This window comes from Heyndrickxia sp. FW510-T9, from assembly GCF_058781025.1.
This window is the reverse complement of sequence record NZ_JBYSWK010000030.1, coordinates 1-54,270: the sequence shown is the minus strand read 5'-3', so window position 1 is coordinate 54,270 and position 54,270 is coordinate 1. Positions and strand designations below refer to the sequence as shown.

Genomic DNA, 54,270 nt, shown 5'->3' with positions numbered 1-54,270 from the left:
CCGAACACGGAAGTTAAGCTTCTCAGCGCCGATGGTAGTTGGGGGCTCTCCCCCTGCAAGAGTAGGACGTTGCCAGGCAAACAGAAAAAGTCACAGAACTTACGTCTGTGGCTTTTTTATATGTTTAAATTAGGTCTAAAGTTCTAAAGTCACGATCCATGAGATTAAGCACTAAAATCACGAGATTAGCTGTTTTCACGAGAATACAGTAACAAATCACGAGTTTATGCCATAAATTCACTTGATTAAAACAAAAAAAGGGTTAGACATACACTTGAATTGCCCAGAAAACATACAATAGTAAATGAACTCATATTTCTTAAACAATATTTAGAATATTGTATATTGACACAATTGTTGGGAATAATATTGGCATGGAGGTGGAGAGGCATGAGCACTTCAGCAAAAGAAAGGACATTAGGGGAAACGTGTATCGTATGTGAGCAGAATAAAGAAAAAGGGATCCATCTGTATACATCATTTATATGTGAAGACTGTGAAAAAGATATGATACTAACTGATACAGATGATCCTAAATACAAGTATTATATTGAACGACTCAAAATGGTTACGTACAAACAAAATATTTCTTAACCAAGCTATAAAAACGGAGCTTGGTTTTTATTTTTTTAAAATTAACTCCATTCATCATTCTTTCGGAGGTTTCCCCTTTACGTATACGTATAGTACAATAAAATAAGCACAAAAAGGAAAGGTAATCAACGAAAGTGAATCAACAACAAATTCCCTTATATGAAGCACTAACGAATTTTAAAGAAAGATATCCAATATCATATCACGTACCGGGACACAAAAATGGACTTTTATATAGGAAAGTAAATCCTAAGTGGGAAAGGCTTCTCCAATATGATGTAACAGAGCTAAGTGGGTTGGATGATTTACATTCACCAGAAGGACCTATATATGATGCACAACAATTATTAAGTTCTTTGTATGGGACAAGAAAGAGCTATTTTCTTGTAAATGGAAGCACAGTAGGAAACATGGCAAGTATTTTAGCAACCTTTAAAAAGGGTGACTATGTACTTGTACAGAGAAATTGCCATAAGTCAGTATTAAATGCACTTTCCATGGCGCATGTAAATCCAATATTTCTTTCTCCAAAAGTGGATAATGATTTAGGTATCCCGGTCGAAATTGAAACAGCTATGGTAAGAGATGCTTTTAAAATCTATTCCAATCTTAAAGGATGTATTTTGACGTATCCTAATTATTATGGATTAACATATATTTTAAAAGACATTATTGAAATCGTACATCAAAATAATGGCATAGTAATTGTTGATGAGGCACATGGACCTCACTTTCTAATTGGCAGCCCATTTCCGGACTCAGGGGTAACATTGGGGGCAGATATCGTCATTCATTCTGCACATAAAATGCTCCCAGCTATGACGATGGGATCCTATTTACATATAAATAGTGAACATGTTTCTATTGAACGGATTGAATACTATCTAGGGATGCTACAATCTAGTAGTCCCTCTTATCCGATTATGGTTTCCTTAGATATTGCTCGCCATTATTTAGCGAACTTTACAAAAGACGATTTAGAATTTACTTTGTTTCATCGAAATCAATTTATTTCAGGATTATCATCTATTGATGGATTAATTGTAAAAACAAGGCGCGGACAGGATCCACTAAAAGTGATTGTTTCTTATGAAGGCTATTCAGGCTTTGAGCTGCAGAAAATATTTGAAGTACAAGCCATTTATACAGAATTAGCTGACCAATATCAGGTAGTTTTTATCCTTCCTTTACTGAAGCAAGGTATCTCATACCCATATGAGGAAACCTTAAAGAGAATAATGACATCTCTTGAGAAAAAAACTCCTTCTATACAAGTGAAAAAAATGTTGTATAAAAATAAAGAGGAACTCACATCATTATCCATGACTTATGAAGAAATGGAACATAAAGAAGTGGAGTATGTAGAAATGAAGGATGCTATTCATCGAGTTGCTGCAAAAATGATTACTCCATACCCACCTGGTATTCCATTACTTTTGCCAGGAGAAAAAATAAAAAAGGATCAGGTTGAAATTTTAGAGCAATTACTTGCATTGAATGCGAAATTTCAAGGTGATTTTGCTTCATTATATAAAGGGAAAATTTCTGTATTTAAAGATTAGAAATGCTATTTGTCAAATATCGGAGGACATCTTATGAAAGGTTTATTTATTACATTCGAAGGACCAGAAGGAGCCGGAAAAACGACCATTCTGCAAAAATTAGGCAAGGAATTGCAGAAAGAAGGTTTAGATATTGTCATGACTAGGGAACCAGGTGGTATTCGAATTGCAGAACAAATTCGTGAAGTTATTTTAAATAAAAATAATACGGAAATGGATTCTCGTACAGAAGCATTACTATATGCCGCATCCAGAAGACAACATTTAGTGGAAAGAGTTTTACCTGCCTTGGAAAAAGGATCAATCGTACTGTGTGATCGTTTTATTGACAGCTCCCTGGCGTATCAAGGCTTTGCGAGAGGCATAGGTATTGATGAAGTATTTTCGATTAACCAATTTGCGATTGAGGATATAATGCCAGATGCCACTGTATACTTTAATGTACCAGTGGAGATTGGACTAAAAAGAATTCAAGAAAATAAAGGTAGAGAAGTAAATAGACTGGACCTTGAAGAGCTTGATTTTCATAAAAAGGTTCATGCAGGGTTTACTTTACTTAAGGAAAAGTTTCCACAAAGGATTTATGAAATTGATGCAAGTAAAGAAGTTGATGAGGTATTTAAAGTGGTGAAGGAAACAGTGATGCAGATTATACAATGAAATCAATTTTTGTGGATAATGACCTTGGGGGAAATAATTTCTTCAAGGTTTTTTATGAATAAAGAGGATTATTACACTCCTAGCGCAAATACATATATAAGAATAAATGGTATAATAGAAAAAAGTTTTAAGGTTCAAAAATAGTAAACAAGACTTTAGGAGGGGTGTATTATGAAACTTATATTAGCGGTTGTACAAGATCAGGATAGTGCTCGATTAATGAATGCGATGGTCGATCATAATTTTAGGGTTACAAAACTTGCGAGTACGGGTGGTTTTTTAAAGTCTGGTAACACAACATTTATGATTGGTACTGAAGACATTAGAGTAGAGAAAGCCCTTCAAGTAATTAAGGATAATTGTAAATCACGTGAGCAGCTAATGGCACCTGTTTCACCGATGGGTGGAAATGCAGATTCATATATCCCATATCCAGTTGAAGTTGAAGTTGGGGGAGCAACTGTATTTGTTCTACCGGTAGAGCAATTCCATCATTTTTAATAAGTCTCTTTGCAAATGATTTGCCTGAAATAAATAGTTTAAGAATATTCACCTAATAACAATAATTATAATTATCTAGGAAAAAAGCCTTTAAAAAGGAGATTAAAGTGAAAATAAATCAAGATATAAGGGTTGGTCTTGAAAAATCCCGTCAGGATTCTAAACAAGTAACGACAGGGGGAACAAAATTTTCTACTATTGTTCAAAAGCAAGATGAAAAATTGCAAATGGACCAACTAGATAAGTTATTATCTGAAATTGAAAGTGCTGGGGAAAAGCTAGCAAAGTCTCGTAATTTTAAGGATTTAGCAAAATATAAAGCATTGGTAAAGCGTTTTGTTCGCGAAACAGTTGATTTTGGAATGAATTTAAAACAATCACATACTTGGAATCAATTTGGAGAAGGACGGAAGCTGAATATTATTGAAACAGTTGATAAGCAGCTTGTGGAACTTACAAATGATTATATAAAAAAAGAAAAACCAACCATTGATATTTTGGGGAAAATTGGCGAAATAAAAGGATTATTAATAAACTTATATACGTAAGAGAGTGATGCAGTTTGGCAATAACATGGGATGAACTAGAAAAGGTTCAACCTCTTGCGGCAAGGATATTAAAAAATAGTATTAAAAAAAATCGAATTGCCCATGCTTACTTATTAGAGGGTGAGCGTGGTACAGGTAAAAAAGATGTAAGCTTATTTATAGCAAAGTCATTTCTTTGCCTAGATTTACAAGATCAAATGATACCTTGTGAAACATGTATTAATTGCAAAAGAATTAATAATGGAAGTCATCCGGATGTCCATATGGTTGAACCAGATGGGCTATCGATTAAAAAGGATCAAATAAAAACCTTACAGCAAGAGTTTAGTAAGTCTGGAGTAGAGTCTCAGAAAAAAATATATACTATCGTCCATTCTGATAAAATGACTGTTAGTGCGGCTAATAGTTTGCTTAAGTTTTTGGAAGAGCCAAACGAAGGGACTACAGCAATTTTAATTACTGAGCAAATACAACAAATTCTACCGACAATACTATCCAGATGCCAGGTTATTACATTTAGAAAATATCCAACCGATATTTTAGTAAAAAAATTAATAGAAATAGGTGTTTCTTCATCAAACGCACTAATTTTAGCTAGCATTACCAATAATATTCATGATGCCACTCAACTAAATAATGATGAGTGGTTTGCACAAGCTAGAAAAATAGTGTTAAAATTATATGAGGCTCTAAAGAAAAGTGCTGCATCAGCGATGGTTGCACTTCAAGAGGTCTGGTATTCACATTTTAAAGAAAAAAGTCAAATAGACCTTGGACTGGATCTATTGCTTTTTGTATATAAAGATCTTATTTCAGTACGGTTAGATCAAGATAAACAACTTTTATATCCGGATCATAGAGATCAGTTTGAGATGGATGTATTACAAATGTCCACACGTTCTATAACAGATAATATGTCATCCATTTTAGAGGCGAAGCGCAAGCTAATTGCGAATATGAATCCTCAATTATTGATGGAACAGCTTGTTTTAAAATTGCAGGGGGGATCTACCTTTGTTTGATGTTGTCGGTGTAAGATTTAAAAAGGCCGGAAAAATTTATTATTTTGATCCTGGTGATCTCTTAATTCAAAAAAATGACTCTGTAATTGTTGAGACAGTTCGGGGAATAGAATTTGGAAAAGTGGTAACGGATCGTAAATCAGTCGATGAAAACGATGTAGTTTTGCCATTAAAGAGGGTCATTCGAATTGCTAATGAAAAGGATCAAATGATAGTCAGTGAAAATAAAGATGCAGCACAAGAAGCATATGAGGTTTGCTCAGAAAAGGTTATCGAGCATCAACTTGATATGAAACTAGTTGATGTGGAATATACCTTTGATCGAAATAAAGTAATCTTTTACTTTACTGCTGATGGACGCATTGATTTTCGGGAGCTTGTGAAAGATTTAGCAGCCATATTCCGAACGAGGATTGAATTAAGGCAAATCGGAGTAAGGGATGAAGCAAAGATGTTGGGCGGGATTGGCCCTTGTGGACGTATGCTTTGTTGTTCCACATTCCTTGGGGATTTTGAGCCTGTATCTATTAAAATGGCCAAGGATCAGAATCTATCGCTGAATCCTACAAAAATCTCTGGTCTTTGCGGACGATTGATGTGTTGTTTAAAATATGAGAATGATGAATACGAAGCGGCAAAAGAAAGTTTACCTGATATTGGTGAAACTATACAAACACCAAATGGAATAGGCAAAATTATTGGTTTAAATATTTTGGAAAGAGTATTGCAAGTCGAATTAACTGGGCAAGAACGGATATTGGAATTTACGATGGATGAACTCCTGAAGGAAGATGCCATATCAATCCAAGCCACGGAATAATGAGGTGGAGTTTATGGATAAAAACGAATTCTTCAATTCAGTCAGCAATATGGAGGTACAAATTGGTGATTTGTATCAACAACTTGGTGAATTAAAAAAGTATTTAGCCAAAATGATAGAAGAAAATAATGCATTAAAGTTAGAAAATGAACATTTACGAAAAAGGCTGGATAACAGAGGAAAATCCATAAACAACGAGAGCACTTCATTTTCAGGTAAGGATAGAAAAGATTACCCTGATAAGGCCGATAAAGAAGTAGATATTGGTGAAGGCTATGATAATCTTGCGAGATTATATCAAGAAGGATTTCACATTTGTAATGTTCATTTCGGAAGTCCGAGAAAAGATGAAGATTGTTTATTTTGTCTGTCGTTCTTAAATAAGAAGTGAAATGTATATAGAGGTTGTTCCGAGAGTAGCTGTCACCTTGCTTTTGGGACAACCTCCTTTTTAACGGAGGTTGACTAGCTTGCTAGTAGGCGATGAAAGACTAGATTATTTACTTGCAGAAAATTTAAGAATTATTCAAAGTCCATCTGTTTTTTCTTTTTCAGTAGATGCTGTACTATTAGCGAGATTTGCATATCTACCTATACAAAAAGGCAACATCATTGATTTGTGTACAGGTAATGGAATAATCCCTCTACTATTAAGTACACGAACAAAAGGAAAGATAACAGGGGTAGAAATCCAAGAGCGCCTTTACAATATGGCTGTACGAAGTGTAGAGTTTAATAAATTAATGAATCAAATAAATATGATTAAAGGTGATTTAAAGGATATGCCGAAGCAGTTGGGCTTGGGTAGTTTTGATGTAGTTACCTGTAATCCTCCATACTTTGATACTCCACCGAAAGGAATTATCAATGAAAATGAGCATTTAGCGATTGCTAGACATGAAATTCTTTGCACACTTGAAGATGTAGTAAAAACGAGCAGTTTATTACTGAAACAAGGTGGAAAAGCAGCATTTGTACATAGACCTGGAAGATTAGTGGATATTTTAACATTGATGCAAAAATATCGGCTAGAACCAAAACGCCTGCAATTTGTTCACCCCAAATTGGGAAAAGAAGCAAATACCATCCTTGTAGAAGGGATTAAAGATGGAAATCGAGATTTAAAAGTCCTGCCACCATTGGTTATATATAAGGAAAATAATCAATATACAAATGAGTTGGAAGAAATACTATATGGAAAAAAGAAATAGTCATTTTTGAAAGAGGCTGGTCGATCTTATGCAGCAACAAAAGAGCTTTTATAATGAAGAAAGCAAAGGAATTTTATATCTTGTACCTACTCCGATTGGAAACTTAGAAGATATGACCTTCAGGGCAATTAGAATGTTGAAAGAGGCTAGTATTATTGCAGCAGAAGATACAAGAAATACGAAAAGGCTGTGTAACTATTTCGAAATACAAACGCCTATAACAAGCTATCATGAACATAACAAAGAGACAAGCTCCAAACTATTAATATCACGTTTATTGGCGGGAGAAAAGGTTGCTCTTGTAAGTGATGCAGGTATGCCCTCTATTTCAGATCCTGGATATGAGTTAGTAGTAGCGGCGATTGAAGACGATATTAGTGTCGTTCCATTACCAGGGCCAAATGCAGCACTAACGGCATTGATTGCTTCAGGTTTAAAGCCGCAGCCTTTTTATTTTTATGGTTTCTTATCCAGAGGAAAAAAGGAAAGAATAGAGGAGCTGGAGATTTTAAGTAAACAAACTTCCACTTTTATTTTGTATGAAGCCCCTCATCGATTAAAAGAAACGTTGATGGCAATGAATAGCGTATTAGGGAATCGCAACATTACTCTATGCAGGGAATTAACAAAGAAGTTCGAGGAATTTATTCGCGGTACGATAGAGGAAGTATTAACTTGGTCTCAAACTAACGAAATACGTGGTGAATTTTGTATTATTGTTCAAGGAAATGAAAATCAAATGATAGACGAGGAACAAAATTGGTGGGAATCACTTTCAGTTGTTGATCATGTAAATTTTTATATTAACAAAGAAGGTATGAATTCAAAGGATGCCATCAAAAAAACCTCTAAAGACCGGGGAATTCCAAAGAGAGATGTTTATCAAGAGTATCATGTTGAGTAGTAAAACTATCATAAACGGTCGCTCGCAGTCCAAGTATGTAAATGTTAGCCGACCTACTCTTCTCTTGCTGTCATTCGGCATATTTAAGCTTATTGACTAACAATTTATTTTTCACAAGACTTTGTTAAGTAATAATATTGGCGCTTATACAGCCTTATGTGTACACATTCACTAAAGTTATTCGTACCGAATAAAAGTCGTTCACCTGTACACATAAGGCTGAAGATCAACAATAATCTTTATCATTAACAAAGCCTTTCACAAAGAAAAAGCATGACTGTATTTTTCATACAGTCATGCTTTTTTATCTCTGTCTATCTGCAGCGCATATCGGCTAGCCGATATGCAAGGCGCTTCCACTTTTCTTATTATTTCGCAGCTTGGAAAGCGTTTTGGATTTCTTGTAGTAATTGTTCCGCACCTTCACGGCTAAGAACTAATTTTCCACCTGCTAATTGAACGTTATTATCAGAAACTTCACCAGTAACATGGCAAGTCATGCTTGGTTTATATTTCTTTAAGATAATTTTTTCATCATCAACATAAATTTCTAAGGCATCTTTTTCTGCAATTCCAAGTGTACGACGAAGCTCAATAGGAATAACAACGCGACCTAATTCATCAACCTTACGTACAATACCAGTAGATTTCATTTTCATTTCTCCTCTCATTTTCTCCGATTATTTTGTCGACGATTTTCGACATATTTTTTATAACTGTATATATCATACCAAGCATTCCCATATCCGTCAATAATTATTTTGTATAAAATAGGAATTTATAAAACTCGTAAAAACATTGATATACAGGTAAATATTAAGATAGTATTAGTTAGTTTCGAAGTAATAAATGTATAAAAAGTATCAAAATCGTAAAAAAATGTAAGAGAAAGAAATAAATAATTTTCGACAAAATTTGTGAGGACTATCAAAATAGAAACAAGAAAAGTAGATAATCGGTTATCAAAAGTTGCAGGATGTTTCTTTTTTATGTATATTTTGATGATATAAGAGGTTAAGCTGTGACATAGAAGTAATATAAGAATTGCCCCAAGATGGCATTGAAAAGCTCTCGTCCTTTGGGTGAGGGCTTTTCATTATAGAAAGGTTTTTGTTTCATAATTATTTTTTAAAAGGTGGGAATTACAGTTGAACGAAAAGTCAAAAACATTTTATATTACAACACCTATTTACTATCCTAGTGGGAATTTACATATTGGACATGCCTATACAACGGTTGCAGGTGATGCAATGGCACGTTATAAGAGAATGCGTGGCTTTGATGTCATGTATTTAACTGGTACTGATGAACATGGCCAAAAAATACAACGGAAGGCAGAAGAAGAAAATGTTACACCTCAAGAATATGTAGATAATATTGTTAGTGGAATACGTGTACTTTGGGATAAATTGGATATTTCTTACGATGATTTTATTCGTACTACAGAAGATAGACATAAAAAAGTTGTGGAGAAAATTTTCAAAAGGCTTTTAGATCAAGGTGATATTTATTTAGATCAATATGAGGGCTGGTACTCTGTTCCGGATGAAACCTTCTATACAGAACATCAGCTTGTAGATCCAATTATAGAGAATGGAAAAGTAGTCGGCGGCAAAAGTCCTGATAGCGGTCATCCTGTAGAGTTAGTAAAGGAAGAATCCTATTTCTTTAAAATGGGAAAATATGTAGATCGACTTCTTCAATATTATGAAGAGAATCCTGACTTTATTCAGCCTGAATCAAGAAAAAATGAAATGATTAATAATTTTATTAAGCCTGGTCTTGAAGATTTAGCTGTATCTCGTACAACCTTTGATTGGGGAATTAAAGTACCAGGGGATCCAAAACATGTTATTTATGTTTGGATCGATGCGCTTTCTAACTATATTACAGCACTAGGATATGGAACAGACGATGAAACGAAATATTTAAGATATTGGCCAGCAGATGTTCATCTGGTAGGGAAAGAGATAGTTCGTTTCCATACAATTTATTGGCCAATTATGTTGATGGCCTTGGATTTACCACTTCCGAAGAAGGTATTTGCACATGGTTGGTTATTAATGAAAGATGGAAAAATGTCAAAATCAAAAGGGAATGTTGTAGATCCTGTTACTCTAATTGATCGTTATGGTTTAGATGAGCTCAGATACTATTTATTGCGAGAAGTACCATTTGGATCAGATGGTGTATTTACGCCAGAAGGATTTGTTGAGAGAATCAATTTTGATTTAGCTAATGATTTAGGGAACTTATTAAATCGCACAGTAGCAATGATTAATAAGTATTTTGATGGAATTATTCCAGCATACAAAGGTTCTAATGGAGAATTTGATCAACAACTTTTACAAGTAAATGAAACGACAGTGAAAAAGTATGAGGATGCAATGGAAAAAATGGAATTCTCCGTTGCCTTATCGGCTATTTGGGAACTGATTAGCCGTTCTAATAAATATATTGATGAAACAACACCTTGGTCCTTGGCTAAAGACGATTCAAAAAGAGAGGAACTCGCTAATGTAATGGTTCACTTAGCGGATTCATTACGTAGAATCGCTGTGTTATTGCAGCCATTTTTAACCAAAACCCCATTGAAAATATTTGAACAATTAATGGTACATGATAGTCATTTGAAGACTTGGGAAAGCCTCGAAACATTTGGAGGAATCCCGGAAGGAACAAAAGTAGTTGAAAAGGGTGAACCTATTTTTCCAAGATTAGAAATGGAAGAAGAAATAAGCTTCATCAAACAAAAAATGGCAGGCTCTGCACCAAAAGTAGAAGAGCAAACAAATAATATTGAAGTGGATGCAGATAAGAAAGAAGAAATATCGATTGATGACTTCATGAAAATAGAACTTCGTGTGGCTCAAGTTCTTCATGCTGAGCCCGTTAAAAAGGCTAATAAGTTATTGAAGCTGCAATTAGATTTAGGGTATGAAAAGAGACAGGTTGTATCAGGAATCGCTGAACATTACAAACCAGAGGACTTAATTGGCCGTAAATTAATTTGTGTAGCAAACTTAAAACCTGTAAAGCTTCGAGGAGAACTCTCAGAAGGAATGATTTTAGCTGGTAAAAAAGATGGTGTTCTTTCATTGGCTAGTGTGGATGAAAGTCTTCCAAATGGAGCACTTGTAAAGTAAATGTAATATTTTATTAGTTACTTTTTCCAATCACTAAAAGAAAAATAGCATAGAATGTTTCACGTGGAACATTTTTCGACGTGATTCTCTATGCTATTTTTATATTTGTTTTTCTTTTCAAATATTGAGTTGTGTGTAACTTTTATCATTTTTGAAAAATTACTATTTTTTTGTTGTCGAAATAAGTAAGGTATTATGGAGTAAACTATATACTGTGAATTTCCATTTTTGCAATATTTATGTCCTATTAATGTGTAAAGTAAATGTTAAGTGAATGCAAAGCTTGTGTAGGATTTATATATTATTATGTAGTTGGATAAGGAGAAACTAAAATGCTATTTGATACACATGTTCACCTAAATGATGAGCAATATGATCATGACTTAGAGAATGTAATACAAAATGCTTTAGATGCTGGCGTTGAAAAAATGGTTGTAGTGGGCTTTGACAGAAAAACGATTAAGAAGGCGATGTTCTTAATTGAAGAGTATGATTTTTTATACGCTAGTATTGGCTGGCATCCAGTTGACGCAATCGATATGACAGAAATGGATTTACAGTGGATTGAAGAACTATCTTCTCATCCAAAGGTAGTGGCACTTGGAGAAATGGGCTTAGATTATCACTGGGACAAATCACCTAAGGAAATTCAGAAGGAGGTATTTCGTAAGCAAATTCGTTTAGCTAAAAAGATAAACCTTCCAATCATAATACATAATCGTGAAGCTACTCAAGACATAGTAGACATTCTAAAAGAAGAAAAGGCAAGTGAAGTAGGCGGAATCATGCATTGTTTTAGCGGAAGTGTTGAAACCGCAAAAGATTGCATTGATATGAACTTCTTAATATCACTTGGAGGGCCAGTTACATTTAAAAATGCAAAAAAACCTAAGGAAGTTGCGGAAGAAATTCCATTAGAGCATCTATTAATTGAAACAGATTGTCCATATTTAGCCCCGCATCCATACAGAGGAAAAAGAAATGAACCTGCTTATGTAAAGCTTGTTGCGGAACAAATTGCAGAAATAAAAGGGTTAACTTTCGAAGAAGTTGTACAGCAAACTAATTTAAATGCTAAAAGATTATTCAGCATAAACTGATAACAATCTTTGTCGAATGATAAGGGAGCTTGTCTACTTTCTATAAAATTCTAAAAGGTTCTACATGTCTCTACTCTTTCATAGGATATTCATGTCGATAAGTCTCCCTTTCAAAAAGTAATATACTTTTGCATAATAGAAACTAATTTACATTAAAGCTCTTTTCTTAAACTTTGTTGTTATTGTAAAAAAATATTACTACCTACTTTATTCGTCTTATGTATGACTAGTCATTTTAAGAAAAGATGCCCCGAAATTAATTTAGGATTTAAAAAAATTCACGAAAAACAACAATCTATGAGAAAACAGCCAACTTGTAACATTGAAAGGCGAGAGCATCGGCGTAATAGTCTTTAGGATCTCATCAATGAGAAGGAGGCGAGATATTTTTCATGCTAGTAATTAACATGAAAAACCTGTTATCCAGGACTATGAGTAAGAAAAGGTGGATTATTTTTATTGCTAGTTTCCTAGTCTTTGTAGTAACCATTTGTTTCATCACTTTTGAAACCACGAAAAAAACGGTGGCGATGACCATTGACGGGAAACGAACAGTAATTAAAACACATGCGAATACCGTAGGAGAATTACTAGATGATTTAAATATTAACTTACAAAAACATGACTATTTATCTTTACCTGTTGACACTAAAGTAAAGGATCAATTATCCATCGAATGGGAACCCTCTAAAAAGGTAACCATAATGTTGGATGGGAAGAAAAAAGAGATATGGACCACTGACGAAACGATCCAGGAATTAATAGAGAATGAGAATATTGGTCTTCGCAAATATGATCAAGTAGCCCCAGATAAAAATACTAGAATCTATGATACCATGAAGATTGTAATAAAGAGGGCCATCCCATTAACTTTGAATAACGGCGGAAGAAAGAAAAAAATATGGTCTACTTCGACTACTGTCGGTGACTTTTTAAAACAGCAGGGCATTGTACTAAATGAATTGGATCGCACTAACCCCGAGACAAATCAAAAAGTGAAGCCAAATGATGTAATAAAAGTGATTCGAGTTAAAAAAGTCACCGATGTAGTGGAAAAACCCTTGGAATTTTCTGTTGTAACTCAAAAGGACGCAAACTTATCATTCGGAGTGGAAAAGGTTATACAGAATGGTCAAACAGGTCTTGTGCAAATAATGTATGAAGTAATAAAGGAAAATGGCAAAGAAGTAAGTAGAAACCAGATTAGGAAAAATATATTAAAGGATAGTAAACCGAAAGTGGTTGCGATTGGTTCTAAAAAAATGGCGAATCAAGGCTCGAATGGCAGCCTAGAGACATCCCGTGAGCTTTATGTTAACTCTACCGCATATACAACTAGTTGCAACGGCTGTTCTAGTCATACCGCAACGGGCATAAATCTTAATGCAAATCCAAATATTAAGCTGATAGCAGTGGACCCGCGAGTTATTCCGCTCGGTTCAAAAGTTTATGTTGAAGGATATGGTTATGCGATTGCTGGCGATACCGGTGGTTCCATAAGAGGTAATGTAATAGACGTTTACTTCGCAAGCAAATCAGATGCCTATCGTTGGGGAAAACGTTATGTAAAAATCCGGATTATGAAGTAAAGTTGACAGAGGGGATACCCTCTGTTTTTTCTTTTAATAAAACATGTTATATAATATGAAAAGTATATATACCATTAGACGGATTTAGTTCGAAAAATGTTTCATGATTTTGGAGGAAATATGAAAATTAAAGAAATTATTGTAGTGGAAGGCCGTGACGATACTACTGCCATCAAGCGGGCAATCGATGCCGATACGATTGAGACAAATGGTTCTGCCATTTCACAAGAGACAATAGAAAAAATCCGATTAGCTCAGGAAAAAAGAGGGGTCATAATTTTTACGGATCCGGACTTTCCAGGTGAAAAAATCAGAAAAATCATTTCCAGTAAAATTCCGGGCTGTAAACATGCTTTTCTAAAAAAACAAGATGCAAAGCCATCTTCTGGAAAGGGGATAGGAGTAGAGTATGCAAGTCCCGGAGCAATAAAAGAAGCCTTAGCGGAGGCTTATACTACAGAAACTGAAATTATGGAATGGATTACACAGGAAGATCTTCTTACTGCTGGTTTAATTGGTGGGGACAAGGCAAAAGTAAGACGAGAACGTTTAGGTGAACTTCTAAAAATTGGTTACACAAACGGCAAACAGCTTCACAAAAGGCTTATGATGTTTCAAATAACGAAAGAAGTATTTGCATCTGCCTTAACAAAAGTATTGCAGGAGGAAAAAGATGCATAAAGATATTGCAACTCCCATAAGAACGAAAGAAATACTCCATAAATATGGTTTTTCATTTAAGAAGAGCTTAGGACAAAATTTCCTTGTAGATTCGAATATATTGCGGAAAATTACTGAATTTGCGGCGTTAACAAATGAAACAGGTGTCATTGAAGTAGGACCTGGTATCGGCGCTTTAACGGAGCATTTAGCACGAACAAGTAAAAAGGTAGTTGCGTTTGAAATTGATCAGCGCCTTTTGCCGATATTGGAAGATACATTATCACCATACAGCAATGTAAGGATTATTCATCAAGATATTTTAAAAGCGAATGTAAATGAGGTAATTGAAAAGGAATTAAGCGGGATTCAAGATATTATGGTAGTGGCAAACCTGCCATATTACGTTACAACACCAATATTATTAAAACTGCTGACAGAACAATTACCGCTAAAAGGAATTGTAGTTATGTTGCAGAAAGAAGTAGCTGATCGTATTTCTGCGAGTCCTGGAACAAAAGAATATGGATCCCTATCTATCGCTATTCAGTATTATACTCAAGCAGAAACAGTAATGATTGTTCCTAAAACTGTTTTCACGCCACAACCAAATGTTGATTCTGCAGTAATACGTTTACTTAAACGAGACAAGCCTATTGTGGAAGTGGAAGATGAGGAATTTTTCTTTCAAATTACTCGTACTTCTTTCGCACAGCGGAGGAAAACAATCCTCAATAATTTAACAAGCGGGTTACCAAATGGAAAAGAGAACAAAGAGTTGATTATATCCTCTCTTATGAAGGTAAATATAGATCCTACGAGAAGGGGAGAAACATTATCTATTCAAGAATTTGCTGCCTTAAGTAATATTTTACTTAAAAACCTCCCGAATTTTGACAAATAACAAATTAACAAGTTTGGTCTATGTATGGCAAGGCGCAGTGCGCTTTGCTATTTTTCTATCTATTTGTCTAGCTGCAGGTGAAATTTGTACTTCAATTTCAATAGCACCTATCGGATTTCTAAGTCTTCTCCATACGATAAGCTGTTATCGGCTCCTGAAGAACCTCGCTGTGTTTCCTAAATCTTGCGTCGAAGAATACGAAGGTGAAATTTGAAATGCCATTTTCACTCGGTGAAATTACACTTCAAATTTCACTCATCCGTACGCCAGACCTGAGTCGCTTTCGCTTTTCTAATCACACCTTTTTCATCTCCGCATAGCTTATATAGAAGTATCTATGAGTAATCTGACCAATTGGAGTTGAAGATGGTGAATGTTCAGATAAATTCAATTGTAGGGCGTCTGTCCTATGAATGTGATCTTCTCTTTAAGGTGATAGACATAAAGGTGATAGATGGTAAGAAAACGGCTGTCCTTTATGGAGAAGATTTTCGTTTAATTGCAGATTCCCCCATGGAAGATTTAGTTTTAATTAATTCAGATGAACGTTCCAAAATATCCCGTGAATATCGAACGCTCGAGGCCCAGTCTTTTCAATTATTTCAGCAGGAAATTGAATTGTTAAGACAAAGGCAAGAATATCAAGCTACAAACAGCTATAGCCACGATCATAATTTCTTTCAAATACCCGGACGTGTTCTTCATATTGATGGTGACCCCTCCTACTTGCAAAAATGTATGGATTTATATGAAAGAATTGGGCTTACGGTCTACGGCGTGCACTGCAATGAAAAGGAGATGTCGAATCAAATTACTCATTTAATAGATCAATACCGTCCAGATATTTTAGTTATTACAGGTCATGATGCCTACTCAAAAGCTAAGGGGAAGAAATCGGATATAAATGCTTATCGTCATTCTAAGTACTTTGTAAAAACGGTAAGTGAGGCAAGAAGAAAGGTTCCACATTTAGATCAATTAGTAATTTTTGCAGGTGCTTGCCAATCCCATTTTGAATCGTTAATTTATGCGGGTGCAAATTTTGCAAGTTCTCCTTTAAGAGTCAATATTCATGCACTCGATCCTGTGTATATCGTGGCAAAAATTTGTTATACACCATTCATGGAACAGATTAATGTATGGGATGTATTACGTAATACTCTGACGGGAGAAAAGGGTATTGGCGGAGTGGAGACAAAGGGAGTATTACGGACGGGGATGCCGTATAAACCAGTGGAAGATTAGTAACAAAAGCCGCTAATGAGAACATTAGGGCTTTTGTTTTTTTATAGTTATTATCTTTACATAATAAATGGTGATTTGGAAATACTAGTAAATGTAAAAAAAAACAGTCATTTTGTTGATTGAAAAATGTTGACATATACTTTGTTTCATTGATAAAATAAATAATTTATGTTTGACCTTTTTTTGATACTGTGTTACACTAATACATAGTGAGGTGGAGCAAAATGCCAAAAACATTAACTGACATTAAAAAATCCCTTGACTCTAATTTGGGTAAACGCTTAATGTTAAAAGCTAATGGCGGTCGAAGAAAAACGATTGAACGTTCTGGTGTTTTGGCAGAAACTTATCCATCAGTTTTTGTCATCGAATTAGATCAAGAGGAAAATGCTTTTGAGCGTGTTTCCTATAGCTATGCAGATGTACTTACTGAAACAGTACAACTTACCTTCTTTGAAAAACATCAAGAAATATAAATAGCTAGCAGTAGACATCCTGTTTACTGCTTTTTATTTTGCTTTTTTAGTATAATTTAAAAAATAAAATGACAAATTACAACATTTTTTTATGTTTTAGAAATAACTTCATTCATTTTAATTATAGAAATGTTAAGACCAGTTCTTTTCTGAAATAATAAAATATATTGCAGTATATAACATCCAAAATAATTGCAGACCCCTGGTATATACTATTAATGCGGCATGTCGAAGGGAGAAATCGTAATGGGCAGAAGAAGAAGTATTATGTCTGATCAATTAAAAGAAGAATTAGCAAAAGAGTTGGGCTTTTATGATGTCGTAAGACAAGAAGGATGGGGCGGCATAAAGGCAAGGGATGCGGGGAATATGGTGAAGAGAGCCATTGAAATTGCGGAAAAACAACTAGCTAACCAGAATCAAATATAATAATCATAGCAAAAGCCTAAAAAGCGAAAATCTAGGAGCATGCCGTAGACCGAGTTTATCTCGGTCTTTTTTTTTGTACGATAGGCGAAAATATAAGTATTATTTAAATTATTTAATCTAGTCCTTGTCTAGCTTCAACGCCTATCGGCTAGCGGATTACCAAGGCTCTTCCGCTTTTCGTTTAATCGTGATAAAATACGGTATTTGTGGAGATTGTCATGTACATATCAATTTATGATAAAATAGGACAAATAATATTGTGCTTAAACTTAACTGAAATTTGTGTTTTAAGCTAAAGTAGGTGGAAAGATTGAAACTTTTAGTTAAAGCTCCGGCAAAAATAAATTTATCTCTGGATGTATTAAAAAAGCGAGATGATGGATACCATGAAGTCGAAATGGTGATGACTACCATTGATTTATCTGACAGAATTGAACTTTCAGAGAGGAAGGATAATGAGATTTCCATTATCTCACAAAGTCGTTTTGTGCCAGATGATCAACGAAATTTAGCATATCAAGCAGCAAAGCTATTGAAAGAGAAATTTCAAATTAAGCAAGGTGTTTCGATTGCTATTGATAAGATGATACCTGTAGCAGCCGGTCTTGCAGGTGGAAGCAGTGATGCCGCTGCAACATTAAGAGGTTTGAATCAGCTTTGGAAACTGGGGTTATCGATAGATGAGCTCGCTGAAATTGGTGCTGAAATTGGGTCGGATGTTTCTTTTTGTGTATATGGAGGAACAGCACTAGCAAAGGGACGTGGAGAAAAGATAATGGAACTTCCCGCACCGCCAAATTGTTGGGTTATTTTAGCCAAGCCATCTATTGGTGTATCGACAGCAGATGTTTATAATAACTTGAATCTATTAACTGTCCAACATCCGAATACAAATGCAATGATTCATGCCATCCAGCAGAAGAACTATGAAGGTGTTTGCAGAGAAACCGGGAATGTTCTTGAAAGTGTAACATTGAAGTTACATCCAGAGGTTCTTCAAATCAAAGAACAAATGGAACGTTTTGGAGCAGACACTGTGCTAATGAGCGGGAGTGGGCCGACCGTATTTGGACTTGTTCAATATGATTCAAGACTTCAAAGAATATATAATGGATTGCGTGGATTTTGTGACCAAGTATTCGCTGTTAGGCTTCTAGGTGAACGATTTCCTTATTAATATAAAAGCTTAACAGATATAGACAAACTCCGTATATTGATGCTATATTTGTTGTAAAATATTCGGATTTAACGGAGGCTTGTTATATGAAGTTTCGTCGTAGTGAGCGCCTTATTGATATGACGCACTATTTGTTAGAACGGCCGCAGGAGCTCGTTTCATTGACATTATTTTCAGAAAGATATGGATCTGCCAAATCTTCTATCAGTGAGGATTTAGCCATCATCAAAGAAACATTTGAAAAACAAGGAATTGGTACTCTTCAAACTGTACCAGGTGCTGCTGGCGGGGTAAAATATATTTCGAAAGTAAATAAAAAAGATGCAAAGAAATTTATTGCTGAGCTTTGTGATCTAATTGCTAGTACAGATCGCCTACTTCCTGGAGGATATCTTTATTTAACAGATTTGCTAGGGACTCCTCAAATTATGAATAAGGTTGGGAAGCTATTAGCATCCGCTTTTGCTAATATCGACATAGATGTTATTATGACGGTAGCAACAAAGGGAATTCCAATTGCTCATGCGATTTCAGAACACTTAAATGTACCGTTTGTTATTGTCAGAGGGGATAGTAAGGTAACAGAAGGATCCACTGTAAGTATTAACTATGTTTCTGGATCTACAAAACGAATTCAAACGATGGTTCTCTCCAAGAGAAGCTTAAATGAAGGTGCAAAAGTATTAATTGTGGACGACTTTATGAAAGCGGGAGGAACGATTACAGGGATGATGAATCTTTTGGAAGAGTTCAATGCCTCTGTAGCAGGAATTGCTGTTTTGGTTGAATCTGAAGATGCACAGGAAAGATTAGTCGATGACTATATTTCTTTAGTAAAGCTTATGGATGTAGATATGAAGGAGAAAAAAATTAAAGTTGTTGAGGGAAATTATTTTTCTTGAAAAGCTTTAAAATATCCTATTTGAGGAGGAAATAGAATGAATGTAATTGCTACAAATGATGCACCTGCAGCAATAGGTCCATATTCTCAGGGAATCGTAGTTAATAATTTGTTTTTTAGTTCAGGACAAATTCCGCTAACTACTGATGGTGTTATCGTATCAAGTGATATTACAGAACAAACACATCAAGTATTTCGTAATCTTAAAGCGGTTTTAAAAGAAGCGGGTGCCTCATTAGAAACGGTTGTAAAAGCTACGGTTTTTATAAAAAATATGGATGATTTTGCAGCTATTAATGAAATATATGGAGAATATTTTTCCGTACATAAACCTGCACGTTCCTGTGTAGAGGTTGCTAAATTACCGAAAGATGCTTTAATAGAGATTGAAGTAGTAGCACTAGTTAAATAATCACTATAAACAAACCTTAATGGGTTTGTTTTTTTTATCTTCTGACATTTTTCATAGATATATGCGTATAAAATAATAGTTTGTTGTCCATATTGTGCTAATATGTTGGTCAATAAACTATTATTTTATTTACAACTCATGAAATTTTTTAAAAAATTATACAATTAAAGAAGGAGTTTTATAAAATCTGTTGAATACATTAACTAGATTCTATCTAAGGAAAAAGGTGGTGAACACAGATGGAAGTAACAGACGTTAGATTGCGCCGGGTTAATACGGAGGGAAGAATGAGAGCGATTGCCTCTATTACCTTGGATAATGAATTTGTTGTCCACGATATCCGTGTCATTGATGGAAATAATGGTTTGTTTGTAGCAATGCCAAGCAAACGTACTCCTGATGGAGAATTTCGTGATATTGCACACCCGATTAATTCCAATACGCGCAGTAAAATTCAAGAAGCAGTATTAACGGAATACAATAGATTGGGTGAGTTAGAAGAAGTTGAATTCGAAGAAGCAGGTGCTTCCTAAATAAAAATAATACAACTAGAGCCTACTTCAAATAGTAAGGCTCTTTTTATTAGAAAAGCGGAGGTGCCTGTTCATCGACTACAAGCTATTGAAATTAAAGAGCAAATTTCACCTATAGGGCTTCGACTGAGATAAAGGAAACCGTGCTCAGTCGTTCATGACCGAGTGAAATTGGCACTTTTAATTTCACCTGTTGCCATTACTCGCAGGGAGGAGAGCGCAAGTTTGCTAGTTGATAGGCGCTGTAGCTGGACATAGATTCCCAGATACTTTGTTAATGTCAAATCCCTCAAATCCCTCAAATCCAGAGTCCAACCTCCAGATTCCATTTTCCTCATTTTATTACAATAATATGTACTTCACGAAGATTCCTTGAAATAGAACCATATTTGAGATATATTTTTTATGGATAAAAAGGTTTATTGGGGGACCATATATGACAAATAGATTTGCTGTTATTTTGGCGGCAGGACAAGGTACGCGAATGAAATCGAAGCTTTATAAAGTGCTTCACCCTGTTTGTGGAAAACCAATGGTGGAACATGTCGTTGACCAAGTATCGAAGCTTAATATTCATAAAATGGTCACAATTATTGGACATGGGGCAGATATGGTGAAAGCAAAGCTAGATGGAAAAACTCTTTTCGTCCTTCAAGAGGAGCAATTAGGTACTGCACATGCTGTTATGCAAGCTGAACAGGACTTATCTAGAGAGATTGGAACTACTCTTGTTGTTTGTGGAGATACACCTCTTATTAAAGCGGAGACTATCGAAGCATTACTTGAACATCATGAAGAGCAAAATGCTAAAGCCACAATTTTAACAGCATATACGGAAAAACCAACAGGTTATGGACGCATAATTAGAAATGCAGCAGGAAATGTAGAAAAAATTGTCGAGCATAAGGATGCATCTGAAGAGGAACGGAAAGTAAAGGAAATAAACACTGGTGTATTTTGCTTTGACAACCAAAAACTATTTGAGACATTGAAGCAAGTAAAAAATGACAATGTCCAAAATGAATATTATTTACCTGATGTAATTGAAATATTAAAATCACAAAATGAAGTCGTTTCCGCCTATCAAACAGATGATATGGATGAAACATTAGGGGTAAATGATCGTATTGCATTAGCAAATGCAGAAAAAATCATGAGAAGAAGAATAAACGAAACTCATATGCGAAATGGTGTTACAATTATTGACCCAGACAACACATATATTGAAACAGATGTAGTTATTGGTTCGGATACTATAATTCAGCCTGGTACATTCCTTTCCGGAAACACGGTAATTGGAGAAGATTGTGTAGTAGGGCCAAACTCAGAGATTTTAAATTGCGAGGTTGGAAATGGTACAGTAATTAAGCAATCTGTTGCTCATAAAAGTTCAATTGGTTCCAGTGTGAATATTGGTCCATTCGCCCATATACGCCCGGATTCACATATAGAAGAAGATGTAAAAATAGGTAACTTTGTCGAGATTAAAAAGGCAACGTTCGGTAAGGGAAGTAAAGCCTCACATTTAAGTTATATTGGAGATGCTGATGTAGGCTCTGATGTAAACATTGGCTGTGGCTCCATTACAGTGAATTATGATGGAAAAAACAAATTTTTGACAAAAATTGAAAATGGTGTGTTTGTTGGTTGTAATTCCAACTTGATAGCGCCTGTAACAATCGGGGAAAATGCTTATATAGCGGCAGGGTCCACCATAACAGATGATATTCCGGCAGAAAGCTTATCTATCGCACGTGCAAGACAGGTGAATAAGGAAAATTATGTTAGTAAACTAAAACACAATCAATAATTGGAGGTCCACATGTCTAACCAATATTTAGACCCAAATCTAAAAATCTTTACATTAAATTCGAATGTTCAATTAGCGGAAGAAATTGCAAATGTAGTAGGCGTAAGACTTGGTAAATGTTCCGTAACCCGTTTTAGTGATGGTGAGATTCAAATTAACATTGAAGAAAGTATTCGCGGTTGTGATGTATATGTTGTACAAGCAACTAGTTCACCTGTTAATGAAAGATTGATGGAACTTCTAATTATGATCGATGCTCTGAAACGCGCATCAGCTAAAACGATTAATATCGTAATGCCTTATTATGGTTATGCTCGCCAGGATCGTAAAGCCCGAGCTCGTGAACCGATTACCGCAAAACTAGTTGCAAACTTAATTGAAACAGCAGGTGCAACGAGAGTAATCACACTTGATTTACATGCGCCGCAAATTCAAGGTTTCTTTGATATTCCAATCGACCATTTGATGGGCGTTCCAATTCTGGCCGAATATTTCAAGAGTAAAAAATTTAATGATGAGATTGTCATTGTATCTCCAGATCATGGCGGTGTTACACGTGCCAGAAAACTGGCAGAGCGCCTAAAAGCTCCGATTGCAATTATTGATAAACGTCGCCCAAGGCCAAACGTAGCCGAAGTAATGAATATAGTTGGTAATATTGAAGGCAAGATTGCAATCTTGATTGATGATATTATTGATACGGCAGGCACTATTACACTTGCAGCCAATGCCTTAATTGAAAATGGTGCAAAGGAAGTGTATGCAAGTTGCACACATCCGGTTTTATCAGGACCTGCCATTGAAAGGATTGGCAATTCAAAAATTAAAGAATTAGTTGTTACAAATTCCATTACTTTACCAGAAGAAAAGAAGATTGACAAGGTTGTCGAATTATCGGTAGCACCTTTACTTGGAGAAGCAATTATTCGTGTTCATGAAAATCAATCTGTAAGTACATTGTTTGATTAAGGCTCTTTTCTTAATCTATGTTGATTTTATAATCGTAAATCTCATAAATTAATCATTTCGTTTTAGAATGGGTAATCCTTTTAAGAAAATATGCCCCGAAACTTCACCTTGTAAGAAGTTTAATCAAAGTACGCAAAGCAGTAATTTATGAAAACAGCCTTGATAAATATAGATTAGTTGTGGCCTGCATAATAATGCAGGCTTTTTCTATGTTTAAACTTAATTAATTTAGGGAATTTATATAGAGAGATTTCTTTACATAAAAAGGAGGTATCGGAAGGATGGTCGTAGTACTCGAAGCGAAAAAAAGAGCGAATAAACAACATTCAGATCTGCAGAATCTTCGCAGAAATGGTAATATACCTGCTGTTGTTTATGGATACAAAGTGGAAAACACACCTGTATATGTTAATGAAGCTGAGTTTACAAAAACAATTAAAGCAGCTGGCAGAAATGGCGTCATTTCGTTAAATCTTGATGGACAGAAGCAAAATGTTATTTTAAATGACTATCAAGAAGATTCTTTAAAGAAAACCATTGTTCATCTTGATTTTTTGGCAGTCGATTTGTCTGCAGAAATTGAAGCCAATGTTCGTGTGGAATTAGTTGGAGATAGTGCAGGTGTTAAGGATGGCGGTGTACTGCAACAACCAATTCACGAACTTTCTGTTACTGCCAAGCCAAATGATATGCCTGATGCAATAAGAGTGGATGTTTCTAACCTTCAAGTCGGTGAAACGATTACCATCTCTGATATTAAAGGTAATTATCCATTCAATATTAATCATGAAGAAACTGAAACTATTGCCTCAATATTACCTCCAAGGCAGGAAGAAGAAATTAGTACTGGAGAACAACAAGAATCCGGTATGCCGGAAAACCTTGAAGGTAGGGAAACAACTGAAACAGAAGGCGAATAATATTCATAATGGGCTTATCTCCATTTGCGGAGGTAAGCTCTTTTTTTGTAAAATAAAGAAGGTAGAGTTTTTGAACGAAAAAATTTTTCTGTGTTGAGAGGTCAGCAAACCCATGCGATCAAGCTGCGGCGTCTCCGCTTTCCTTATGAAATCAGAAAGTATAAGTTTTTTATCATATAAATTAAATAACAAGGATTAGACTTTGTCTAGCTCCAGGTGAAATTTGTACTTCAATTTCAATAGCGCCTATCGGCTAGCGGATTTCTCCGTCTCCTCCCTACGATAAGTCAACATCAGGTGAAATTGGTAGTGCAAATTTCACTCGGTAAAATTAAACTTCAAATTTTACTTGGTGAGAATGGTAGTTCAATTTTCAATAGCTCGTGAACTGCCTCAGCACGGTTTCCTTTATCTCAGTCGAAGACTACGAAATCCGTACGCTAGAGCTGCGGCGTCTCCGCTTTCCTTATGTTATAGTTAAATTGAGGTGTAATTAATGAAATTAATCGTAGGATTAGGAAATCCAGGGTTACAATTTGATAAAACGAAGCATAATATTGGTTTTGAAGTAATAGATGAGTTATCGAAACGTTATTCGACTAGCTTAAATCAGTCGAAATTTAATGGTCTATATACAATCATTCATAAAAATGGTCAAAAGATCATGTTGCTGAAACCGCTAACTTATATGAATTTATCTGGCGAATGTATTAGACCGATGATGGATTATTATGATATTGATTTAGAAGATTTATTAGTTATATATGATGATCTTGATTTGCCTGTTGGAAAAATACGCTTACGCCAAAAGGGAAGTGCTGGAGGGCATAACGGAATTAAATCCACCATTGCTCATGTAGGTACACAAACTTTCAATCGAATTCGTATTGGGATAAGTCGTCCCGAAAATGGAATGTCCGTCCCGGATTATGTTTTAAGTAAATTTAAGAAAGAGGAGTGGCCAACACTTCAAGTAGCTATAAAAGATTCAGCAGATGCATGTGAAAGATGGCTAGAAAAACCCTTTTTAGAAGTGATGAATCAATTTAATTAATTCCCATGAATAACTCCTTATTAACAGGTTCATACTAATAAAAAAAGTAGTAATAAGGAGGCAAACAATGGCGATACATTATTTTTGCCGTCATTGCGGAACCAATATGGGCAGTATCGAAGATGTATCTATTCATGCAGACAATCTTGGTTTAAATACTTTAACAAATGAGGAACGTCAAGACATGATATCCTATGAATCAAACGGTAATATTCATATAAAAGCAATTTGTGAAGACTGCCAAGAAGCACTTACAAGAAGTCCAGAATTACACGCATATGATTATTTGATTCACTAGTCCGCTTTGGGGGAGAATCCAAAGCATTTTTCTGTTTTCTAGATTAAAAATAGGTAATTGTTTCATATAGTAAGTAGTAGTTATTACTTTAGAAAGGAGGGCTATTGATTGAAGGGATTAAAACAAATTATCCTCCACCAAGATGAGATCCAGTCGGTCATTACTGGTATCGAAGGGGATTTAAAAGAACAATTAGTTGCAGGTTTGTCTGGGTCTTCCAGAACTGTCTTTATTTCGTCTATATTTGAAAAATCCAATCAATCCATTGTGATTGTGACATATAACCTTTTGCAAGCGCAAAAATTATATGATGATTTATCCCAATTAGTGGATGAGAATGTTGTTTATTTGTATGCTGCAAATGAATTGATTGCAGCAGAAATCGGAATAGCTAGCCCAGAATTAATGGCCCAGCGAATAGAAACACTGAATTTTCTAGTATCCAACCAAAAGGGTATTATTATCGTTCCAATGGCAGGACTTCGGAAAGTACTACCTTCCCCTGATCTTTGGAAACAATATCAGCTTACCTTTGAAGTTGGAATGGATATAGATCTTGTTCATGTTCTAGAAGCTCTTATTGCAATGGGATATGATCGTAATGAAATGGTCGGTGCCCCAGGAGACTTTAGTTTACGCGGTGGTATTTTAGATATCTATCCTTTGACGGAGCAAAATCCAATTCGTATTGAATTATTTGATACGGAAATTGATTCAATTAGGACTTTTTCGGCAGATGATCAGCGATCCATTGAAAAAAGAACTAGTATTTTAATTGGACCTGCAACCGAATCGCCTATTGACTCCAAAACCCTTGAAAGAATAGCGGATCGATTAGAAGGAGAGCTCTCTAAAACTCTCAAAAAAGTGAAAAGTGCAAATGCCAAAGAACTTTTAACACAAAATATTGGATACGCAATTGAAAATCTCAGAAGTGCGCAAAAACCAGAACAATTCTTTAAGTTTCTATCATTAGCATATGAGGTTCCTGCAAGTTTACTAGATTATTTAGATGGTCACGGAATAGTCATATTAGATGAATATAGTCGAATTCAAGAGATGAATGATCGCTTAGAGAATGAGGAAGCGGAATGGTTTACTTCATTATTAGAAGAAGGGCAAATTGTGCACGGATTAGAAGTTTCGCATAATTTAACAAAGCTATTAATCCAAGCGAATTTACCAAGACTATATTTGTCATTGTTTTTACGCCATATTCCGAATACGAATCCACAAAACATTGTGAATATTACTTGTAAACAAATGCAAAATTTCCATGGCCAAATGCATGTTTTAAAGACAGAAATGGAACGCTGGAAGAAAGGAAATTTTACCGTTGTCTTTCTAGCAACAGATGATGGCCGTCTCTCTAAATTACATAGTGTATTAGAAGATTATGAAATAGAAGCGGCTATAGTGGAAGATTCTAATAAGCTATTACCTGGGCAAATTCAAGTTATTCAAGGAAATCTAAACACTGGATTTGAACTTTCTATGCTCAAGTTAGCCGTTATTACGGAAGAAGAGCTTTTTAATAAAAAAACAAAAAAAGCTCCTCGTAAACAAAAGCTATCAAATGCAGAAAGAATAAAGAGCTATTCCGAGTTAAAAATTGGCGATCACGTTGTACATGTTAATCACGGTATCGGAAAATATTTAGGGATTGAAACACTAGTCATTAATGGGGTTCATAAGGATTATTTACATATAAAATATCAGGGTACTGATAAGCTGTATGTTCCCGTAGAACAAATTGAACTTGTCCAAAAATATGTAGGTTCTGAAGGAAAAGATCCAAAGGTATATAAACTTGGAGGAACAGAATGGAAGAAAGTTAAGAAAAAGGTTCAATCCTCTGTTCAAGATATTGCAGATGACTTAATTAAGCTTTATGCGGAACGAGAAGCAGCGAAAGGTTTTGCTTTTTCACCAGATGGAGATATGCAACGAGAGTTCGAGACAACATTTGCGTATCAAGAAACAGATGACCAACTACGTTCCATTCAAGAAATAAAACATGACATGGAAAAAGAACGTCCAATGGATCGCTTATTATGTGGGGATGTTGGATATGGAAAAACAGAGGTTGCTATTCGGGCTGCATTTAAGGCAATTATGGATGGTAAACAGGTTGCTTTTCTTGTTCCAACGACGATTTTAGCGCAGCAGCATTTTGAGACCATGAAGGAACGTTTTCAGGATTATCCTATTTCTGTTGGATTATTAAGTCGATTTAGGACAAAAAAGCAACAAACAGAAACGATTAAGGGATTAAAAAATGGGACGGTAGATATCGTTGTTGGAACCCATCGTATTTTGTCTAAAGATATGCAATTCCATAATCTCGGTTTATTAATCATCGACGAAGAGCAAAGATTTGGGGTTACACATAAAGAAAAGATTAAACAAATGAAGACAAATGTAGATGTATTAACGCTAACTGCTACACCGATCCCAAGGACATTGCATATGTCCATGCTTGGTGTAAGAGATTTATCTGTTATTGAGACTCCACCAGAAAATCGTTTTCCTGTTCAAACGTATGTCATGGAATATAACGGACATCTTGTTCGAGAAGCAATTGAACGGGAATTAGCAAGAAATGGGCAGGTTTATTTCTTATACAACCGTGTAGAAGATATCGAAAGAAAAGCGGAGGAAATTTCCTCTCTTGTCCCTGATGCCCGTGTCACCTATGCACATGGGCAAATGACGGAAGGTGAGCTTGAATCCGTTATTCTGAGCTTTTTAGAAGGTGAATACGATGTTTTAGTGACAACTACTATTATTGAAACAGGTGTGGACATTCCTAACGTGAATACTTTAATTACTTATGATGCAGATCGTATGGGATTGTCGCAATTGTATCAGCTTCGGGGACGTGTTGGTCGTTCTAACCGTGTAGCATATGCATATTTCACGTATCGGAAGGATAAAGTGTTGACCGAGGTATCCGAGAAGAGACTACAAGCAATAAAGGAATTTACTGAATTAGGATCTGGTTTTAAAATTGCCATGCGAGATTTATCAATTAGGGGAGCCGGTAATATTCTTGGTGCCCAACAGCACGGGTTTATTGATTCCGTTGGCTTTGATTTATATTCGCAAATGTTAAAAGAAGCGATTGAAGAACGAAAAGGTACTTACGATCAAGAAAAGCGAATTCCTTTTGAGATTGATTTAGAAGTAGATGCCTATATTCCAGACACTTATATTGCCGATGGTCATCAAAAAATTGAAATGTATAAACGATTTAGAGCAATTACATCAATAGAGGATCTTGAGGAACTAAGGGAGGAAATGATTGACCGTTATGGTGAATATCCAATCCAAGTTCAATATTTGTTTACAATAGCAGAGATAAAAGTGTTTGCAGTAGAGGCTACTCTTGAATCTGTTAAACAAGTCAAGCAATCCATATCGATTCTTGTATCAGAAAATGGGACACAAAATATAGACGGTCCAAGAGTAGTGGAAGTTTGTAATCAGTTTGGCCGTGCTGTTGGATTTGGGATGGAAGGCAATAAGTTGAAAATCACATTAAATAATAGAGGGATATCTGAAGAAAAATGGCTCGCTATTATTATGGACATTGTAAAAGAATTGAAAAACGCTAGTAAGCTAACAGAACAGGTTGGATAAGAAATACACGTAAGAAAACATCACAATTTAAAAATGTGGTGTTTTTCCTCTTTTACCAAACTTAATGGTTTATTTCCTGTTTATTTGTGGTAAAGAAACGATATGACCAAAGGCTCTTTTCTTAAATATTTTTGTTTTTGTAATCATAAATCACATGAAGTTTTCCATTCAACTTTAGAATGAGTAATACGATTAAGGAAAGATGCGCCGAAGCTAATCCTTATTAGGAATCTAAAAAGGTACGAAAATCAACAATTTATACAAAAATAGCCAACATAAATGAGTTGTAGCAGAAAAATTAACTCATATGTATAGAACTTCCTAGATGAAAGATACTAATGACAACGTTGGTAAAAGATTCATTCATTTACAAATCAGGTAGGAAACTGCCGGGTAAAATCATCTGATGAAAGTGAGGCAACATAAGATGAAAGCAACTGGAATTGTTCGTCGTATTGATGATTTAGGAAGAGTCGTAATTCCAAAAGAAATTCGCAGAACGTTACGAATTCGTGAAGGGGATCCTTTGGAGATTTTTGTTGATCGGGACGGAGAAGTGATTTTGAAAAAATACTCTCCAATTAGTGAGTTAGGTGATTTTGCAAAAGAATATGCTGAAGCATTATATGACAGCTTAACAAGTCAAGTATTAATTTGTGACAGAGATGCAGTTATAGCAGTAGCTGGAGGATCGAAAAAGGATTACTTGAATAAGAACATTGGAGAAGTTATTGAAAAGGTGATGGAGGATCGCAGTCCTATTCTTGTTGCTAATAAGGGACAAGCATCACTAGTAGATGGATATGAAGAAGATCTCGCCTCCTATACGATTTCTCCAATTGTAGCAAATGGTGATCCAATTGGTGCAGTGGTAATTTTCTCAAAGGACAGGGCAATTGGTGAGGTAGAACAAAAGGCTACAGAGACAGCTGCAGGATTTTTGGCGAGACAAATGGAACAGTAATATTTCTATTGATGGAAGTAGGTGATAACACCTGCTTCTTCTTTTGTTTATCCCATCCTTCTGTTATGCTATAATACGAAATATTTTATTATAGGAAGGTAGACGGAATTTGTCTCATGATGATTCAAAGAAATTATTTAAAGGTGCATTCATTTTAACCATTGCAGCCGCAATTACGAAAATATTAAGCGCCGTATATCGGGTTCCATTTCAAAATATTGTGGGAGATATAGGTTTTTACATATATCAACAAATTTATCCAATTTACGGAGTAGCCATTGCATTAGCGACCTATGGATTCCCAGTGATTATTTCGAAGTTTGTTGCAGAAGGAGAAGCCGGAAAAGATTCAAACATTAAGGACATGATGAAATCTATTTTTATGTTGTTAAGCTTTTTGGGAATTCTTTTATTCTTGGTTTTTTTCTTCGGTGCCCCATTTATTGCAGATCTAATGGGTGACGAGAAATTAAGTCCTTTAATTAGAACTATTTCCTTTTCTTTTTTCTTAGTACCGTTTGTTTCTGTGATTAGAGGTTTTTTCCAGGGAAAAGGAAACATGCTTCCTACTGCAGTATCACAAGTAACGGAACAATTTATAAGAGTAGCATCCATTTTAATCCTGACCTTTTTTTTAGTAAAGAAAGGTTATTCTCTCTATACTGCTGGTGAAGGTGCCCTTGTTGGTTCGATAGCTGGTGGAGTTATATCCTTTTTGGTACTGGTTTGTTTCTATATTCGTTTTAAAAGTAAAAATACTATGGTAACGGGAAACAAACCTGTGAAATTAGGGAAGACCTTTATTCTTCAAGGTTTGGCTATTTGTATTAGTGGAATGCTGCTTGTTTTATTTCAATTTGTAGATTCCTTAAATATTTTTGCCTTATTAACAAAATCAGGAGTATCCATGGATGGTGCTAAGAGGCTAAAAGGGATATATGACCGTGGTCAGCCTTTATTGCAATTAGGAACAATTGTTGCTACATCACTTTCCTTGACATTAGTACCAGTTATTTCAACTGCATATAAAAAAGGGAATCTGTCTGTATTAAATGAAAAAGTGATTATTGCCATGAAAATTAGCTTTATTGTTGGGTTAGGTTCTACAATCGGTCTTATTAATATTATTCAGCCAACGAATATTATGCTTTTTAAAAATGATTATGGCTCAATTGTTTTAGCGGTATTCTCGTTATCCATCTTTTTTAGCTCGACTATCCTAACCATAACTGGTATTTTGCAAGGTATTGGACGTGTTTGTACACCGGCATTTTACATGTTAATTGGAGTTGTATTAAAGCTTTTTGCTAATCAATTGTTCATACCACGTCTCGGGACATTAGGTGCATCGTTAGCAACCGTCCTTGCTTTAGGGATTATTTCCGGATGCTTTATAATAAAGCTTAGCAAGTTAAAATTAGGGCAATTACCGTTCCAATTTTATGTAAAGTCACTGGTCTCTGCATTGATTATGACGGTAACTCTACAAATTTGGCTGGCATTATGGGGGAACATTCTTGCCCTGCATCGCAGTTCAAGTATTTTCTTGGCATTATCGGGAGTCCTTGTAGGAGGTTTGGTGTACTTTATTTCTATTATGTACTTCAAACTATTTAATAAAGAAGACATACATTTTATTCCATTTGTTGATAAACTTTTTTCGAAATTCTACGAATAGGCTCTTTTCTTATACTTTGTATAAAATCCAAAAGCCGATTTTAACCTGTTGCTATTAAATATGAGTAAAAATCGGCAGTAGGATTATGACGGTAATTTTCTACTATCAAATGAAAAACGGAATGTAGAAAAGAGCGCGAATCCTATCCATTTCAAGGATTATATACTTATACGAAAAGCAACAATCTTTGCGAAAACAGCCTACGAATAAGGAGAGATAAGATCGGATGAGCAAACAAATAACCGTTATTGGATTGGGAGCGGGAGATATTGATCAGCTTCCGTTAGGAATTTACAAATTAATTAAAAACGCTAGTGTTTTATTTTTAAGAACAAAAGAACATCCAGTTGTGATGGATTTAGAAGCAGAAGGCATCCAATTCACAAGTTTTGACGATGTATATGAAAAAAATGATCAGTTTGAAAATGTGTATGAAGAAATAACGAATCAATTACTGGCTGCTGCAATCACAGAAGATATTACTTATGCAGTTCCAGGGCATCCACTGGTTGCAGAAAGAACCGTTCAATTATTGTTGGAAAGAGGGAAAGCGGAAAATATCGATATCATCATTGCTGGGGGGCAGAGCTTTATTGACCCTTTATTTGCAGCGGTGAAGGCAGATCCGATCGAGGGTTTTCAACTTTTGGATGGAACAGATTTACATATAGATGATATCCGAACACAAGGGCATCTGATTATCGGACAAGTATATGATGCATTCATTGCTTCTAATGTAAAATTAACATTAATGGAAAAGTATCCGGATGACTATATGATTTCCATTGTGACTGCTGCCGGTTCAAAGGGGGAATGGGTAAAGACAATCCCGCTTTATGAACTTGATCGCCAGGTTGAATTAAACAATTTGACAAGTGTTTATGTACCTCCAATGAAGGAAACTTCCCTGAAAGAGTTTTCTGCATTACGGTCTATCATTGCGGATTTAAGAGGTCCTAATGGTTGTCCATGGGATAAGGAACAAACACATCTTTCGTTAAAAAAGTATTTAATAGAAGAAGCTTATGAATTATTAGAGGCCATTGATGAAGATGATATAGATCATATCATTGAAGAGCTTGGGGATGTTCTTCTTCAAATTATGCTGCATGCACAAATTGGAGAAGATGAAGGCATGTTTTCTATTGAAGATGTTATAGAAAGTATTTCCGATAAAATGATCCGACGCCACCCGCATGTATTTGGCGATGTAGTCGTTAATGATGTAAATGATGTAATGAAAAATTGGAGTGAAATAAAGGGACAGGAAAAAGGAAATGAATCAAAAAAATCTGTGTTGGATAAGGCAGGAAAAGGATTACCAGCAATAATTCGGGCATATGAATATCAAAAGTGCGCATCGAAGCTTGGGTTTGATTGGGACCAAGCAGAAGAAGCTTGGAAAAAAGTTCTGGAAGAAATGAAGGAATTTCAAGTAGAAATAACGAAGAATGATAGACAAAAGCAGATTTCAGAGTATGGGGATCTTCTTTTTGCCATAATTAATGTTGGACGTTTATTGGCAATTTATCCGGAAGAAGCTCTTGAAAGAACGAATCAGAAATTTAAGAGAAGATTCCAATTTATTGAAGGACAAGTAGAATTGAGTGGAAAATCATTTTCAGATTTTACATTAGCAGAACTTGACCAATTTTGGAATCAGGCAAAAAATGCAGGATTATAGAGGTGAAAATAGTGACAACAATGAGATTAGATAAATTTTTAAAGGTTTCTAGATTAATCAAAAGGAGAACCCTTGCAAAGGAAGTAGCCGATCAAGGCAGAATCACGATCAATGGGCAGCAAGCAAAAGCAAGCTCAAACGTGAAAATTGGTGATGAGCTCTTGGTCCGTTTCGGTCAAAGACTAGTAACGGTGAAAGTAGAAAATCTGCAAGAAAACACTCGTAAAGAGGATGCTGCAGGTATGTATACGGTCATTAAAGACGAACGGATTAATCAAGAATAGACACTCCTTTTTTAGTGATTGAGAGTACAGAATATTAAATAGCGGCCCTAGTTTAGATCCAAATCGCAATTGATTTGGATCTTTGTTATTTCCTGTCACATCAATGTTTTTGTCAAATTAACATATGTAATAGCAAGTTAATTAACACACCATTTATAGAGTAAGAATTTTAAACTGGGGGATAAAAGCTTTGCTAATTTGTATGTTAAATAGTTTGATAATTATTGCTCTGAAATGAAAGAGACAATATGAGTGAAAGAATAAATTCAAAAGGAAAATTGTGCTAAAATCGAAATATAGAGATGGTATAGTGCCAATGCTGAGCAAACGGGCCAAATAAGTTAAAAAGGTTGACTTTATTATAATTAAAGGGGATATACACTAATGAAAAATATTTTTAATCATATACATACAGAAGAAGTTTTAAAGCGTATGGATAAATTGAGTCCAAATTCACAACCACAATGGGGTAAAATGGATGTTGCCCAAATGCTAGCGCATTGTTCATCTTTTCAAGACATTGCAATGGGAAATTCTTTTCCACCAAGGAGTTGGTTAGGAATAATAGTAGGGAGGTTTGCAAAACAAATCATGTACAATGACAAGACAGTGCCCCATAATATGTCTACTATTCCAACCATTTTGATTGCAGATGATAGAGAATTTGAGACAGAAAAAGAAAGGCTTAAACAAAAAATTATCACATTCCAAAAGAACGGACCAGAGAAGTGCACAACTCATCCGCATCCTTTTTTCGGAAAACTCACTGCTGAGCAATGGGGAAAAGGAATATACAAGCACCTTGACCATCATTTTAAACAGTTTGGAGTTTAAACATTGAAAAACAAAATGAAACAATGTGCATCATTAGTTGAAGAAAGTATCTCTAAGCCTCTTTACTATTCTTTTTCAATAGATGAACAATGCGTTGATTTATTCACAATTACTATTTGAAGCAACCAACAGTATGTCGTTATATAATCTTTTGTTTTCCTTAAACGTGCGCGATTGTGAAGAAAGACCAATACAAAATATCAAAAAAGGAGCTTGGATATCCAAACTCCTTTTTTTTGTGTTAGTTTTGCTGTTATTGCCTTAATAGGACTGTTATTATTTCTACTGCTTTTTTGTGTTTTGTACGCCAAAATCGAACCCGTTCCTGTTAAGGTGAAATTTGAAATGCTAATTTCACTCCTCCATACGCGCCTGAGCTGAGTTGCTTCCGCTTTTCTTAATGGCGTGTTCTTTTTTTTCGACCCTCAACATACACATGATTATATAGCTTGGACTAATGAAAAATAGCTGAAAGCATATGTATGACAGGAATTCGGAAAGCGGGGGATTAAATTGAGTCAATATTATGATACACCTTCTAACGGAAAAAATGTAAATCAAGAGCATGATGTGATTATGAGAGGGAGGAAACTTTTAGACATTACAGGTGTAAAACAGGTTGATAGCTTTGACAATGAAGAGTTTCTTTTAGAAACAGTGATGGGCTTTTTAGCTATCCGAGGGCAAAACCTGCAAATGAAAAATCTTGATGTGGAAAAAGGGATTGTTTCCATCAAAGGGAAGGTATTTGATCTCGTATATTTAGATGAACATCATGGGGAGAAAGCTAAAGGCTTCTTTAGCAAGCTATTCCGATGAGCCTAACCACCCAGTTTTACACGATGCTTGCCATGATCGCTATGGGAAGCATTTTTGGCGCCTCCCTAGATACGTATAGTCGTTTCCTTCAAAGAGGTAAGAGAAAAAAGTGGATAGTATTTATTAATGATGTAATGTTTTGGCTGATACAAGGACTAGCTATCTTTTATATTTTGTTTTTAGTCAACTATGGTGAGATCCGTTTTTATATATTTGTTGCCTTATTTTGTGGTTTTGCTGCCTATCAGGCTCTAATGAAAAACATTTATTTAAAATTGCTCGAAACCGTTATAAATGCCATAGTTGCAATCTATCGTTTCTTGGTTAAATTATTTATGCTGCTGATTTTTAACCCGGTAAAGTGGATTGTATTAGCCCTTTTTACTTTATTGATTTCATTAGGAAAAGGACTATTGTCCCTTGTACAAATAATTATAAAGATGCTAATATGGGTGTTAAAGGTTATCTTTTATCCAATAAAATGGACCTTAGGAATATTATGGAAGTTATTCCCTGATTTTTTCAAAAAATCAGTCGAAAAAATATTTCAAAGATTTGCAGGGATTTTAAAAAAAGCTAAGAATAAGGTTATATATACAGTGAATTTTATACGTGGTATTTTTCATAAAAAATGATGGAGGAGGTTTAGAGATGGGTGCCAGGAAAGAAAAGAATATTACGCCGATGGAAAATGCGTATACGAAACAGCAAATGATAAAAGAGAAACTAATGGCAAAAAGGAAAAAATTACTTTTGCGAAGATTAGTGGCGTTCAGCGTTATTACGTTGGCATTAGTATATTTATTGGTTTCTACACTCATCTCAAGAAACCACCAACTGGAAGTAAAACAGGCAGAAAAAGCAAAGCTAGAGAAGAAACTTGCTGATTTAAAGACAAAGAAGTCTTACCTTCAGGATGAGGTAGTAAAATTGAACGATGATAATTATATTGCAAAGTTAGCCAGAAGTGAATATTTTCTTTCTGAAAAAGGGGAAATTATTTTTAATATTCCTGATGGTAAGAAGAAGAAAGATGAGGATAAAGATGTGTCTTATTGACACTCTTTTTTAACGTCCGATATAATATATATTAAGCTTTATTTTTTATCTTTTTAAGGAGGAAATTATTTTTTATGTCGATCGAAGTAGGCAGCAAGTTACAAGGGAAAGTAACAGGGATCACTAATTTTGGAGCGTTTGTCGAATTGCCTGAAGGCTCAACAGGTCTTGTTCACATCAGTGAAGTGGCTGATAACTATGTGAAGGATATTAATGAACATTTGAAAGTGGGCGATGAAGTCCTAGTAAAAGTCATTAATGAGAAAGACGGCAAAATTGGTTTATCGATTCGAAAAGCAAAAGAACAGGCACCAACTCAGAAACCTCGTCATAATAAACCAAGTCATACCCAACAACGTCCAAGAGAAAATTTTGAGCAAAAAATGGCTCGTTTTTTAAAGGATAGTGAAGATCGTTTATCTTCAATAAAGCGCAATACCGAATCAAAACGCGGTGGTAGAGGTGCTAGACGAGGCTAACTTGCTGTCTATTCACATATAGCAGGTGAAGGAATTCTTCATAAATAAAAAGAGCATTCTTTGAAAAGAATGTTCTTTTTTTGTTTCATAAAAAATTTGTATATGCTAGCAAAAAAATAAGGCGTCTTGCTAAGCAAGGCGCCTTTTGTGCTTTGTAATGACCCGTACGGGATTCGAACCCGTGTTACCGCCGTGAAAGGGCGGTGTCTTAACCGCTTGACCAACGGGCCATATTAAATTGGTAGCGGCAGAGGGGATCGAACCCACGACCTCACGGGTATGAACCGTACGCTCTAGCCAGCTGAGCTACGCCGCCAAAATATATAAATGAAAAGCACAAGTTCTATATTACAATTGGATTATTTTTTTGTCAATATACTTTTGCGTATTTCTATTAAATAATTTACTAGATATAAAATGGGGTTTTTCGCTGAATATAGTCGAACTTTTCTTTCAATTCACCTCTTAAATTTGACAAACTTCTGGACTTGTCCAATATATAATGGTTTGCAACTACAACGCCAAAGGGATGTGTAAATAATGGAAAAGGTGGAGCGTAGCTTTATGGATCGTGGAAGTAACTTAGAAGAAACTAAGCTTGAAGTTTCCAAAAGATTAGTGAATTTTCAGGAAAAGCTAGACCAATTCTTTCTCCAGAAAGGTGTAGCACTCATATTTATCGGGTTTTTACTTGGACGAGCTTTAATCTTATCTCATTTATCTCCTTTTGCACTACCATTCTTTGTTTCTGTTTATATGATGAGGAGAAAAAAGGCACCGCTTGTTTTGTTGGGGCTGCTTGTAGGTGCGTTTACTCTTTCAATTTCTGGCACAGTTTTTACTTTTTCGTGTGCAGTCATTTTTTTAATGGCTTTTCGACTATTTTCTAGATTTCATCAAGACGAATTGAAGGTGTTACCTTATTATGTGGTTTTTACCTCTTTTTTTGTCCGATGCGCATTTCTCTATATTCAAAATCACGAAACCATTACCTTGTACGATGGAATGATGGCAGGTGTGGAGGCAAGTCTTACTTTTATCCTTACCCTTATTTTTATGCAGAGTATTCCACTTTTATCACTAAAAAAAAGAAAGAAGAGTTTAAAGACAGAGGAAGTTGTCAGTCTCATTATTATGCTAGCATCTGTTTTAACAGGAACTATTGGCTGGACCATTTATAATTTATCGGTGGAGCATATTTTATCAAGATTTTTAGTTCTTTTATTCGCATTTGTAGGAGGCGCAACAGTTGGGTCAACTGTAGGTGTCGTCACAGGATTAATATTTAGCTTGGCAAATGTATCGAGTTTCTATCAAATGAGTTTGTTAGCATTTTCAGGATTACTGGGTGGACTTTTAAAAGAAGGCAAGAAAATCGGTACTTCCATTGGCTTATTAATTGCCACGGTATTAATAGGAATGTATGGGGATGCCCAAACACCTTTACTACAAAATATATATGAATCCTGTTTGGCTATTATGTTGTTGTTTTTAACTCCTAAGCATTTAACAAATAAAATGGCGAAACATATTCCCGGTACTTCAGAATTTGCTCAGGAACAGCAGCAATACATGAGGAAAATCAGAGATATCACTGTTCATCGGGTAGAACAATTTTCCTCTGTTTTTCAAGCTCTCTCAAATAGCTTTTCGCAATATGATCAATGGCAGGAAGGGGACCATGAAGATCAGGAGTTTGATTATTTTTTAAGCAATGTTACAGAAAAAACTTGTCAATCCTGCTTCAAAAAGGAACAATGCTGGGTGAAAAATTTCGATAAAACATATGAATTAATGAAAAATGTGATGAATGAATATGACAAAGGGGAAGGCATACTGACGCAACGTATACATCGTGAGGTAGAGAAACATTGTGTGAAAGCAAAGAAACTAGAAGATGCTATATATCAAGAGTTAACATTTTATTATGCGAATCAAAAATTGAGGAAACAAGTGAAGGAAAGTAGAAAACTAGTTGCAGAACAATTATTAGGCGTTTCTGAAGTAATGGGGGATTTTGCAAATGAGATCAAGAGAGAAAGAGAAAATCATCAAAAGCAAGAAGAAATGATTTTAGATGCATTGCAAGACTTTGGCTTAGAAATCGAACAGGTTGAAATTTATAGTCTGGAAGAAGGGAATATTGATATCGATATGACTATTCCTACAAATAATAGTCACGGAGAATGTGAAAAAATCATTGCTCCATTATTATCTGATATTTTAGGGGAAACCATTATTGTAAAAGGGGCGGAATATGTAGCTTATCCAAATGGATTTACCTATATAACATTTAGATCCGACAAAGCTTATGTTGTGAATACTGGTGTTGCTCATGCGGCAAAAGGAGGAGGTTTTGTATCTGGGGATAGTTACTCCTTTATTGAACTAGGTGCAAGGAAATATGCTATTGCTATAAGTGATGGTATGGGAAATGGTGAGAGGGCTCACCATGAAAGTAATGAAACGCTTAGATTATTACAGAAAATTTTACAATCCGGTATTGAGGAGAAAGTGGCGATTAAATCCGTGAATTCGATTCTTTCTTTACGGACTACGGATGAAGTTTTTTCAACCTTGGACCTTGCGATGATTGATTTACAGGACGCCAGTGCGAAGTTTTTGAAAATCGGCTCGACTCCTAGCTTTATTAAAAGGGGAAATAAAGTGTTGAAAGTAGAATCTAGTAACTTACCTATGGGAATCATTCAGGAATTTGATGTGGAAGTTGTCTCTGATCAATTAAAAGCTGGTGACCTTCTTGTGATGATGAGTGATGGTATATTTGAAGGCCCTAAACATGTTGAAAATTATGATATATGGATGAAACGAAAAATCCGGGAAGTACAGACAGAAGAACCTCAAGAAATAGCAGATTTAATTATGGAAGAGGTAATTCGGACAAGATCTGGAATCATTGAAGACGATATGACAATTGTGGTAGCGAAAATCGAGCACAATACTCCAAAGTGGGCGGCAATTCCAGCTAGTAAACGAAAGGAGTTAATCTCTTAGAGAATGTAAGCAAGGTAAACTTTAAAAATAGTAATCATAGAAAGTATAAAACCCTTTCAAATCGTCGATGATGGTTATTAACAATGGCGCTTTTCATAAACTTTGTTGCTTTTGTAAATGAAAATCTTATAAACTTCTTCATTTGTCTGAAGAATAGGTATCCTTTTTATGAAAAGATACCACGAAACTTATTCTAAGTTAGGATTTAAAACAAATTGCGAAAAGCAACAATTTATACGAAAACAGCCTCAACTATAGATTCTTTCTATTCTTGTGAAAGAATGACAATTTGGAGGGGAAAACCTTTGAAAACTGGAACATTAAAGCAAATACTATTGATTACAGATGGGTGTTCAAACCAAGGCGATGATCCAATAGCGATGGCTGCTTTGGCAAATGAACAAGGGATTACAATTAATGTTATTGGAGTAATGGAAAATGATGTGATTGATGAAAAGAGTATGCAGGAAATTGAAGGAATCTCCGTATCGGGTGGTGGTGTTAGTCAAATTGTATATGCCAAGAGTTTATCACAAACAGTGCAGATGGTAACTAGAAAGGCGATGACACAAACATTACAAGGTGTTGTGAATCAAGAGTTACAGCATATATTAGGACGTAGCACAACGATGGAGGAACTTCCGCCTGATCAAAGAGGAGAAGTAATGGAAGTAGTGGATGATCTTGGTGAAACGGTAGATCTGGACGTGTTAATTCTTGTCGATACGAGTGCAAGTATGAAGCACAAGCTTCCAACAGTGAAAGAGGCCTTATTAGACTTATCATTAAGTTTAAACGCAAGGATGGGAAATAATCAATTTTCTGTTTTTGTATTTCCCGGGAAAAGGAAAGATGTCGAAAAATTGCTGGACTGGACACCTAGATTGGAATCATTGTCCACCATTTTTTCTAAATTGAGTGTTGGTGGTATTACTCCAACTGGCCCAGCATTAAAAGAAGCAATTGCTTATTTTAATAAAAAAAGGTCTTTAAGGGGATTGTTATCTCGTGATGATGAACAATACTTTGAAGAATCAATATAAATTTCAATTAGGTACAGTCGTAGCAGGTAAATGGAATAAAAATCGTTACACCTTAATTCGAGAGTTAGGCTATGGTGCCAATGGAATGGTCTACTTAGCGGAAGGGAAACAAGAATATGTAGCATTAAAAATGAGTGATAATTCCATGTCAATAACCTCAGAAGTAAATGTCCTAAAAGCATTTTCAAAGGTCCAAGGGAGTACCCTAGGACCTTCTTTGCTAGAAGTTGATGATTGGGAAACGCATGAAAAAAGAGTTCCCTTCTATGTAATGGAATATATTCAAGGTCCTAATCTTTTAGAATTCATACAAAAGAAAGGTCATTCATGGTCAGGTGTATTAATTTTGCAACTATTAAATGATTTGGATCGTCTACATCAAGAGGGATGGGTATTTGGTGATTTAAAGCCGGAAAATCTAATTGTGACTGGTCCACCGACAAGAATTCGTTGTATTGATGTAGGTGGTACAACATTAATAGGTCGAGCAATAAAGGAGTATACTGAATTTTTCGATAGAGGCTATTGGGGAGCGGGTTCCAGAAAAGCGGAACCAAGCTACGATTTATTTGCGGTGGCAATGGTAATAATTAATTTAGTTTATCCAAAAAGGTTTACGAAACAGGGTGAAGGTCTCGGGCAATTAAAAAAAGCAATACAAGTAAAACCTGAATTGGCAAAGTATCGAGATATATTATGGAAAGCCATCACCGGAAAATATCGTTCGGCATTAGAAATGCGAAAGGAATTAATGAAAGAATTATCTAGCGATGGTAGAAGCGATCAAAAAGCATACCCAGCGAAAGTAGTGTCGTCGCAACCAAAGAAGCTAGTATCCTCCCGGGTAAAAAGACGAAGGAATAACAAAATTTCCAGTTTCTTAGAAACCATCATGATTATTATGGTAATATCCTTCCTATATTTTTTATATGTATATGGACATTTGATGTAAGGAGGGAGTCATATAGTATGTCTCCCTTTTTACAAATTGAAAAATTTTTTATAAACAGTGCCTTATTTTCGAACCTAAAAGGTTTAAATGGTACTATATTAATTAAAGGTTGTTTTTACATAGATTATGGCTTTTCGTAAATTGTTTTAAATCCTAAATTAGACTTTGTTTCGGGGCATCTTTTCTTAAAAAGGCTAACCATACTAAAGTAGAAAAAGGAAAGTTATACGATTTTCTTTTGCAAAAACAACAAAGTTAAAAAAAAGCCTAATTAAAAGATGTTTTTATTCTAGCTATTTGAGGGAAAGAATACGATATGCTGTCATTTGAAATAAAGGTAATGGAATTTATCAAAAAGCACAAATTATTAAAAGTGGGAGATTCTATTCTTATCGGAGTATCTGGCGGACCGGATTCATTGGCTCTCGCACATTATTTATTCCGAAAGAAGGAATATTACTCTATATCTGTGACTGTTGCACATATAGATCATATGCTAAGAGGTTTGGAATCTTATAATGATCTATTATTTGTAGAAGAATTTTGTCAAAATCTTGGTATTCCTGTGGCAACAGCGAGAATCAATATCAATGAATTGATACATAAAGAAGGAAAAGGTTTAGAGGAAACAGCTAGAAAGTACCGTTATCTTTTTTTTGATGAAACTATGAAAAGGTATAACTTGAATAAGCTTGTACTGGGGCATCATGGAGATGACCAAATAGAAACGATCATGATGAGATTGACGCGGGGAAGTTCAGGGAAAGGGCGTTCTGGAATTCCATTACGAAGAGAGGTTACATATGGGGAATTAATTAGACCCCTACTTTGTTTAACAAAAGGTGAAATAGAGGAATACTGTGACCTTTATCAATTAAGCCCTCGAAGAGACGCTAGTAATCAATCTAACGAATATACTAGAAATCGTTTCCGAATGGAGGTACTGCCTTTTTTAAAAAGGGAAAATAGTCATGTACATGAACATTTTCAGCGATTTAGCGAGGAATTGTTGGAAGATGAATCATTTTTGCAGGTATTAACAGAACAAGAAATGAATAAAGTATGGAATAAAACAGATGGTGAAATCATTATTAATATTGAGTCTTTTATTAAGAGGCCTTTGCCTTTACAAAGAAGAGGGATTCAACTAATATTAAACTATCTCTATAAAGAAAATCCTGGTACTTTCATGGCCGTTCATATTGATGCAATTCTTGAGTTATTAACGAATCACCAGCAGCCTTCCGGAAAACTAGATTTACCTTTAGGCTTAAATGTAACACGTTCTTATGAAAGATGCCGCTTCTCATTTGAAAAAGAGGCAAAATCTAATCCGTATGAATTTATGTTACATGATGGTGTTGGTGTGAATCTTCCAAATGGATACATGATTCAATTGTTAAAAGGGAAGCATCCGCTTAAATGTGAAGGGAATAATATGATTTGTATACATGCTAGTGATATTGAGTTCCCCATCATCGTCCGTACAAAACGGGGTGGTGATCGAATGAAAGTAAAAGGATTAAATGGAACGAAAAAAGTGAAGGATATATTTATTGATAAAAAAGTTCCGATAGTTGAAAGGGAAGTATGGCCGATTGTAACTGACCGAGAAGGAAATATATTGTGGATACCACAATTGAAAAAATCATGTTACGACAAGCCGCCCGTACCTAATGAAGTTTTCTATATCATACAATACCGCAAACAATCATCTTCTAGGGGGCTACCAAGTTAATGAAACAAGATATTGAAAAAGTATTAATTTCAGAAGAAGAAATACAAAAAAAGACGAAAGAATTAGCTGAACAACTTACAAAGGAATATGATGGACGTTTTCCATTAGCAATCGGTGTTTTAAAAGGTGCCACGTTGTTTATGGCTGATTTGTTAAAGCGAGTGGATACTTATTTGGAAATGGATTTCATGGATGTATCAAGCTATGGTAAATCCACTGTTTCTTCAGGAGAAGTCAAGATATTAAAAGATCTTGATACATCTGTCGAGGGAAGAGACATTCTTATTATTGAGGATATAATCGATAGCGGACTTACTTTAAGCTATTTAGTGGAGCTATTCCGTTATAGAAAAGCTAAATCAATCAAAATTGTGACATTGCTTGATAAACCAACCGGTCGCAAGGCTAATATTGAAGCCGATTATGTAGGTTTTATTGTTCCTGATGCCTTTGTTGTCGGTTATGGATTAGATTACGCTGAAAGGTATCGTAACCTCCCATATATTGGAGTGCTGAAGCCAGAAGTGTATAGCAAAAGTGAATAAGTCTACAATAATTATGTGACGTTTGGAAAATACTTTTAAAAAGTGCAAATTGTTGAAAAGTCAAGATTCTCTATGATACTATTTATTATAGTTTTCTGAACGTGGGAGGAGGTAAGGAATGAGCAGAATATTTAGGAATACCATTTTTTATGTATTATTATTCCTCGTTCTTATTGGAATCGTAAGTTACTTTAACAATACTAATGAGCCTACGAAGAATATCTCGTATGATCAATTTGTTTCTTCCTTAGATAAAGGGGATGTCAAAAAATTTACGATGCAGCCTGAAAGAGGCGTATATGAGGTACGGGGAGAATTTAATAATAAGGACAAATTCCTTACATATGTAATGAATAGCCAAGCAGCGCTTGATCGTATTGATAAAGCGACATCGAAATCAGAAGTTGATGTAATGATGGCAAAAGAAACAAGCGGCTGGGTATCCTTTTTTACCTCCATTATACCGTTTGTCATTATCTTTATTCTCTTTTTCTTCTTATTAAACCAAGCTCAAGGCGGCGGCGGTCGTGTTATGAACTTTGGGAAGAGCAAAGCAAAGCTTTACAATGACGACAAGAAAAAAGTTCGTTTCCGTGATGTCGCTGGTGCAGATGAAGAAAAACAAGAATTAGTGGAAGTAGTTGAGTTCTTAAAAGACCCTAGAAAATTTGCCGAGCTCGGTGCGAGGATTCCAAAAGGGGTACTTCTTGTCGGACCTCCTGGTACTGGTAAAACTCTTTTAGCCCGTGCTGTCGCTGGAGAAGCAGGCGTCCCATTTTTCTCAATAAGTGGTTCCGACTTTGTGGAAATGTTTGTCGGTGTCGGTGCTTCTCGTGTACGTGATTTATTTGAAAATGCAAAGAAGAATGCTCCATGTATTATTTTTATCGATGAAATTGATGCAGTTGGTCGTCAGCGTGGTGCCGGTTTAGGCGGAGGACACGATGAACGTGAGCAAACTCTAAACCAATTGCTTGTAGAAATGGATGGGTTTGGAGCTAATGAAGGAATCATTATTGTAGCTGCAACAAACCGTCCAGATATTCTAGATCCTGCATTGTTGCGTCCAGGTCGATTCGATAGACAAATTACGGTTGATCGCCCAGATGTAAATGGACGTGAAGCAGTTCTAAGAGTTCATGCACGTAATAAGCCTTTGGATCCAACTGTTGATTTAAAAGCGATTGCAGCGAGAACTCCAGGATTTTCAGGTGCAGACCTTGAAAACTTACTAAACGAAGCTGCGCTCGTCGCAGCAAGACAAGATAAGAAAAAAATTGATATGGAAGATGTCGATGAGGCAACTGACCGTGTAATTGCAGGACCTGCTAAGAAGAGTCGTGTTATTTCTAAGAAAGAGCGGAACATCGTTGCATATCACGAAGGTGGACACACTATTATTGGTTTGGTACTAGATGAAGCTGAAATGGTCCATAAAGTGACAATTGTTCCTCGTGGTCAAGCAGGCGGATACGCTGTTATGTTACCGAAGGAAGACCGTTATTTTATGACGAAACCAGAGTTGCTTGATAAGATCACCGGACTATTAGGTGGACGTGTTGCAGAAGAAATTACATTTGGTGAAGTATCAACTGGAGCTTCAAACGATTTCCAACGTGCAACTAGTATCGCTCGTAGAATGGTAACTGAGTTTGGTATGAGTGATAAGCTTGGTCCATTACAGTTTGGTCAAGGACAAGGTGGTCAAGTCTTTTTAGGTAGAGATTTGAATAATGAGCAAAACTATTCTGATGAAATTGCCTATGAGATTGATACTGAAATTCAAAGAATTATTAAAGAAAGTTATGAGCGTGCGAAGAAAATTCTCACTGAAAATCGTGATAAGCTAGAAATTGTAGCTCAAACATTGTTAAAAGTGGAAACGTTGGACGCAGAACAAATTCGTTCTTTGTATGAACATGGAAAGCTGCCAGATCGAAGTTCATCCGTTTCATTAGAAAAGAAAACTGAAACAGATTCTGAAAGTATGAAAGTAAACTTCCAAAAGAAACCGGAAGAAAATGTTGAGAATAAAAATGAACGTTCAAGACCGGAAAAGTTTGGTCCAACTAATACAAAGGACCAAGAAAATTCCGATGACCAAGAGAATAAGTAAGAATATAAGGGGACATCGTTATTCCGATGTCCTTTCTTCTGTCTAAGAACATTTATTATCGTATAAAAAAGAACGTGCAAAGTTTTATGAACAGAGCATTATAAAGCATAAACGTCCTGTTTGTTGTGTGAAATATGATATGATGTTGGCATGTAATTAGACTAATTAGAGTGGTGATAGAATGTTATTCGTTTTAGACGTTGGGAATACTAATATTGTTTTGGGAATATACGATAATGCAAAGCTTAAGCATCATTGGAGAGTGGAAACTGACCGTTTTAAATCGGAAGATGAGTATGCAATGATTATAAATTCTTTATTTCAACATGTTGGAATTCATTTTAAGGATATTAATGGCGTCATTATTTCTTCCGTTGTCCCACCGATTAACTATGCTTTAGAACGTATGTGCAATAAATATTTTAATGTCAAACCTTTAATTGTGGGCCCTGGTGTGAAAACAGGGTTGGATATTAAATATGATAACCCTAGAGAAGTTGGTGCTGATAGAATTGTCAATGCAGTAGCGGGTATACATGAATATGGCAGCCCTTTAATTATTGTGGACTTTGGCACTGCTACAACATATTGCTATATTAACGAGGATAGTCAATATTTAGGAGGAGCGATTGCGCCAGGTATTGGAATATCTGCAGAAGCCTTGTATTCTAGAGCTTCTAAATTGCCACGTATAGAAATTAGTCGCCCAGAGGGAATAGTAGGGAAAAACACAGTTTCTGCAATGCAAGCAGGTATTGTATATGGTTATGTTGGTCAAGTAGAGGGTATTGTAACTCGAATGAAAGCAAAAAGTAAAAAAGAGCCGATTGTTATTGCAACAGGAGGTCATTCTAATTTAATAGCAAGTGAATCAAAATTAATTGATATTGTTGATCCTTTTCTAACCTTAAAAGGCTTAAGTTTAATCTATAAAAGGAATACAAGTGAATGATAAGGGAGGTTGCAAAGTTTGGGAGATTATTTAGTAAAAGCATTGGCATATAATGGACAAGTTCGGGCCTATGCGGTGAAAAGCACAGAAACAGTTGGAGAGGCACAGCGTCGCCATTATACCTGGCCGACCGCGTCTGCAGCATTAGGACGTTCCATGACGGCTGGAGTCATGATGGGTGCTATGCTAAAAGGTGAAGAAAAATTAACCATCAAAGTGGAAGGAAAAGGCCCAATCGGTGTTATTATCGTTGATAGTAACGCAAAAGGTGAGGTAAGAGGTTTTGTAACAAACCCGCAAACGCATTTTGATTTAAATGAACACGGAAAATTGGATGTGCGCCGTGCTGTTGGGACAGAAGGGACATTAACGGTTGTAAAGGATTTAGGCTTGCGTGAGCATTTTTCTGGACAAGTACCGATTGTATCAGGGGAATTAGGGGATGATTTCACCTATTATTTCGCCAGTTCAGAACAAGTTCCATCCTCTGTAGGTGTTGGGGTGCTAGTAAATCCAGATAACAGCATCTTAGCAGCGGGAGGGTTTATCATTCAGTTGCTACCAGGAACAAGTGATGAAGTAATTGGTGATATTGAGAAAAAAATTCAAGCAAGTCCACCTACTTCAAAGCTTATTCAACAAGGGTTAAGTCCGGAAGAAATATTGATTAGCTTATTAGGCGAAGGAAATGTGAAAGTATTAGAAAAGATGCCAATTGAGTTCAAGTGTAAGTGTTCAAAAGAAAGATTTGCTGCTGCTATTATCAGCTTAGGGAAAACCGAAATTGAGGATATGATTCATGATGATGGACAAGCAGAGACGCAATGTCATTTTTGTAATTCGAAATATCTCTTTTCAAAAGAAGAGCTTGAGGAATTAGTAAAAGAAGCGAAATAGGGAGAGAGAAATCTTGAGGAAGAAGCGGCTTTTGTATATTATTGGCGGGTTAGTATTACTTAATATTTGTACCATCGTTTTTTTTACTTATAAGGACCATGAAAATCAAAAAGTGTTCGCAAATAACAATTTAAATGAAACAGTTGCAAGCATTGGCAATGTGAAGATTACAAGACAAGAATGGCTTTTAGCAATGGAAGAGCAAAGTGGAAAAGATGCGTTAAGAACTTTGATCGATGAAAAACTAATAGAAAAAATGGCGAAAAAGTATGGCATTTCGGTAAGTAAGAATGAAGTTAATCAAGAAATGATGATCGCCAAAACGATTCAAGATTCAGACGATCAACCACAAAATGATGATCTTTTAATGAAAGAAATAAAAACAAATCTACTTTTTGATAAACTGATCACAAAAGATGTAAAAGTTACGGACGAACAAATACAAAAATACTATCAGGATAACCAGTATTTTTACCATATTCCTACCTCTTATAGAATTTCTCTCATTGAGGTGAAAACAAAAGGGGAAGCTGATAAAATTATTCAAGCGTTAAAAAATGGATCCAGCTTTGATGCTTTAGCAATGGAGGCATCGATTGATCCTGCTTCTAGTCCTCAAGGTGGGGATATCGGGTATATTTCCAAGGATTCGAAGGAGTATCCACAGGGATTTTTACAAGTAATTGAAAACCTTAAAGTGAACGAATACACAAATCCAATCCCATACAAAGGTCATTTTGCGATTGCGAAGGTTACGGATCAAATAGATGGTAAAAACTATTCGCTTAATGAAGTAAAAGACCAAATAAGAAGACAAGTGGCTTTAAATTCTATTGAAAATTCCATAACACCGGAGTCATTTTGGAAAGAAAATAAAGTAAAATGGTTTTATGGAAAGTAAATAATGAAATGAGACACGAGTGTAAAACTTGTGTCTTTTTTGTATTTTTTAGGGGAACATAAAATAGTTTACATGTGGGAAATGTCGAAGCTTTTTCGTTGACTTTCATTTAGGCAAATGCTAATTTTGAATTATTAAACCAATAAAAATACTCGGAATTTTTGGGAGGAAGACTCATGGTTAGAAATGTAAAATCTGTAACTGAATTAATTGGTGAGACTCCGGTTGTTAAGTTAAATCGTATTGTTGGTGAAAACGATGCGGACGTTTATCTTAAACTCGAATATATGAATCCTGGGAGCAGTGTAAAGGATAGGATTGCATTAGCAATGATTGAAGCCGCGGAAAAGGCCGGAGAAATTAAACCTGGTGATACGATTGTTGAGCCCACAAGTGGAAACACTGGTATTGGGTTAGCGATGGTAGCTGCAGCAAAAGGATATAATGCTGTTCTGGTTATGCCGGATACAATGAGTTTAGAACGAAGAAATCTCCTTCGTGCATATGGTGCACAGCTTGTATTAACACCTGGATCAGAAGGCATGAGAGGCGCTGTAAATAAAGCAGATGAGCTTGTTAAAGAGAACGGATATTTTTTGCCACAACAATTCCAAAATATAGCAAACCCTGAAATTCATCGTTTAACAACAGGTAAGGAAATTGTTGAACAAATGGGTGATCAGTTGGATGCATTTGTAGCTGGTATTGGTACGGGTGGAACCATTAGTGGAGCAGGAAAAGTTTTAAAAGAAACATACCCAGGTATAAAAATTTTCGCAGTCGAGCCTGCAGACTCCCCAATACTTGCAGGAGGCAAACCTGGTCCTCACAAGCTTCAAGGACTAGGAGCAAACTTTATTCCTGAAACACTAGACAGAGAGATATTTGATGAAATTATCCATATCAATACGGAGGAAGCCTTTGAAGCTTCAAGGACTGTAGCAAAGCTTGAGGGAATTCTAGGCGGTATTTCTGGGGGGGCTGCCATTCATGCAGCACTCAAGGTAGCGAAAGATTTAGGAAAAGGCAAGAAGGTATTAGCAGTAGTTCCAGATAATGGTGAACGTTATTTAAGTACAGCATTATATCAATTTGAAGATTAAAAAACACGTTTGGCAATCGGATTATCCGATTGCTTTTTTTAGTACTCTTAAATGGGTTGTGAAATAGCTTGAAAAAGGTTTAGACTATAGATAGGTACAGTGTGAAAGGAGTTTAATGGGATGGATCAAGCGATTCAATGTGGGCCTTATCGACTAGATTATCAGCAGAAGACCTTGATTATGGGAATATTAAATGTGACTCCGGATTCTTTTTCGGATGGCGGAAAATTTTATGATAACGAAAAAGCCATTATTCATGCTAAGGAAATGGTGCGTGATGGGGCAGATATTATCGATATAGGTGGAGAATCTACGCGTCCAGGACATGAACCAGTTAGTGTAAAAGAAGAAATTGCGAGGATCTTTCCGATCATATCAGCGCTTTCCAAGGAAATATCCATACCTATTTCTATCGATACGTATAAAGCTGAAACCGCAAAGAAAGCATTAGAGGCTGGAGCACATATTATCAATGATGTTTGGGGTGCGAAAAAGGATCCGGAGATTGCAGATGTAGCAGCCGAACATGATGTCCCAATCATATTAATGCATAATAGAGAAAACAGAAATTACACTAATTTTATTCGCGACGTATTGAATGATGTGTATGAAAGTATTTCTATTGCAAAAAAAGCGGGTGTCAGGGATGAAAATATTATTTTAGATCCAGGGATTGGTTTTGCAAAGGATGTAAAGGAAAATATTGATATTATGAAAAACTTGGACAAGCTTGTTGGATTAGGTTATCCGATTTTATTGGCTACATCAAGGAAAACAATGATTGGCCAGATCTTAAATCTGCCTCCACATGAAAGAATAGAAGGAACTGGTGCTACGATTTGCTTTGGTATTGAAAAAGGCTGTCAACTTATAAGAGTACATGATGTAAAGGAAATGAGCCGCATGGCAAAAGTAATGGATGTTCTTGTAGGCAAAGGAGAGTATGATGGATAAAATCTATTTAAATGAATTAGAGTTTTATGGATATCACGGTGTTTTACCAGAAGAAAATCGACTAGGTCAAAGATTTCGTGTCTCATTAGTACTTGAACTTGATTTAGCGAAAGCGGGTAAAAGCGATGATTTAAATGATACAGTGAGTTATGCAGAAATATATGAAATTTGCAAAGAAATAGTTGAAGGAAGACCATATAGATTGTTAGAGGCAGTTGCAGATAAAATTGCTTACACTATTTTAAATCATTTTCCGCTTATTGTTGAGACTAGTGTAAAAGTAATTAAACCTGATCCGCCAATTCCGGGACATTACCAATCCGTGGCAGTGGAAATAACAAGGAGTCTGACAACATGACAAACATAGCTTATCTATCGTTAGGTTCTAATCTTGGGAATCGGGAAGGTTTTTTGAAAGACGCAGTGAAGATGTTAGTGAATTATCCTGAAATTGAACTTTTAAAAGCATCTTCCATTTACGAGACTGAACCGGTTGGATATTCGGATCAAGGTAATTTTTTGAATATAGTCGTGAAGATAAAGACATCGTTTTCTGCAGAACAACTGCTTGAAATATGTCTCTTTACGGAAAAGGAATTGGGAAGAATTAGGGATATAAGGTGGGGCCCAAGGACAGTAGACCTTGACATATTATTATTTAATAACGAAAATATAAAATCAGAGAAACTAATTATTCCACATCCAAGGATGCATGAAAGGGCATTTGTGCTAATTCCGTTGATGGAAATAGATCCGGAAGTACAATTACCGATAATGAAGGCCCCTTTAAATGAAATTCTAAACGGAATACCTGATAAAGAAGGAGTTCGCTTATGGAAACAGATAAGTGGGGAAGACGCATTCGCGCTTTTCGAAAATTAAAAGGATATACGCAAGAAGAATTGGCCAAAGATCTAAAGGTTTCTGTATCGATATTAGGTGAAATTGAAAGAGGAAGCCGTTTGCCTACTGAAAGCTTTTTAAAAGATGTAGCGGGTTTGCTTGAAATTAAAGTGGATGAGCTTACTCCTCCAGAAGATGCAAAATAATATTGGACATAGAATTGGCGCTAGTTTAGCAGTGCTGAAATGATTAGTGACAAAGGGATTGTGTTTAAAAACGAAAAAACAATGAATCTTTTATATATAGAAGAAATGGAATCAGAAGAAGTAAAGGCTAGTTAATGAATTTAAAAAGCTGCCGGATTTACAGGCAGTTTTTTCGCTATTTTTTATAAAAACTATATATAATGGATGTCTGAATACTTAAGATTGTGTACAATAATAAAGTATATTCATTATAAAAGGCGCATGAGCATTAAAAATAGATTGGAGTGGCAACAACGTGAGTAATGAGGAATTAAATGATCAAGTACTTGTGAGACGTGAAAAAATGCAGTCTATTAGAGAGAGTGGGATTGATCCATTCGGAAAACGATTTGATAGAACGCATAATACAAAAGAAATTAAAGATCTTTATGAAGGATTAACAAAAGAAGAACTTGAAGAAAAGAGTGTTAAAGTTACTATTGCTGGTCGCATTATGACAAAACGCGGTAAAGGAAAAGCGGGATTTGCTCATATTCAAGATTTACAAGGTCAAATACAGGTATATGTACGCAAAGATGCTATCGGTGACGAAAGTTATGACTTATTTGATTCTTTAGACCTTGGAGATATTATCGGAATAACAGGTACAGTGTTTAAAACAAAGGTTGGAGAGCTATCTATTAAAGTAACTGACTTTGTTTTGTTAACCAAATCGCTGCGCCCATTACCTGATAAATATCACGGTTTAAAAGATGTGGAACAACGCTATCGTCAACGCTATTTAGATTTAATTATGAGTGATGAAAGCAAAAAAACATTTATTACTCGAAGCCTTATCATTCAATCGATGCGGAGATATTTAGATGACCACGGCTATTTAGAAGTTGAAACACCGATGATGCATGCTATTGCTGGTGGAGCGTCGGCCCGTCCATTCATCACACATCATAATGCGTTGGATATTCCTCTATTTATGCGTATAGCAATTGAGTTGCATCTTAAAAGACTTATTGTGGGTGGTTTAGAAAAAGTATATGAGATTGGCCGTGTGTTCCGTAACGAAGGCGTATCTACAAGACATAATCCTGAATTTACGATGATCGAATTATATGAAGCCTATGCAGATTATAAGGATATCATGAGTTTAACGGAAAACTTAATAGCGCATATTGCAAAGGAAGTACTAGGAACTACGAAAATTCAATATGGAGACTATGAAATAAATCTTGAGCCAGAGTGGCGTCGATTACATATGGTTGACGCTGTAAAGGAAGTGACAGGAGTAGACTTTTGGAAGGAAACTTCTGTAGAGGAAGCTCGCAAGTTAGCTCGTGAACACGATGTAGAAATCACCGAGCACATGGAGTTCGGTCATATAGTTAACGAGTTTTTTGAACAAAAGGTAGAAGAAACACTTATGCAGCCAACTTTTATTTTTGGACATCCAGTTGAAATATCTCCACTTGCAAAGAAAAATGACGAAGATCCACGCTTTACAGATCGTTTTGAGCTGTTTATTGTGGCACGTGAGCATGCGAATGCTTTTACGGAGCTAAATGATCCAATAGATCAACGCGGACGTTTTGAGAATCAATTAAAAGAACGCGAACAGGGTAATGATGAAGCACATATGATGGACGATGACTTTGTAGAAGCACTTGAATATGGTATGCCTCCTACTGGTGGTTTAGGTATTGGGGTTGACCGCTTAGTTATGTTATTAACAAACTCTGCTTCTATTAGAGATGTTTTATTATTTCCTTTAATGAAGAACAAAGACTAGACTTTACAAAAAGCTCTCGAGTATCGGGGGCTTTTTGTATTTTAGAGTAATATTCAAAGTTTGAATCTTTCGAGAACTATTTGTTATACTGATATATTATTTTCTTGATAAAAGTTTAAAAAAGCTATTGCATATTAGAAAAAATGGTGGTATATTTATATTCGTTGTCCGGTAATGGACGGCAAAGAAAAAACAAAAAAAAGATGTTGACTTAAACATCGAAGTATAGTAATATAGAAAAGTCGCTGATAAACGACATTGATCTTTGAAAACTAAACAGAACGAAACGTCAATGTTTTAAATTATATGAGCTATATCAAACATCTTTTTGGAG

53 protein-coding genes, 2 tRNA genes and 1 rRNA gene are annotated in these 54,270 nt (G+C 35.6%); 53 read left to right on the top strand and 3 right to left on the bottom strand.

From position 1 onward, the window contains the following. The 11 genes from rrf to rsmI form a co-directional block, all read left to right on the top strand. Positions 1–78, top strand: a 5S ribosomal RNA gene (gene rrf / locus AC3WJF_RS15230); the annotation flags it as partial. A 312-nt stretch (positions 79–390) separates the two neighbouring features. Then, complete coding sequence (locus AC3WJF_RS15225) at positions 391–594, top strand: sigma factor G inhibitor Gin (RefSeq protein WP_492453631.1); 204 nt, start codon at positions 391–393, stop codon at positions 592–594. Between the two features lie 134 nt (positions 595–728). Further along, positions 729–2,156: an aminotransferase class I/II-fold pyridoxal phosphate-dependent enzyme gene (locus AC3WJF_RS15220; protein WP_492453629.1), complete on the top strand. Its 1,428-nt coding sequence runs from the start codon at positions 729–731 to the stop codon at positions 2,154–2,156. Between the two features lie 33 nt (positions 2,157–2,189). Further along, positions 2,190–2,816: a dTMP kinase gene (tmk, locus tag AC3WJF_RS15215; protein WP_492453627.1), complete on the top strand. Its 627-nt coding sequence runs from the start codon at positions 2,190–2,192 to the stop codon at positions 2,814–2,816. Between the two features lie 171 nt (positions 2,817–2,987). Continuing rightward, on the top strand, positions 2,988–3,317 hold the full coding sequence (gene darA / locus AC3WJF_RS15210) for a cyclic di-AMP receptor DarA (RefSeq protein WP_055741661.1): 330 nt from the start codon (positions 2,988–2,990) through the stop codon (positions 3,315–3,317). Between the two features lie 107 nt (positions 3,318–3,424). Further along, positions 3,425–3,865: a YaaR family protein gene (locus AC3WJF_RS15205; protein WP_492453624.1), complete on the top strand. Its 441-nt coding sequence runs from the start codon at positions 3,425–3,427 to the stop codon at positions 3,863–3,865. A gap of 20 nt (positions 3,866–3,885) precedes the next feature. After that, positions 3,886–4,887 (top strand): DNA polymerase III subunit delta', encoded by a 1,002-nt coding sequence (gene holB, locus AC3WJF_RS15200; RefSeq protein ID WP_492453638.1) that lies wholly within the window; start codon positions 3,886–3,888, stop codon positions 4,885–4,887. Next, positions 4,880–5,707, top strand: coding sequence for a PSP1 domain-containing protein (locus AC3WJF_RS15195; protein ID WP_492453622.1), 828 nt, complete (start codon positions 4,880–4,882; stop codon positions 5,705–5,707). Before holB ends, AC3WJF_RS15195 begins: the two co-directional genes overlap by 8 nt. 13 nt (positions 5,708–5,720) lie before the next feature. Next, the gene (gene yabA, locus AC3WJF_RS15190; protein WP_492453620.1) at positions 5,721–6,098 is read left to right on the top strand and encodes a DNA replication initiation control protein YabA; all 378 of its coding nucleotides are present in this window, start codon (positions 5,721–5,723) and stop codon (positions 6,096–6,098) included. Between the two features lie 79 nt (positions 6,099–6,177). Beyond that, positions 6,178–6,918 (top strand): tRNA1(Val) (adenine(37)-N6)-methyltransferase, encoded by a 741-nt coding sequence (locus AC3WJF_RS15185; RefSeq protein ID WP_492453618.1) that lies wholly within the window; start codon positions 6,178–6,180, stop codon positions 6,916–6,918. Positions 6,919–6,946: 28 nt separating this feature from the next. Then, a complete protein-coding gene (rsmI, locus tag AC3WJF_RS15180) occupies positions 6,947–7,822 on the top strand; it encodes a 16S rRNA (cytidine(1402)-2'-O)-methyltransferase (RefSeq protein WP_492453616.1) in 876 nt (291 codons plus the stop codon). Positions 7,823–8,190: 368 nt separating this feature from the next. Here the strand turns inward: rsmI and abrB are convergent, their stop codons facing one another. Continuing rightward, complete coding sequence (gene abrB, locus AC3WJF_RS15175) at positions 8,191–8,481, bottom strand: transition state genes transcriptional regulator AbrB (RefSeq protein WP_492453636.1); 291 nt, start codon at positions 8,479–8,481, stop codon at positions 8,191–8,193. Between the two features lie 489 nt (positions 8,482–8,970). Here abrB and metG point away from each other — a divergent pair, with 489 nt between their 5' ends. The 27 genes from metG (at position 8,971) to AC3WJF_RS15040 (ending at position 36,888) form a co-directional block, all read left to right on the top strand. Further along, on the top strand, positions 8,971–10,968 hold the full coding sequence (gene metG / locus AC3WJF_RS15170) for a methionine--tRNA ligase (RefSeq protein WP_492453613.1): 1,998 nt from the start codon (positions 8,971–8,973) through the stop codon (positions 10,966–10,968). A 332-nt stretch (positions 10,969–11,300) separates the two neighbouring features. Next, on the top strand, positions 11,301–12,068 hold the full coding sequence (locus AC3WJF_RS15165) for a TatD family hydrolase (protein WP_492453611.1): 768 nt from the start codon (positions 11,301–11,303) through the stop codon (positions 12,066–12,068). A gap of 392 nt (positions 12,069–12,460) precedes the next feature. After that, positions 12,461–13,657: a resuscitation-promoting factor gene (locus tag AC3WJF_RS15160; protein WP_492453609.1), complete on the top strand. Its 1,197-nt coding sequence runs from the start codon at positions 12,461–12,463 to the stop codon at positions 13,655–13,657. Positions 13,658–13,777: 120 nt separating this feature from the next. Then, on the top strand, positions 13,778–14,338 hold the full coding sequence (gene rnmV, locus AC3WJF_RS15155) for a ribonuclease M5 (protein WP_492453607.1): 561 nt from the start codon (positions 13,778–13,780) through the stop codon (positions 14,336–14,338). Next, positions 14,331–15,221, top strand: a complete 891-nt coding sequence (gene rsmA, locus AC3WJF_RS15150) for a 16S rRNA (adenine(1518)-N(6)/adenine(1519)-N(6))-dimethyltransferase RsmA (RefSeq protein ID WP_492453605.1) — start codon at positions 14,331–14,333, stop codon at positions 15,219–15,221. Before rnmV ends, rsmA begins: the two co-directional genes overlap by 8 nt. Before the next feature lie 369 nt (positions 15,222–15,590). Continuing rightward, positions 15,591–16,466, top strand: coding sequence for a sporulation peptidase YabG (yabG, locus tag AC3WJF_RS15145; protein ID WP_492453634.1), 876 nt, complete (start codon positions 15,591–15,593; stop codon positions 16,464–16,466). 224 nt (positions 16,467–16,690) lie between these two features. Continuing rightward, on the top strand, positions 16,691–16,942 hold the full coding sequence (veg, locus tag AC3WJF_RS15140) for a biofilm formation stimulator Veg (RefSeq protein ID WP_055741673.1): 252 nt from the start codon (positions 16,691–16,693) through the stop codon (positions 16,940–16,942). 246 nt (positions 16,943–17,188) lie between these two features. Further along, the gene (locus AC3WJF_RS15135) at positions 17,189–17,371 is read left to right on the top strand and encodes a small, acid-soluble spore protein, alpha/beta type (protein ID WP_492453603.1); all 183 of its coding nucleotides are present in this window, start codon (positions 17,189–17,191) and stop codon (positions 17,369–17,371) included. 310 nt (positions 17,372–17,681) lie between these two features. After that, a complete protein-coding gene (gene ispE / locus AC3WJF_RS15130; RefSeq protein ID WP_492453601.1) occupies positions 17,682–18,548 on the top strand; it encodes a 4-(cytidine 5'-diphospho)-2-C-methyl-D-erythritol kinase in 867 nt (288 codons plus the stop codon). Positions 18,549–18,634: 86 nt separating this feature from the next. After that, on the top strand, positions 18,635–19,450 hold the full coding sequence (purR, locus tag AC3WJF_RS15125) for a pur operon repressor (protein ID WP_492453599.1): 816 nt from the start codon (positions 18,635–18,637) through the stop codon (positions 19,448–19,450). A 36-nt stretch (positions 19,451–19,486) separates the two neighbouring features. Then, positions 19,487–19,861, top strand: coding sequence for a RidA family protein (locus tag AC3WJF_RS15120; protein ID WP_492453597.1), 375 nt, complete (start codon positions 19,487–19,489; stop codon positions 19,859–19,861). A gap of 239 nt (positions 19,862–20,100) precedes the next feature. Next, on the top strand, positions 20,101–20,394 hold the full coding sequence (spoVG, locus tag AC3WJF_RS15115; protein ID WP_055741679.1) for a septation regulator SpoVG: 294 nt from the start codon (positions 20,101–20,103) through the stop codon (positions 20,392–20,394). 436 nt (positions 20,395–20,830) lie between these two features. Further along, on the top strand, positions 20,831–22,204 hold the full coding sequence (gene glmU, locus AC3WJF_RS15110) for a bifunctional UDP-N-acetylglucosamine diphosphorylase/glucosamine-1-phosphate N-acetyltransferase GlmU (protein ID WP_492453595.1): 1,374 nt from the start codon (positions 20,831–20,833) through the stop codon (positions 22,202–22,204). Positions 22,205–22,216: 12 nt separating this feature from the next. After that, entirely contained in the window at positions 22,217–23,173 is a 957-nt protein-coding gene (locus AC3WJF_RS15105; protein ID WP_492453593.1) for a ribose-phosphate diphosphokinase, read from the top strand. 281 nt (positions 23,174–23,454) lie between these two features. Next, entirely contained in the window at positions 23,455–24,093 is a 639-nt protein-coding gene (locus AC3WJF_RS15100; protein ID WP_492453591.1) for a 50S ribosomal protein L25/general stress protein Ctc, read from the top strand. A gap of 496 nt (positions 24,094–24,589) precedes the next feature. Continuing rightward, entirely contained in the window at positions 24,590–25,147 is a 558-nt protein-coding gene (gene pth, locus AC3WJF_RS15095) for an aminoacyl-tRNA hydrolase (RefSeq protein ID WP_492453589.1), read from the top strand. Between the two features lie 67 nt (positions 25,148–25,214). Then, the gene (gene fin, locus AC3WJF_RS15090; protein ID WP_492453587.1) at positions 25,215–25,445 is read left to right on the top strand and encodes an anti-sigma-F factor Fin; all 231 of its coding nucleotides are present in this window, start codon (positions 25,215–25,217) and stop codon (positions 25,443–25,445) included. A 108-nt stretch (positions 25,446–25,553) separates the two neighbouring features. Beyond that, complete coding sequence (gene mfd, locus AC3WJF_RS15085) at positions 25,554–29,087, top strand: transcription-repair coupling factor (RefSeq protein ID WP_492453585.1); 3,534 nt, start codon at positions 25,554–25,556, stop codon at positions 29,085–29,087. Positions 29,088–29,514: 427 nt separating this feature from the next. Beyond that, positions 29,515–30,051, top strand: a complete 537-nt coding sequence (gene spoVT / locus AC3WJF_RS15080) for a stage V sporulation protein T (RefSeq protein WP_492453583.1) — start codon at positions 29,515–29,517, stop codon at positions 30,049–30,051. 109 nt (positions 30,052–30,160) lie between these two features. Continuing rightward, on the top strand, positions 30,161–31,729 hold the full coding sequence (locus tag AC3WJF_RS15075) for a putative polysaccharide biosynthesis protein (RefSeq protein WP_492453581.1): 1,569 nt from the start codon (positions 30,161–30,163) through the stop codon (positions 31,727–31,729). 226 nt (positions 31,730–31,955) lie between these two features. Further along, on the top strand, positions 31,956–33,413 hold the full coding sequence (gene yabN / locus AC3WJF_RS15070; RefSeq protein ID WP_492453579.1) for a bifunctional methyltransferase/pyrophosphohydrolase YabN: 1,458 nt from the start codon (positions 31,956–31,958) through the stop codon (positions 33,411–33,413). Between the two features lie 20 nt (positions 33,414–33,433). Further along, positions 33,434–33,697, top strand: coding sequence for an RNA-binding S4 domain-containing protein (locus tag AC3WJF_RS15065; protein ID WP_492453633.1), 264 nt, complete (start codon positions 33,434–33,436; stop codon positions 33,695–33,697). 384 nt (positions 33,698–34,081) lie between these two features. Continuing rightward, complete coding sequence (locus AC3WJF_RS15060) at positions 34,082–34,531, top strand: DUF1569 domain-containing protein (RefSeq protein WP_492453577.1); 450 nt, start codon at positions 34,082–34,084, stop codon at positions 34,529–34,531. A 513-nt stretch (positions 34,532–35,044) separates the two neighbouring features. Further along, positions 35,045–35,350, top strand: a complete 306-nt coding sequence (yabP, locus tag AC3WJF_RS15055) for a sporulation protein YabP (protein ID WP_492453575.1) — start codon at positions 35,045–35,047, stop codon at positions 35,348–35,350. Continuing rightward, entirely contained in the window at positions 35,347–35,985 is a 639-nt protein-coding gene (gene yabQ, locus AC3WJF_RS15050) for a spore cortex biosynthesis protein YabQ (protein WP_492453574.1), read from the top strand. The genes yabP and yabQ overlap by 4 nt, the downstream gene beginning before the upstream one ends. Before the next feature lie 16 nt (positions 35,986–36,001). Then, a complete protein-coding gene (locus tag AC3WJF_RS15045; protein WP_492453572.1) occupies positions 36,002–36,409 on the top strand; it encodes an FtsB family cell division protein in 408 nt (135 codons plus the stop codon). A 74-nt stretch (positions 36,410–36,483) separates the two neighbouring features. Further along, positions 36,484–36,888, top strand: coding sequence for a S1 domain-containing RNA-binding protein (locus AC3WJF_RS15040; protein WP_492453570.1), 405 nt, complete (start codon positions 36,484–36,486; stop codon positions 36,886–36,888). 158 nt (positions 36,889–37,046) lie between these two features. Here AC3WJF_RS15040 and AC3WJF_RS15035 read toward each other — a convergent pair. After that, positions 37,047–37,118: transfer RNA gene (locus AC3WJF_RS15035), tRNA-Glu, on the bottom strand. 9 nt (positions 37,119–37,127) lie between these two features. Beyond that, positions 37,128–37,204, bottom strand: a tRNA-Met gene (locus AC3WJF_RS15030). Between the two features lie 224 nt (positions 37,205–37,428). Here AC3WJF_RS15030 and spoIIE point away from each other — a divergent pair. The 15 genes from spoIIE to lysS all read left to right on the top strand — a co-directional run bounded on the left by spoIIE (position 37,429) and on the right by lysS (position 53,936). Beyond that, on the top strand, positions 37,429–39,903 hold the full coding sequence (gene spoIIE / locus AC3WJF_RS15025; RefSeq protein WP_492453569.1) for a stage II sporulation protein E: 2,475 nt from the start codon (positions 37,429–37,431) through the stop codon (positions 39,901–39,903). A 305-nt stretch (positions 39,904–40,208) separates the two neighbouring features. After that, positions 40,209–40,946, top strand: coding sequence for a vWA domain-containing protein (locus AC3WJF_RS15020; RefSeq protein WP_492453567.1), 738 nt, complete (start codon positions 40,209–40,211; stop codon positions 40,944–40,946). Further along, positions 40,915–41,898 carry a serine/threonine protein kinase PrkT gene (gene prkT / locus AC3WJF_RS15015; protein ID WP_492453565.1) on the top strand — a complete coding sequence of 328 codons (984 nt, stop codon included), beginning with the start codon at positions 40,915–40,917 and terminating at the stop codon, positions 41,896–41,898. Before AC3WJF_RS15020 ends, prkT begins: the two co-directional genes overlap by 32 nt. A gap of 316 nt (positions 41,899–42,214) precedes the next feature. Beyond that, the gene (gene tilS, locus AC3WJF_RS15010) at positions 42,215–43,636 is read left to right on the top strand and encodes a tRNA lysidine(34) synthetase TilS (protein ID WP_492453563.1); all 1,422 of its coding nucleotides are present in this window, start codon (positions 42,215–42,217) and stop codon (positions 43,634–43,636) included. Then, positions 43,636–44,181 carry a hypoxanthine phosphoribosyltransferase gene (gene hpt / locus AC3WJF_RS15005; RefSeq protein ID WP_492453561.1) on the top strand — a complete coding sequence of 182 codons (546 nt, stop codon included), beginning with the start codon at positions 43,636–43,638 and terminating at the stop codon, positions 44,179–44,181. Before tilS ends, hpt begins: the two co-directional genes overlap by 1 nt. A gap of 118 nt (positions 44,182–44,299) precedes the next feature. Next, positions 44,300–46,297 carry an ATP-dependent zinc metalloprotease FtsH gene (gene ftsH, locus AC3WJF_RS15000; RefSeq protein WP_492453559.1) on the top strand — a complete coding sequence of 666 codons (1,998 nt, stop codon included), beginning with the start codon at positions 44,300–44,302 and terminating at the stop codon, positions 46,295–46,297. Between the two features lie 181 nt (positions 46,298–46,478). Further along, on the top strand, positions 46,479–47,249 hold the full coding sequence (locus AC3WJF_RS14995) for a type III pantothenate kinase (protein ID WP_492453557.1): 771 nt from the start codon (positions 46,479–46,481) through the stop codon (positions 47,247–47,249). An 18-nt stretch (positions 47,250–47,267) separates the two neighbouring features. Continuing rightward, the gene (hslO, locus tag AC3WJF_RS14990; protein WP_492453555.1) at positions 47,268–48,146 is read left to right on the top strand and encodes an Hsp33 family molecular chaperone HslO; all 879 of its coding nucleotides are present in this window, start codon (positions 47,268–47,270) and stop codon (positions 48,144–48,146) included. A 13-nt stretch (positions 48,147–48,159) separates the two neighbouring features. Continuing rightward, entirely contained in the window at positions 48,160–49,047 is an 888-nt protein-coding gene (locus AC3WJF_RS14985) for a peptidyl-prolyl cis-trans isomerase (RefSeq protein ID WP_492453553.1), read from the top strand. Between the two features lie 176 nt (positions 49,048–49,223). Further along, the gene (cysK, locus tag AC3WJF_RS14980; RefSeq protein WP_492453551.1) at positions 49,224–50,150 is read left to right on the top strand and encodes a cysteine synthase A; all 927 of its coding nucleotides are present in this window, start codon (positions 49,224–49,226) and stop codon (positions 50,148–50,150) included. A gap of 120 nt (positions 50,151–50,270) precedes the next feature. Then, positions 50,271–51,104: a dihydropteroate synthase gene (folP, locus tag AC3WJF_RS14975; protein WP_492453549.1), complete on the top strand. Its 834-nt coding sequence runs from the start codon at positions 50,271–50,273 to the stop codon at positions 51,102–51,104. Next, complete coding sequence (gene folB, locus AC3WJF_RS14970; RefSeq protein ID WP_492453547.1) at positions 51,097–51,462, top strand: dihydroneopterin aldolase; 366 nt, start codon at positions 51,097–51,099, stop codon at positions 51,460–51,462. The genes folP and folB overlap by 8 nt, the downstream gene beginning before the upstream one ends. Then, on the top strand, positions 51,459–51,986 hold the full coding sequence (folK, locus tag AC3WJF_RS14965) for a 2-amino-4-hydroxy-6-hydroxymethyldihydropteridine diphosphokinase (RefSeq protein WP_492453545.1): 528 nt from the start codon (positions 51,459–51,461) through the stop codon (positions 51,984–51,986). The genes folB and folK overlap by 4 nt, the downstream gene beginning before the upstream one ends. Beyond that, complete coding sequence (locus tag AC3WJF_RS14960) at positions 51,938–52,153, top strand: helix-turn-helix domain-containing protein (protein WP_492453543.1); 216 nt, start codon at positions 51,938–51,940, stop codon at positions 52,151–52,153. Before folK ends, AC3WJF_RS14960 begins: the two co-directional genes overlap by 49 nt. A 295-nt stretch (positions 52,154–52,448) precedes the next feature. Then, a complete protein-coding gene (gene lysS, locus AC3WJF_RS14955) occupies positions 52,449–53,936 on the top strand; it encodes a lysine--tRNA ligase (protein ID WP_492453541.1) in 1,488 nt (495 codons plus the stop codon). Positions 53,937–54,270: the final 334 nt, after the last annotated feature.

What these genes read in the sequence shown, in the direction of transcription:
- AC3WJF_RS15225 (WP_492453631.1), top strand. Translation starts at nt 391, where the DNA reads ATGAGCACTTCAGCAAAAGAAAGGACATTAGGGGAAACGTGTATCGTA.
- tmk (WP_492453627.1), top strand. Translation starts at nt 2,190, where the DNA reads ATGAAAGGTTTATTTATTACATTCGAAGGACCAGAAGGAGCCGGAAAA.
- darA (WP_055741661.1), top strand. Translation starts at nt 2,988, where the DNA reads ATGAAACTTATATTAGCGGTTGTACAAGATCAGGATAGTGCTCGATTA.
- yabA (WP_492453620.1), top strand. Translation starts at nt 5,721, where the DNA reads ATGGATAAAAACGAATTCTTCAATTCAGTCAGCAATATGGAGGTACAA.
- rsmI (WP_492453616.1), top strand. Translation starts at nt 6,947, where the DNA reads ATGCAGCAACAAAAGAGCTTTTATAATGAAGAAAGCAAAGGAATTTTA.
- abrB (WP_492453636.1), bottom strand. Translation starts at nt 8,481, where the DNA reads ATGAAAATGAAATCTACTGGTATTGTACGTAAGGTTGATGAATTAGGT.
- AC3WJF_RS15165 (WP_492453611.1), top strand. Translation starts at nt 11,301, where the DNA reads ATGCTATTTGATACACATGTTCACCTAAATGATGAGCAATATGATCAT.
- AC3WJF_RS15160 (WP_492453609.1), top strand. Translation starts at nt 12,461, where the DNA reads ATGCTAGTAATTAACATGAAAAACCTGTTATCCAGGACTATGAGTAAG.
- rnmV (WP_492453607.1), top strand. Translation starts at nt 13,778, where the DNA reads ATGAAAATTAAAGAAATTATTGTAGTGGAAGGCCGTGACGATACTACT.
- rsmA (WP_492453605.1), top strand. Translation starts at nt 14,331, where the DNA reads ATGCATAAAGATATTGCAACTCCCATAAGAACGAAAGAAATACTCCAT.
- veg (WP_055741673.1), top strand. Translation starts at nt 16,691, where the DNA reads ATGCCAAAAACATTAACTGACATTAAAAAATCCCTTGACTCTAATTTG.
- AC3WJF_RS15135 (WP_492453603.1), top strand. Translation starts at nt 17,189, where the DNA reads ATGGGCAGAAGAAGAAGTATTATGTCTGATCAATTAAAAGAAGAATTA.
- purR (WP_492453599.1), top strand. Translation starts at nt 18,635, where the DNA reads ATGAAGTTTCGTCGTAGTGAGCGCCTTATTGATATGACGCACTATTTG.
- AC3WJF_RS15120 (WP_492453597.1), top strand. Translation starts at nt 19,487, where the DNA reads ATGAATGTAATTGCTACAAATGATGCACCTGCAGCAATAGGTCCATAT.
- spoVG (WP_055741679.1), top strand. Translation starts at nt 20,101, where the DNA reads ATGGAAGTAACAGACGTTAGATTGCGCCGGGTTAATACGGAGGGAAGA.
- glmU (WP_492453595.1), top strand. Translation starts at nt 20,831, where the DNA reads ATGACAAATAGATTTGCTGTTATTTTGGCGGCAGGACAAGGTACGCGA.
- AC3WJF_RS15105 (WP_492453593.1), top strand. Translation starts at nt 22,217, where the DNA reads ATGTCTAACCAATATTTAGACCCAAATCTAAAAATCTTTACATTAAAT.
- AC3WJF_RS15100 (WP_492453591.1), top strand. Translation starts at nt 23,455, where the DNA reads ATGGTCGTAGTACTCGAAGCGAAAAAAAGAGCGAATAAACAACATTCA.
- pth (WP_492453589.1), top strand. Translation starts at nt 24,590, where the DNA reads ATGAAATTAATCGTAGGATTAGGAAATCCAGGGTTACAATTTGATAAA.
- fin (WP_492453587.1), top strand. Translation starts at nt 25,215, where the DNA reads ATGGCGATACATTATTTTTGCCGTCATTGCGGAACCAATATGGGCAGT.
- spoVT (WP_492453583.1), top strand. Translation starts at nt 29,515, where the DNA reads ATGAAAGCAACTGGAATTGTTCGTCGTATTGATGATTTAGGAAGAGTC.
- yabN (WP_492453579.1), top strand. Translation starts at nt 31,956, where the DNA reads ATGAGCAAACAAATAACCGTTATTGGATTGGGAGCGGGAGATATTGAT.
- AC3WJF_RS15065 (WP_492453633.1), top strand. Translation starts at nt 33,434, where the DNA reads ATGAGATTAGATAAATTTTTAAAGGTTTCTAGATTAATCAAAAGGAGA.
- AC3WJF_RS15060 (WP_492453577.1), top strand. Translation starts at nt 34,082, where the DNA reads ATGAAAAATATTTTTAATCATATACATACAGAAGAAGTTTTAAAGCGT.
- yabQ (WP_492453574.1), top strand. Translation starts at nt 35,347, where the DNA reads ATGAGCCTAACCACCCAGTTTTACACGATGCTTGCCATGATCGCTATG.
- AC3WJF_RS15045 (WP_492453572.1), top strand. Translation starts at nt 36,002, where the DNA reads ATGGGTGCCAGGAAAGAAAAGAATATTACGCCGATGGAAAATGCGTAT.
- AC3WJF_RS15040 (WP_492453570.1), top strand. Translation starts at nt 36,484, where the DNA reads ATGTCGATCGAAGTAGGCAGCAAGTTACAAGGGAAAGTAACAGGGATC.
- spoIIE (WP_492453569.1), top strand. Translation starts at nt 37,429, where the DNA reads ATGGAAAAGGTGGAGCGTAGCTTTATGGATCGTGGAAGTAACTTAGAA.
- prkT (WP_492453565.1), top strand. Translation starts at nt 40,915, where the DNA reads ATGATGAACAATACTTTGAAGAATCAATATAAATTTCAATTAGGTACA.
- tilS (WP_492453563.1), top strand. Translation starts at nt 42,215, where the DNA reads ATGCTGTCATTTGAAATAAAGGTAATGGAATTTATCAAAAAGCACAAA.
- hpt (WP_492453561.1), top strand. Translation starts at nt 43,636, where the DNA reads ATGAAACAAGATATTGAAAAAGTATTAATTTCAGAAGAAGAAATACAA.
- ftsH (WP_492453559.1), top strand. Translation starts at nt 44,300, where the DNA reads ATGAGCAGAATATTTAGGAATACCATTTTTTATGTATTATTATTCCTC.
- AC3WJF_RS14995 (WP_492453557.1), top strand. Translation starts at nt 46,479, where the DNA reads ATGTTATTCGTTTTAGACGTTGGGAATACTAATATTGTTTTGGGAATA.
- cysK (WP_492453551.1), top strand. Translation starts at nt 49,224, where the DNA reads ATGGTTAGAAATGTAAAATCTGTAACTGAATTAATTGGTGAGACTCCG.
- folP (WP_492453549.1), top strand. Translation starts at nt 50,271, where the DNA reads ATGGATCAAGCGATTCAATGTGGGCCTTATCGACTAGATTATCAGCAG.
- folB (WP_492453547.1), top strand. Translation starts at nt 51,097, where the DNA reads ATGGATAAAATCTATTTAAATGAATTAGAGTTTTATGGATATCACGGT.
- folK (WP_492453545.1), top strand. Translation starts at nt 51,459, where the DNA reads ATGACAAACATAGCTTATCTATCGTTAGGTTCTAATCTTGGGAATCGG.
- AC3WJF_RS14960 (WP_492453543.1), top strand. Translation starts at nt 51,938, where the DNA reads ATGGAAACAGATAAGTGGGGAAGACGCATTCGCGCTTTTCGAAAATTA.